Here is a 57671-nt window from a genome sequence, read left to right on the forward strand (position 1 = left end):
TTCAAGCGACGGACGAGACGCAGGTCGCGATCGTGGGGGGCAAGGGCGCGCACCTGGGCGGGCTGTCGGGGATCGAAGGCATTCGCGTGCCGGGTGGCTTCTGCGTGACGACGGACGCCTTCCGGCGGATCATGGCGGAGGCGCCGTCGATCGACGACCGGCTCGACCGGCTGTCGGGCCTGGCTCGCTTTGATGAAGAGGGGGACGACCGGGAGGCGGTCCGCACGCTCAGCGCGCAGGTTCGCCAGGACATCGAAGGGATCGCCATCCCGGACGATCTGGCAGCGGAGATCACCGGTGCGCTCGCCCGGTTCGGCGAGCAGGCCGCCTACGCCGTCCGCTCCAGCGCGACCGCGGAGGACCTGCCGACGGCATCCTTCGCCGGCCAGCAGGACACCTATCTGAACGTCGTGGGGCCGGCGGCGATCCTGAAGCACGTGAGCCGGTGCTGGGCCTCGCTCTTCACCGAGCGGGCCGTGATCTACCGCCTGCGCAACGGTATCGACCACCGTACGGTCCGGATGGCCGTGGTCGTGCAGCGGATGGTCTTCCCGCAAGCGGCCGGCATCCTGTTCACGGCCGACCCCGTCACGGGCAACCGGAAGGTCGCCACCGTGGACGCCGGCTTCGGCCTCGGCGAGGCCCTGGTCTCCGGCCTGGTGAACCCGGACGTCTTCAAGGTGCGCGACGGGGAGGTCATCGCCAGGACGATCGCCGCCAAACAGCGTGCCGTTCGCGCCCTGCCGGCCGGCGGTACGCAGGAAGTGGCGGTCGACTCGGAGCGGCAGGAGCAGCCGGCGCTGACGGATGCGCAGGTGGTGCGGCTCGTGCAGCTCGGGCGGCGGCTCGAAGCGCACTTCGGCAGCCCGCAGGACATCGAATGGTGCCTGGTCGACGACGGTTTCCAGATCGTTCAGAGCCGGCCGATCACGACGCTGTTCCCCATCCCCGAGAGCGGCGACCAGGAGAACCACGTCTACCTCTCCGTCGGTCATCAGCAGATGATGACCGACCCCATGAGGCCCCTGGGGATCTCCGTGTGGCAGCTGACGGCCATGGCGCCGATGCACGAGGCCGGCGGAAGGCTGTTCGTCGACGCCACCCGGCGGCTGGCCTCGCCCGCGAGCCGCGCCGGCCTCCTGGACCTCGTCGGGAGGGGCGACCCGCTGATCAAGGACGCGCTGGAGACCGTCCTCGACCGCGACGACTTCGTCCCGTCGCTCCCGGACACGCCCCCCGCCGCGCCGCCGGCCGGCCGGGCGCCCGCACCGATCGAGACCGATCCGGCGATCGTCACGGAACTGATCGAGCGCAACCAGGCGTCCCTCGCCGCGCTGCGACGCGACATCCGGACGAAGACCGGACCGGCGCTGTTCGACTTCCTGCTGGAGGCCTTCGCGGAGCACAAGCGGGTCCTCGGGGATCGGCAGAGCATGCAGGCGATCATGGCGGGGATGGAGGCCACGTGGTGGCTCAACGACAGGTTGCAGGAGTGGCTGGGCGAGAAGAACGCGGCTGACACGCTGACGCTGTCCGCCCCCGACAACGTCACGTCGGAGATGGGCCTCGCGCTGCTCGACGTCGCGGACGTGATCCGGACGCGGCCGGAGGTGGTGGCGTTCCTGGAGGGCGTCGAGTACGCCGAGGACGCAGCGTTCCTGGAGGAGCTGCCGAAGCTCGCGGGCGGGACCGAGGCGCGCGACGCCATCGAGGAATACCTCGACCGGTACGGCATGCGCTGCGTCGGCGAGATCGACATCACGAGGCCGCGTTGGCGCGAGCGCCCCGCCACGCTCGTGCCCGTGCTCCTCGACAACGTCAGGAACTTCGAGCCGGGCGCCGCCGAGCGGCGCTTCGAGGAAGGCCGGCAGAGGGCGCTGAAGAAGGAACAGGAGGTGCTGTCACGCCTGCGGGCCCTGCCGGACGGGGAGCAGAAGGCGGACGAGACCAAGCGGATGATCGACCGGGTGCGCACCTTCATCGGGTACCGGGAGTACCCGAAGTACGGCATCATCAGCCGCTACTTCGTCTACAAGCAGGCCCTGCTGGCGGAGGCCGAGCGGCTCGTGCGGGCCGACGTGCTTGCCGAGCCGGAGGACGTCTTCTACCTCACGTTCCAGGAGTTCCACGACGTCGCGCGCTCGCACCAGGCGGACGATCGGCTCATCCAGCAGCGCAAGGACGCGTTCCGGTCGTACCACGCGCTCACCCCGCCCCGGGTGCTCACCTCGGACGGCGAGGCCGTCAACGGGGCGTACCGGCGCGACGACGTGCCTGCCGGTGCCCTGATCGGCCTGCCGGTCTCCGCCGGGACCGTCGAGGGGCGGGCCCGCGTCGTCCTCGACATGGCGGACGCCGAGCTCGAAGCGGGCGACATCCTGGTCACGACCTTCACGGACCCCAGCTGGTCGCCGCTGTTCGTCGGCATCACGGGCCTGGTGACGGAGGTGGGCGGCCTGATGACGCATGGCGCGGTGATCGCCCGGGAGTACGGCCTGCCGGCCGTCGTGGGCGTGGAGCGGGCCACCCGGCTGATCCGGGACGGGCAGCGGATCCGCGTGCACGGAACGGACGGGTACGTCGAGATCCTGGCGTGACCGACCGGTGGCGGTCCCGCTCCGGCGCCCCTTCGGGCCTGCCGGAGCGGGCCGGAGCGGGACCGCGGCCTGCGTGCGCTTCACAGCGCCTCGGCCGCCGGCGCGATCATGTTCCGTACCGTGCGGGCCTTGACGAAGTCGCCGAGGGCGGTCATGTCCCACTCGCCGGAGGGCTGCTTGACCAGTTTGCACATCAGGACCCCGGTCTGCGGCTCGGCCTGGGTGAGGTCGAAGCGGACCAGCTCCTCGCCGGTCGCGTCGTCCAGCAGGCGGCAGTAGGCCTTCGCGACCTCCGTGAACTTCTGGCCGGAGAAGGAGTTCACCGTGAAGACCAGGGCGGTGGCCTCCGGGGGGACGCGGGCCAGGTCGACGGTGATGGTCTCGTCGTCGCCGGCGCCTTCGCCGGTCAGGTTGTCGCCGGAGTGCTGCACCGCGCCGTGCAGGATCGTGAGGCGGCCGAAGTAGCAGCTGTCGAGGTGGTTGCGCTGCGGGCCGTAGGCGATGACCGAGGCGTCCAGGTCGATGTCCCGGGAGTGGAAGGCGGGCTCCCAGCCGAGGCCCATCCTGACCCGGCTCAGCATCGGACGGCCGCCCTTGACCAGCGACACCGTCTGGTTCTTCTGGAGGCTGACGCGGCCCTTGTCCAGGTTGATCTTCCCGGGACCGGGGGCCGGTGCGGGGGCGGGCGGCGTGGGTGCGGCGGCGGGCGCCGTTTGTGCGGCGGCCAGGGGCTGCGGGGGCGGCGGGGGGATGGTGGGCGCCGCGGGAGTGACGGCGGGGGCGGCGGGCTCCTCCACCGTGACGCCGAAGTCGGTGGCGATGCCCGCCAGGCCGTTCGCGTACCCCTGGCCGACGGCGCGGGCCTTCCACACGCCGCCGCGCAGATAGATCTCCATGACCACCAGGGCGGTCTCCGCACCGAGCCCCGGCGGCGTGAAGGTGGCGAGCACGGACTGGTCCCCGGTGTCGCGGAGGGTGGCCGTCGGCTCGATGCCCTGGAACGTCCGGCCCGCCTCGTCCGGGCTCGCGGTGACGACGATCTTCTCGATGCCGGGCGGCACCGCGACGGTGTCCACGGTGATCGCGTCGGGCCCGGCCCCGCCCCCGGAGCGGTGGGTGACGCCGGGGGCGGCCGGCTGGTTGTAGAAGACGAAGTCGTCGTCGCTGCGTACCTTGCCGTCGGAGGTGAGCAGCAGGGCGGAGACATCGAGGCGGGCGGGGGCGGTGACATCCACCGTCACCCGTGAGGCGGTCAGGGGGATGTTCGAACCGGGGGTCATCGCTGTCATGCCAGAGGTAACGAGCGAGACACTTTTACCGTTCCCTTACCTAGTCCGTTGGAGCGGCCAGGGCCACTGTGCCCGCGGCCCGCGGCCGGTGCGGTGCGCTACGGCACCACCACGATCTTGCGTCCCGACCCCGCGGCGAACCGTTCCAGCGCCCGGGGGTAGTCGGCGAGCGGCAGCCGGTCGCTGATGAAGACCTCCGGGTCCAGGACGCCGGTCGCGAAGAGTTCCGCGGCCCGCTCGTAGCTGTGCAGGACGGCCATCGAGCCGGTGATGGTGATCTCCTGGTTGTAGATGCGGTACGGGTCGATGGTCACCCGGGTCGCATAGTCGGCGACGCCGAACTGGAGGAACGTGCCGGCCTTCGCGACCCGGCCGAGGCCGTCCTGGATGGCGGCGGCGTTGCCGGTGGCGTCGATGACGATGTCCCAGCCGCCCGGCCGGTCGAGTTCGTCCGGGCTCGCGCCGGCCGCGCTGACGCCGAGCCGGCGGGCGGTCTCGAGCCGGTCCGCGTTGATGTCGACCATGTCGACCGCCGCCGCTCCGGTGCGCTTGGCCAGCTCCAGCATCATCAGGCCCATGGTGCCCGAGCCGTAGATCAGGACATGGGCGCCCAGCCGGGCGCGCAGCACGTCGTAGCCGCGTACCGCACAGGACAGCGGTTCGATGAGGGCGGCGTCCTGGGTGCGGATGTGCTCGGGCAGTGGTACGCAGTTCGCGGCCGGCGCGAGGGCGTACTGCGCGGCACCGCCCGCCGTGGTCACCCCGATGGCGGCCCAGCGCTCGCACAGGTTGTTGTGTCCGGTGCGGCAGTAGCGGCACGCGTAGCAGTACAGCGAGGGGTCGACCGCCACCCGGTCGCCGACGGCCAGCCCGGTGACCTCGCTGCCGAGGCCGACCACCGCACCGGCGAACTCGTGCCCGGGCACCAGCGGCAGGCTCGGCGCGAACTCGCCCTGGAGGATGTGCAGGTCGGTGCCGCACAGGCCGCATGCGGCGACCTCGACGACCACCTCGTGCGGTCCGGGGGTCGGGTCCGGCAGCTCGGCGAGGACGGCGGTGCCCACGCCCTCGATCACGGCGGCCTTCATTTGACGGCTCCCAACGACAGGCCCTGGACCAGCTTGTCCTGGGCGGCGAACCCCGCGGCGAGCACCGGCAGGGAGATGACGAGCGACGCGGCGCACACCTTCGCCAGGAACAGGCCCTGGCTGGTGATGAAGCCGGTCAGGAAGACGGGCGCGGTCTCGGCGACGACACCCGTCAGCACCCGGGCGAAGAGCAGCTCGTTCCAGCTGAAGATGAAGCAGATCAGCGCGGTGGCGGCGATGCCCGGTGCGGCGATCGGGGCGACCACCCGGGACAGCACGGTGGGCAGCCGGGCCCCGTCGACCCGGGCCGCCTCGATCACGGCCACCGGCACCTCGGCGAGGAAGGACTGCATCATCCAGACCGCGATCGGCAGGTTCATCGAGGTGTAGAGGATGACGAGCAGCCAGATGTTGTCGAGCAGGCCGGCTTCCTTGGCGAACAGATAGACCGGCAGCAGGCCCGCCACGACCGGCAGCATCTTCGTGGAGAGGAAGAAGAACAGCACGTCCGTCCACTTGCGCACGCGCCGGATGGACAGCGCGTAGGCGGCAGGCAGCGCCAGCACGAGGACCAGCAGAGTGGAGACGACGGACGCCACCGCGGAGTTGACCAGCGCCGGCCAGGGGCTGGCGCCGCCGCCCACCCCGAAGAAGTCGCGGTAGCCGTCCAGGGTCAGGGCGGCGGTGAGCGAGGGCGGGTTGGTGGCCGCGGCGGCCTCGGAGTGGAAGGACGTCAGCGCCATCCAGGCGATGGGCAGGAAGAACAGGATCCCGGCCAGCCAGGCGACCACGCCCAGCACGGCACCCTTGTGCTTGCGGACCGCGCCACCGGTGGTGCGGGGCACGGCGGTGGGGGCTACGGCGGTCATGCGCGGGACACCTCCTCGCGGAACAGTGACGACACGACCCGCAGGGCGAGGGTCGCGATGATGATCGAGCCGATGACGACGAGCACGCCCGCGGCGGAGGCGAGGCCGTTCTCGTGTGCCTGGTAGAAGCTCTGGTAGACGGTGTAGGGCAGGTTGGCGGTGCCCAGGCCGCCGGACGTGATCGTGAAGACCGCGTCGAAGTTCTGCACGATGTAGATCGAGCCGAGCAGCGCACCCAGCTCCAGGTAGCGGCGCAGATGCGGCAACGTCATATGGCGGAAGATCTGCCAGGTGCCGGCGCCGTCGACCCGGGCGGCCTCGATGAGCTGCGGATCACGGCTCTGTAGCCCGGCCAGCAGGATCAGCATCATGAACGGTGTCCACTGCCAGACCAGCGAGGCCTCGACGGCGAGCAGCGGGGTGTTCGACACCCAGTCGGGCTGGGCCGCGCCGCTTCCGCCGACCCAGTGCAGCAGGCCGTTGAAGAGCCCGTACTCGGGGTTGTACAGCACGTGCTTCCACAGCAGCGCGGCGGCGACCGGTACCACCAGGAACGGGGCGATGAGCAGGGTGCGCACCAGCCCCCGGCCGCGGAACCTGCGGTCCAGCAGCAGCGCCAACGCCAGCCCGAGAGCCAAGCTGACCAGCACCACGGCGACCGTCAGCACGATCGTCGTCAGGACCGACTTCCTGAGGTCGGGCTGGCTGAGGACGTCGTGGTAGTTGGCCAGGCCGGTGAAGTGCCGGGCCTGGGGGTAGAGCGCGTTCCAGTCGAAGAACGAGATCACCAGGGTCGCCACGAACGGCAGTTGGGTCACCACGATCATGAAGATCAGGGCGGGCAGCAGCGGCGCCCGGGTCACCCAGGAACGCAGCCGGTGGGCCGGTGTCGAGGTGCGCGAGGGCGCGGTGGTCAGCGGTGCGGTGGTGGTGGCAGTCATCGCCCCTCGTACTCCTTCGCGATGGGCTCGGCGAGTTGCTGGGACTTCCTGAGCGCCGCGTCGACGGACTGCCGGCCCGCGACGGCGGCGCTCAGCTCCTGGGACACCTTGGTGCCGAGGTCGGTGAACTCGGGGATGTCGACGAACTGGATGCCGGGCACCGGCCGTTGCTGCACGCCCGGATCGCGCGGGCTGGCGCTCTCGATGGCGGCCCGGGTGACCTCCTCGAAGGCCGCCGCCTCCTTGCGGTACTGCGGGATGCGGTACGTGGAGGCGCGCTTGCCGGCCGGTACGTCGGCCCAGCCGAACTCCCGCCCGACCAGTCGCTCGTAGTCCTTGCCGGACGCCCAGGAGACGAACTTCCAGGCCTTGTCGGGGTTGCGGGAGGCCTTCTGCATGCCCCACGCCCAGGTGTAGAGCCACCCGGAGGCCTTCGTGCGTACGGTGGGCGCTGCGACGTAGCCGATCTTGCCCTTGACCGGTGACTTCGCCGCTTCGAGGGAGCCGGCAGCGGAGGTGGCGTCGTACCACATGGCGGTCCTGCCCTGGGTCATCGTGTTCAGGCACTCGGCGAAGCCGGACTGCGCGGCGCCGGACTCGCCGTGGCTGCGCACCAGGTCCACGTAGAACTTCACCGCGTCCTTGAAGCCCTTGCCGTCCAGCCGGGCCTTCCAGTCCTTGTCGAACCAGGTGCCGCCGAAGGTGTTCACCACGGTGGTCAGCGGTGCGGCCATCTCGCCCCAACCGGGCAGCCCGCGCAGGCAGATGCCGCGCATCCCGGGCCGCGCGCCGTCCGCCCTGGCCGCCAGGTCGGCCACCTGCTGCCAGGTGGGGTGCGCCGGCATCGTGAGGTGCTTCGCCGCGAAGACGTCCTTGCGGTACATCAGGAAGGACGACTCGCCGTAGAACGGTTGCCCGTAGGTCCTGCCGTCGTCCCCGGTGAGCGACTGGCGCATCGGCGGCAGGATGTCCGGCTGGTCGAAGCCGGGGTCCTTGGCGACGTACCCGTTCATATCGCGCAGCCAGCCGTTCCTGGCGTAGATGGGTATCTCGTAGTTGCTCAGGGTGGCGACGTCGTACTGGCCGGCCTGGTTGGCGAAGTCCTGGCTGATCTTGTCGCGGACGTCGTTCTCCGGCAGCACGGTGAAGTTCACCTTGATGCCGGTCTGCTCGGTGAAGTACTTCTTGGTGAGCTTCTGCAACTCGACCATCTGCGGGTTGTTGACCATCAGGACGTTGATGGAGTCGCCGCCGGAGCCGGCTCCACCGGCTCCGGCCCAGCATCCGGAGAGCGACGTTCCGAGTAGCGTCCCCACGGCCACCGCGACAACCGCCGCGCGCGGCCTGGGTCGACTCTGGGTTCGCATGGGTGCTCCTGGGGGTTGGGGCGGGTTACGGCGGTGGGGGTGGGGGAGCGGAAGGCACCGGTCGCCTGGCGGCGCCGCTCCTGGGCGCTTCGGTTGGCATGTGAGGGAAAAAGGGGGCGCCGGTGGGGCGCGGGAGTGGGGGATGGGGGGCGTCCGCCGGCGGGCGGGGCCCTCAGGCTCTGATGACCTGGGGTCCTTGGAGCGAGTAGCGATGGGCTTCGGGAGCGGGCAGCAACTGGCTGGTGACGATCGCCTCAAGATCGCTGACCTGCGCGAACCGGCAGAAGCTGACCGCGCCGAACTTGGTGTGCACCCCGGCGAACACGGTGCGCCGCGCGGCCCGCATCGCCTGCGCCTTCACCTCGCTCACCGCGGGATCGGGCGTGGTCAGGCCGTGCTCGCGGGAGATGCCGTTGGCACCGATGTAGGCCAGGTCGATGACGAAGCCGGCGAGCATCTTCGTCGTCCAGTGGTCGACGGTGGCGAGCGTGCCGGGGCGCACCCGGCCGCCGAGCAGCAGCACGGTGGTGTCGGGGACCTCGGCGAGCGCGCCGGCGGTGGCCAGCGAGGCGGTGACCACGGTCAGCGGCCGGTCCCGGGGCAGCGCCTGTGCGATCAGCTGCGGGGTGAAGCCCTCGTCGACGAAGACGGTCTCGGCGTCACCGAGCAGCTCCGCGGCGGCCGCGGCGACGCGGCGCTTCTCGGGGACGTGCATGGTGGTGCGAAAGGCGAGCGTCGTCTCGAACCCGGCGCTCTCCACGGGGTACGCCCCGCCGTGCGTACGACGGATCAGGCCGTGGTCCTCCAGGGCGCGCAGGTCGCGGCGTACGGTCTCCTTGGCGACGCCCAGCTCGGCGGCGAGCGCGTTGACATCGACGGAGCCGGCGCGCCGGGCGGCACGGACGATCTGCCGCTGTCGTTCCTCCGCGCTCACTGCTGCCACCTCTTCCCTCACGCCGTCGTCCGGACCGATCCGGACCAGGCCGGACCGTGTCGGTCATCCCGGGGCAGCGGTCCGCGTCGCTGCCCGTTCGGGCTCCGGAGGCATTTCTACTGCGGGAGGACGGCAGTGACCAGGTCTGTTGCCCGGTGGTCTGTGCCCGCCTTCGCCCGTTCACGTGAGACGGGGGGTCGGACGACCTGCCGGGGTGAGGGGGAAACGGGCAGCGCGATGCCCGTTCTCGGGGGTGCGAGCGCCCGTTTCCTGCCCGGGTGCGCCCGCACCACCGGTGGCAGCGGCAGCGGTGCGGGTGTGGTGCGGTTGCGGGAGGTGGCGTGACTCGGCCGGCGGCGTTGCCGGCGCGCGTCAGTGCGGCCAGATGGGCGGCTTGGTGACGAACTGGCCGCCCAGGTACATCTCATCCGGATTCGTGGGGTCCAGCTCGCCGCGCTCGGCGAGCAGGTCGGCGGCGAACCGCTCGGAGTCGTCCTGGGGCTCGTAGCCCAGCGCGCGCGCCGAGCTGAGGTCCCACCACACGCGGGTGTTGGCCGACGAGCCGTAGATCACCGTGTGGCCGACGTCCTCGGCCGTGAGCGCGGCGTGGAAGAGCCGGGCGCCGTCGGCCGGGCTCATCCAGATCGACAGCATGCGCACGCTGGTGGGCTCGGGGAAGCAGGAGCCGATGCGCACCGAGACGGTTTCGATGCCGTGCTTGTCCCAGTACATCTGTGCCAGGTCCTCGCCGAAGCTCTTGGACAGGCCGTAATAGGTGTCAGGGCGGTGCGGGACGTCCACCGGGAGCAGCCGGTCGGCGGGCAGCGGGTAGTCGCCCGGTGGGAAGGGGTGGTAGCCCACGGCATGATTGGACGAGGCGAAGACGACGCGGCGCACCCCCGCCTCGCGGGCGGCCTCGTAGAGGTGGTAGGTGCCCTCGATGTTCGCCTTGAGGATCTTCTCGAACGTCGACTCCAGGGAGATGCCCGCGAGATGGATGATCGCGTCGACGCCGTCGACGGCCCGGCGCAGCGCCGCACGGTCGGCGAGGTCGGCGGTGATCGCCGCGGGCTCGTCCTCGAGTGGCGCCACGTCGAAGAGGCGCAGCTCGTAGCCGTAGCCGGGCAGCAGGCTGCGCATCTGGGTGCCGACGCCGCCGGCGGCGCCGGTGAGCAGGACGGTGCGGGGAGCGGGCATACGACTCTCCTCGGGGCCGGGCCGATTGGGCGGTCTCATACACGTTCATGCACGGAATTCACAAGCGTGGACAACTTAGAGATCGCTCGCGGGCTCCGTCAAGTAGCCCCCGGCCTGCGCACTTCTCCCTCCGCCGGGCAGATTCCGCGCTTGACCTTCGCTGGGCGCGGGCCTTAGCGTGAGGTGTTCAGAAATATGGACGAGAATCAGAAACGTGCACAGCTTGCGCGTCAGGAGCGTGTACGACCCGTTCGCTAGCTCAGGGAGAGCCCGTGACGTCAGTCCCCCTCGCCGGCCGCCTCGACGGACTGCTGTTCTTCCCCGTCACCGCCTACGGGCCCGATGGTTCGGTCAACCTCGCCGGCTACCGAGCCCATGTGCGGCGCGGCATCGAGGCCGGCGCGGCCGCCGTCTTCGCATGCTGCGGCACCGGGGAGTTCCACGCGCTCACCCCTGAGGAGTACCGGGACGCCGTCGCCGCCGCGGTGGCGGAGGCCGACGGCCGGGTGCCGGTGATCGCCGGTGCCGGCTACGGCACCGCGCTGGCCGTGCGGTACGCGAAGCTCGCCGAGGAGGCCGGCGCCGACGGGCTGCTCGCCATGCCGCCGTACCTGGTCGTCGCCGGCCAGCAGGGCCTGCTGCGGCACTACCGCGAACTGGCCGCAGCCACCTCGCTCGACGTGATCGTCTACCAGCGCGACAACGCCGTCTTCACCCCCGAGACGGTGGTCGAACTCGCCCGCACCGACGGCATCATCGGCCTCAAGGACGGCCTGGGCGACCTCGACCTCTTCCAGCGCATCGTCAGCGCCGTGCGCACCGAGGTGCCGGGCGAGTTCCTCTACTTCAACGGACTGCCCACCGCCGAGCAGACCAGCCTGGCCTACCGCGGCATCGGCGTGACCCTCTACTCGTCCGCCGTCTTCTGCTTCGCGCCGGAGATCGCCCTCGCCTTCCACAAGGCGCTCGTCTCCGGCGACGACACCACCGTCAACCGGCTGCTCGACGGCTTCTACCGGCCGCTGGTCGAACTCCGCGCGAAGGGCCGTGGATACGCGGTCTCGCTGGTCAAGGCGGGTGTGCGGCTGCGCGGTCTGGACGTCGGCGAGGTCCGGCCGCCGCTGCACGAGCCGGCCCCCGAGCACATCGAGGAGCTCGGCGCACTGATCGAAAGGGGCTACGCGCTGCTGTCCGACGGCTGACCGGCGGCCCAGCCCCGCCTCCCTCCCTCACCCCTCGTCCCTCCCTCCCGTCCCCTGGCCGCGTGCCGCCGCCGCGCCCCCCCTCGCGCGGGCCGCAGCACCCGCGTCCCCTACTCCCGTTACGGAGCCGTGGTGAAGACCTCCGCGTTCGTCTACCCCTGGGACGTCGTCGGCGATCCGGACGCCGCCGGGCGGCTGGCCGCCCTCGGCGTGCCGCAGGTGACGCTTGCCGCCGCCTACCACTCCACCCGCGCCCTCACCCCGCGCCACCCCCGGCACCGCATCGTCACCGCCGAGTACGCGGCGGTGCTGTATCCGCCCGGCGCACCCTGGCGGGACCGCCGCCTGCGCCCGCACCCGGCCGGGGACTGGGCGCCCGGCGACGCCTACGGTGAGGCGGCCGCCGCGCTCGCCGCCGCCGGGCTCGAGGTGCACACCTGGGTGGTGCTCGCGCACAACTCCCGGCTGGGCGCCGAGCACCCGCAGACCTCCGTCGTCAACGCCTACGGCGACCGCTACCCCTGGGCCCCCTGCATCGCCCAGCCGGACACCCGCCGCTATCTGCTCGACCTGGCCGTGGAGGCGGCGGTGCGCCCGGGCGCGGCCGGCTGCGAACTGGAATCGCTCGGCTGGTACGGGCTGGCCCATCTACACGCGCACGACAAGATCGCCGGCGTGCCGCTCGGTGACGCCGGCCAGTACCTGATGTCGCTCTGCTTCTGCCCGTCCTGCCGCGCCGGGTACGCCGAGCACGGCCAGGACCCCGACGCCCTCGCGGCCGCCGTGCGCGACGCCCTCGCGCCCTTGTGGTGTGGCGCGGCGACCGACAGCGGCTGGGAGAGCGTGGCGAAGCTACTCGGCGAGGAGCGGGCCGCGGCGACGCGGGCGTGGCGGGACGGCACCGCCGCCTCGCTCCAGCGGGCCGCCGTCTCAGCGGTGCGGGCCGCGGCGCCGGACGGTTTCCAGGTCGTGCTGCACGCGGATCCCGTGACGTACCACTGCGGCGCCAACGCCGGGGTCGATCCCGCGGGGATCCTGGCCGTGGCCAACGGTGTGGTGGTGCCGTGCACCGGTGGCGCCGGCCTGCTCGCGCCCTTCGCGGCACACCGCGGCGAGCGTGGTGTGCTCGCCGCGAACTTCACCGTGGTCTCCGGCATGGGCGGCAGCCCCGCGACGCTGGCCACGGATGCGGCTTGCGCCGCGGAGCTCGGGGCCACCGAGCTTCGGCTGTACCACGCCGGGTTGGCGTCCGACGCCGATCTGGTGACGGTGGGTGAGCAGTTGCGGCGGGTGGGCTGCCGTTGAGCCCGATTCCGGGGGCTGCGCCCCCGGGCCCCCCTTGTCGGCCCTGACGGCCTCGTCCTCAATCTCCCCCAGTGCCTCAAGGGCCTGGGAGGTACCCCCAGAGGGCTTGATTGCTGGCCCGGGCTCAAGCGCCGGACGGGCTTGATTGCCTCAAGCCGGACGAGTCGGTGGTGACGCCGGCGTGGATCACGTCACCGGCGCCTCCTCCGGTGTCACGGTGCGCGCCGGCCGCAGCAGGGCCGCCGCCACGAGCAGCCCCGACACGCCCAGCACCGGGAGCGTGAGACGGATGTCGACGAGCTCCACCAGAGCGGCACCCGCCGCGAGGCCCACCGCGTTCGGGGCGAACATCAAGGTGTTCGCGGTGGCAGCGGTGCGGCCCAGCAGCGCGTCCGGCGTGCTGCGTTGCACCGCGGTGAAGGCCGCGATCAGCGGGCACGGCAGTCCGAGCCCGCGCGCAAGGCTGCTGGCCAGCACCACGGCGTCGGACGGCACCGCGGTCGCCGCCATGCTCACCGCGGTCAGCGCGATGCCGTACGCAGCGAAGCGCCGCTCGCCCAGCCGGCGCAGCAGGGCGCCCGAGGCCACGCCCATCACCACGGAGCCGGCGCCCTGCACCGGGCCCAGCACTCCGGCGAACGTGGGCGGGCGGCCCAGGGCGTCGAGCACCGCGTAGAGCATGGAGCTGCTGATCGAGGCCAGCATCATGATCGCGCCGCCCGCGGTGACCAGCCGGCGCAACGCCGGCCGGCCCCACAGGTACCGGGCGCCCTCGACGCTCTGCGCCCACCAGCCGGCGGTGCGCGGCGCCGGCCGCTCCTCGCGCGCCCGCAGCAGCAGGCACAGGCCGGCGGCGCTGGCGAAGGTGACCGCGTCCAGCAGCGCCACGCACGGGCCGCCGTAGGCCGCGAGCAGCCCGGCGCCGGCCAGCGGCGCCACCAGCTTCATGCCCTCTCTGAGGGCCATCTGGAGGCCGTTGAAGTCGCCCAGCAGCTCCTCCCCGACGATGGTCGTGACCAGCGCGTTCTCCGCCCCGTCCTGGATCGCGGCGACCGCCCCGTACACCACCAGAACGGCGAAGAGGAGCCACAGCCGGGACGCGGAGTCGACCACGAGGAGGGACGTCAGCAGTCCGGCCATGCCGAGGTTGGTCCACACCAGTAGTGGTCTTCGCCGGGTGCGGTCGGCGAGGGTGCCCAGCACCGGTCCGGCGAGGCTGGGCGCCCACACGGCGAACGTGCACAGGGCGGCGAGGCCGTTGGAGCCGGTCAGCTCCTTCACCCAGATGCCGCTCGCCAGGAACAGCGCCGACGTGCCGAACCCGGACACCAGCAGGGTGCCCAGGTACAACCGTGCGTCGCGGTCCCGTAGAACTCTTCTCATCGAGCCTGTCATGCCTGGTCATCGTGGGTCTAAGGACCCCCTGTAGGGATCGGGCGGGTGCCGTATCCCGGGGGCTGCGCGCATCATCTGGTGCGCTCGCCGATGAGTTCTCGGCACGCCGGCGGTCCTTACTCGTACGCAGCCTTACCTGCGCCCACCCGTACGCAGCCGTACGCAGCCGTACGCACCCGTGCGCAGTCGTACGCAGTCGTACGCCAGCCGTGCGGAGGTGTCCGCAGTCGTGCCGACACGCCGCACATCCAAGGAGGAGCACCACCATGACCGATGACAGGACTGCCGCAGCCGAGACCACCGATGCGAGCGGCGCGGTGCCGGCGGAGCCGGCGCCCGCCGTCGACCTGCGGCCGCAGGCACGGCTGGTGGCCCGGCTCGCGGAGCGCGTCACCGATGAGCAGCTGTCCGCGCGCACCCCGTGCCCCGAGATGCCGGTGGACACCCTGCTCGCGCACTTCACCGGCCTGGCCACCGCGTTCCGTGACGCCGCGCGCAAGGACTTCGGGCCCACCACGGACACCCCGCCCGAGGTCGCGGCGATGGAGCTGGCGCCCGAGTGGCGCAGCGCCCTGGCGAAGGTGCTCGGCGAGCTGGCCGACGCCTGGTGCGACCCCCGCGCCTGGCAGGGTGAGACACGGGCGGGTGGAGTCGCGATGCCGGGCCTGGTCACCGGTCTCGTCGTCGCCGACGAACTCGTGGTGCACGGCTGGGACCTGGCCCGTGCCACCGGCCAGGAGTACCTGCCCGACGACGCGGTCCTCCAGGCGGTGCACGGCTTTCTCGCCCGCGCCGCCGAGGACCCGGGGTTCGCCGGGCTGTTCGGCCCCGTGGTGCCCGTGCCCGACGACGCCCCGCTGCTCGACCGGGTCATCGGCCTCGCCGGCCGCGACCCGCACTGGGCGCCGCCGCGGGCGTGACCGGGCGGGTGCCGTGCGGCCGTGCGGCCATGGGGGAGGGTGGCCCGTGCGGGCCGCGGCCCTGTCGGGCTACGGGAGCACGCCCGGTCAACGGCGGGGGACGGTGGCCGGCCAACGGGAGTCCGCCGTGGCCCAACGGGAGTCCGCGGTCGGCCAACGGGAGTCGGCGGTCGGCCCACGGGAGACGGCCGGCAACGGGTGGACGGCCCGGGGCCGTTCGCGCGGTTCTCCGCGCTCCCTACGGACCCGGTGTACCGCAGCGAACCTCCGCGAGTCCGCTCAGCCGGCCGCCCCCGGCCCGTACTCCGCCAGCAGCCTCCGCTTGTCCGGCTTGCCGCTGGGGGCCACGGGCACCTCGGGGACCAGCGTGATCGTGGCGGGCACGCCGGCCTCGCCGAGCCGGTCGGCCACCAGGGCGCGCAGGGCGCCGAGGTCGGGGGTGCGCCCCTGCGCCGCCACGACGAACGCGTGCGCGGCTTCGCCGGTGCGTTCGTCCGGGGCGCCCACGACATGTGCGGTGTCCACATCGGGATGGTCGGCGAGCACCCGCTCCACCGGGCCCGTGTAGTACACGACCGCGTTCACGATCACCACCTCGCGGGAGCGCCCGGTCAGCCGCAGGAAGCCCTGCGCGTCCAGGTGTCCGAGATCGCGGGTGCGTACCCAGCCGTCGGCCGTCAGCACCTCACGGGTCTCCTGCTTGTCCTCCCAGTAGCGTGCCAGGGTCGCCGGGGTCCGCACCCAGATCTCACCGGTGGTCCCGGTCGGTACCTCGGCACCCTTGTCGTCCCGCACGCTGATGTGGACATGCGCCCAGGCGCGGCCGACCGAGTCGAGTACCGCGGCGCCGCGCTCGGCTATGTCGTCGCTGCTCAGCACGGTCAGCAGGCCGGCTTCGGTCTGCCCGTACCCGGTGTAGACCGCTCGCCCGAGGCGGGTCACGGCCTCGTGGAGCCGATGGGGGGTGAGCGGGGACCCGGCGACCTGGACGGCCCGCAGGCTGCTGGTGTCCACCGTCCGGTCGCGCAACTCGTCGAGTATCTGGTGCAGTCGGGGGACCGTCAGCAGCAGCGCGGTCGGCCGGTGGCTCTCGAGCACGTCGGGGAAGCGGAACGGTGCGGCGGGGATCACGGCGGTGCCGCCGCTCATCAAACAGAAGCCCAGGTGTTTGAACATCACGCCGCTCGTGAGCGTACCGAAGAGCAGAAAGCGTCCGTAGTCGGCGGCGAGCGCCCTGACCTGCGGCGTCCACCCGGCCGGCTGCCAGGCCCACTCCTGGGTGTACGAGCGGTAGGTGCGCTCGACGCCCTTGGGGGTGCCGGTGCTGCCGCTGGTGAGCGTGATCAGGGCGATGTCGTCGGGCCGACCGCGGGCCACCAGGGCAGCAGGGTCCGCCCGGTACGAGCCGGGCGCGGGGGTGGTGGAGAGGAGGTCGACGCGGGTGCGGAGCAGCGGGAGGTCGCCGGCCGCCTTGACCAGGTCGCTGTCGTCGTCGGACGCGGCATCGGTGAGCACCGCATCCACCCCGGAGGCCAGTACGTGGGCGAGCTGCCCCGGGGTGAGGCCCGGGCGCAGGCCGATCACCCGGCACCCCAGCAGATGGGCCGCGATCTGGAGGGCGAAGCCCTCGGGGGTGACGCCGGTGCGCAGGGCGAGGGTCCGGCCGGGTCCGAGAGCGGCGGCCCGCAGCCCGTGCACGCCCGCCGCTATCAGGTCCAGTACGGCGGCGCGTGTCACCTGCCGCCCCTCGCACTCGAAGGCGGCTGTCTCCGGTGCGGCGCTCAGCGCCGCGATGAGCGCCGAGGGGAAGACCGGTCGGGGTTCGCCGGGCGCACGGCCGTCGTTGTCCACGTGGTGTCCGCTTCGTTCCGCTTCGGATGGGGGACGCCCGGTCGCCGGTCCTGCGGGTGCCGGGCCGTACGGGAATGGGCGCGGCCGCCGGGGGCCCTGTCGTCAAACTTCCGTCTGCCCGGCGACGACAGCACCTGGCGGGCCGCAGAAGAATTCCACGAAAAGCGGCCGTTTCGAGACGTGGGGCAGATTGCCGACCGTTTTCATGGGCTCTCGATGGTAGTCCTGGACATGTCACGAAGGGTGTGTGATAGATGTGTGATATAGGTCACAATGAAGGGGGTCTAGAACGTTCTTGAAAGATCAAGTACCGTGGTCGCCCAATCTGATCACTGGGGCCTGAAGGTAAGGGGAGCTGCGTGACCGGCAGCGATTCTCTGGACTACTTGATTGTGGGCGCGGGACCGGCTGGGGTGCAGATCGGATATTTTCTGCACAAGGCCGGTAGAAGCTATCGGATCGTCGAGGCAGGGGACGCTCCGGGGACCTTCTTCACGCGCTTTCCGCGACATCGCACCATGATCTCCAACAATAAGGTGAACACCGGTTGGGATGATCCGGAACTGAACCTCCGGATGGACTGGAATTCGCTTCTCACGGATGAGTACGAGCCACTGTTCACCAAGGTCACACCGCGGTACTTTCCACCCGCTGACGACTTTGTGAGATACCTGGCCGACTTCGTCGAGCAGCACGGTCTGCACATCGACTACCGCACCCGGATCACCCGGATCACCAGGCCTGACGACTTCGTCGTGGAGGCCGATGACGGCCGAGTCCTCCGGGCTCGGCGCCTCGTCATGGCCACCGGGGTCACCAAGCCGTACCTGCCGGACATCGAGGGCATCGCAGACGCGGAGTCGTATGCCGAGGTCTCCGTGGAACCGACCGATTTCACCAACAAGCGGGTCCTGATACTGGGGCGCGGAAATTCCGCCTTCGAAACGGCGGACAATCTGGTGGAAACCGCGGCCGTGATCCATGTGGCGGGCCCGGGATCGCTCCGGCTGGCCTGGCAGACACATTTCGTGGGACATCTGCGAGCGGTCAACAACAATTTCCTCGACACGTACCAGCTCAAATCGCAGAACGCGCTGCTCGACGGCCGTGTGACGGCGATACGCAAGCAGCCGGACGGCACCTACCGGGTGTCCGTTGCGTTCGACCGGGTGAACGAGATCGTCAAGGAAATTCCGTACGACCGGGTCATCATCGCGACCGGATTCAGGTTCGACGCCTCCATTTTCGCCGAGGAATGCCGACCCGAACTCACCATCAAGGACAGGTTCCCGAACCAGACCGAGGCATGGGAATCCACGAACGTACCCGATGTGTACTTCGTGGGAACCATCACCCAGGTGCGTGACTTCAAGAAGTCGACCAGCGGTTTCATCCATGGCTTCCGGTACGGCGCCAAGGCCCTGTACCGCATTCTGGAGACCCGCTACCACGACACGCCCTGGCCGGCGCGTGCCCTGCCCCTGGAGTCCGAGGCCGTCGCCGACGCCATCGTCGCCCGGGTCAACCGCAGCTCCGCGCTGTGGCAGCAGTTCGGCTTCATCGGCGACGCGGTACTGCTCACCGCCGACGGCACGCCGCGCTACCTGGAAGAAGTCCCCCTCGACTACCTGCACAGCGCGGTCCGGGCCGGTGCCTTCGGCGCCGTCGACAGCTACTTCGGCATCACCCTGGAGTACGGCCCCGACCACGACCGGGTCAACCCGTTCGAGGTCACGGTGGCCCGGCCCGCCCAGCAGGAGGGCGGGGTCGACGGACGCTACCTCCACCCCGTCGTGCGGCACTTCCGCGCCGGGGAGGTGATCGGCGAGCACCACCTCACCGAGAACCTGGAGAACGAATGGGACAGCGAGGAGGTCCACCGCGCCCCGCTGCGTACCTTCCTGAGCGGCGAGCTGGACGAGCCGGCCACCGCGACGGTGAGCCCGGCGTGACCTCCGCCCTGCGTGACCTCCGGCGGCGGGCCCGCCGGTCGCTCCGGGCGGCGCACTACGACTACTACGCGGGCGGGGCGGGCGACGAGACGGCGCTCGGCGAGAACGAACGGGCCTTTCGCAGGCTCGCCCTGCTCCCGCGGGTACTGCGCGGCGCCGAACACCGCGACACCGGGGTCACGCTCTGCGGCGACCACACCGCCGCGCCACTGATCGTCTCGCCCACCGCCTTCCACCGGCTCGCCCACCCGGACGGCGAACGGGCCGTGGCGCGCGCCGCCGCGGCCACCGGCACGATCCTGACCACCGGCATGGCGGCCACCACCGCGGTGGCCGAGGTCGTCGACGCCGCCCGCGGCGAACGGGCCGACGCCGCCGTCTGGTTCCAGCTGTACCTCCAGCCGGAGCCCGAGGTCACCGAGGCCCTGGTGCGGCGCGCGGAGAAGGCCGGCTGCTCGGCGCTGGTCGTCACGGTCGACTCACCCGTCTTCGGCCGCCGCGAGCGCGACGACCGGCACGGCTTCCACGAGCTGCCCGACGGACTGGCCGCCGAGAACATGCGCGATTTGCCCGGCACCGAGCCGGGGGGCCTGCGCCCCATCGCGATGTCCCCGGCGCTCTCCTGGCGCGAACTGCGCCGGCTGCGCGCCCAGACATCGCTGCCGGTGCTGCTCAAGGGCGTCCTGCACCCCGAGGACGCCCGGATCGCGGTCGCCGAAGGCGTCGACGGCCTGATCGTCTCCAACCACGGCGGGCGGCAACTCGACGCCGCGCCCGCCACCGTCGAGGCACTGCCGCGGATCGCCGACGCCGTCGCCGGGGGCGCCACCGACGCCGGTTCAGGGCAGCGGGGGAACATCCCCGTGCTGCTCGACGGAGGCATACGGCACGGCAGCGACATCGCCGTCGCGCTCGCCCTCGGCGCCACCGCCGTCGGCATCGGGCGGCCCGTGCTGTGGGGACTCGCCGCCGACGGGGAGGCCGGGGTGCGGCGGGTGCTCCGGCTGCTGGCCGACGAGTTCGACCACACCCTGTCCCTGTGCGGGGGCCGCAGCCCCGCCGACCTCACCCGCGACATGGTCGTGCCCCGGGGAGTGCCGGTACGAGGGGTGGGGGAGGAGGGAGCGTCATGGTGAAGCGTGCCGCCCTCGTCACCGCCGCGGCGGCGGCCGTGCTCTCCACGCCCTGGTGGCTGCCCCGCTCCGTCGTCGCCCTGCGCATGAAGATCTTCGCCAGGGTCAACGGCGAGGAGAGCCTCACCGTCCCGAACCCCGCCCTCGGCCCCGACCGCTTCGAGCAGCTCTACGGCCATCCGGCGGCGAACGGCCGCAGCAAGGGCGCCGTGCTCTCCGACCTGTTCTGGTACTGGCTCTCGCCGGGCCCGCACGTCCACCAGGAACACCTGGAGGCGGGGGAGCGCTACGCCGAGGTGGCCGCCTGCACCCAGGCCGTGCTCGCCGGCACCAGCCGCGACCTCACCCGCGCCGCGGCCCGCTGCGCCGCGGCCGCGCTGGACGAACTCGGCACCCGCCGGCCCCGGCTGGTGCGGCTGCGGGACCTGATGATGCCCATCTGGGCGTCGTTCTTCTACGAACTGGTCTTCCAGGAACCCTGCCCGCCCGCCGTCCGCACCCTCATCACCGACAACGCCGACGACGTGGTCAGCGCCCTGAAGTGCACCCGTCCCCGGCGCATGTACCGGCGCGCGCCGCTGACCCGCCATCTGCTGCGCCGGCTCGCCGCCGGTGACGTCCCGCACCGGCTGCCGCGCGGCCTCACCCGGCGCGAGCAGGCGTACTACCTCCAGGGCACCTTCTTCAACACCGCCGTCGTGCAGATGTCGGAGGCCATGGCCCACCTGCTGCTGGTACTGGCCGAACACCACGACGTCCAGGGCAGGCTGGCCGCCGACCCGGCGGACGACCGCTACCTCGATCACGTCATGAACGAGACGCTGCGGCTGTATCCGCTGTTCGGCATCGCCCACCGCATCGCCACCGACGAGATCGACCTGGGCACCGGCGCCCCCATCCCGGCCGGCTCCGTGCTCTGCTTCAGCTATCCCGACTACCACCTCACCGGCCACCGCGACCCGCACGCCTTCGTCCCCGAACGGTGGGAGACGCTCTCCACGAAGACCGCCCACCACATCCCCTTCGGGGTCGCCGCCAACCGCCCCTGCCCGGCCTGGCGACTGGCACCGCTGGTGATGCGCGCGGTCACCCGCGAGGTGCTGACCCGCTTCACCCTGGACAGCGCCGTGGCCCACACCCGTTCCCTGCCGCACCGTGCCCCCTGCCTGCTGGTGCCGCGCGAGCGGCCGCTGCCGGCGCCGGCGGCCCGCGCCGTACGGGCGTTCCTGTGGGCGCGCGACCGCTGCGAGGACGTGGGGCGCGCCCCAGCCCAACTCGTCCTCGGCACCTGGATGGTGCTGGCCGCCCGGCGCCGCCGGATGGCCGAGACCTACTTCGCCACCCATGACACCGAGGGCCGGCCGCTGCCCCGGCACCCGCGCACCGCGGCCACCGCCGCGGACGGCACGGCCGCCACCCCGCCCGACGCACCGGCCGACCACGACGGTGTCGCGCCGGCCCCCGAGGACGGCGCAGGACCGCAGGACGGCACCGGCCGGCCGCGCTGTCCGTTTGACCCCTGACACCGCACTCCTGGTGGTCTGATGCCCTTTCGCATCCGGGGCCGGCTCGGTTAGCGTCCGTCTGCTATGAGGGTCCACCTTCCAGAAGGGCACACATGTCCACCACCGAACTCGGGCCTGCGTTCTTCTTAGCGGTCGTCCTGATCCTGCTGGCATGCCGGCTCACCACCCTGGCGCTGCGTCCGCTGCGCCAACCGCCCGTGGTAGGCGAGATGGTCGCCGGAATGCTGCTCGGACCGTCCCTGCTCGGCCTCGTCGCGCCCGGCGCCGAGCGTGCCCTGTTCCCCGAAGACCTCCGTCCCGTGCTGTACGTCGCCGGTCAGATCGGACTGGTCATCTTCATGTTCGAGGCCGGCTACGAGTTCCGCGTGGCGCGGCTGCGCCAGGCGCTGCGGCCGGCCAGCGCGATATCCATCGCCGGCATCCTCGCGCCCCTCCTCCTCGGTACCGCGCTGACCTGGGCCGCGAGTGGTCAGCCCGGGATCACGCCGCCCCATGTCCCGCTGACCGTCGCGACGCTGTTCGTCGGTGTCACGCTGGCCATCACCGCCTTCCCCATGCTGGTGCGGATCATCGGTGAGCTGGGCCTGACCGGCACCCACGCAGGTTCCCTCTCGCTGGCCAGCGGGGCCATCGCCGACGGCGTGGCCTGGGTGCTGCTCGCCGGTGTGCTCGGGCTCGCCCACGGCAGCCCCAAGGCGGTGCTGATCGTGGTGGGCGGCATGGCGGTGCTGGTGGTTGCCCTGGTGGTGGCGGCGCGCACCGGTCACCGGGTGATGGCGCGCCTGGCCCACCGCTCGCCCGACGCAACGCTGCTGGTGACCGCGGTGCTGATGTTCCTCGCCGCCTGGTTCACCGACAGCATCGGGCTGCACGCCGTCTTCGGCGCCTTCAGCCTCGGCCTCGTCTTCCCCCGTACCCAGGCCACCGAGCGGGTGCTCAAGGTCCTCGGGCCGCCCGGACGGTTGGTCTTCCTGCCGCTGTTCTTCGTCCACTCGGGCCTCAACACCGACTTCGGCGAGTTCGCCGACACCGGGCTGCTCGTCTTCGGCGTGCTGTGCCTGCTGGCCGCCACCGTCGGCAAGTTCGGCGCCTGCTGGCTGGCGGCGCGGGCGACCGGCGAGTCGCAGGGGCAGGCGCTGCGGGTGGGCACGCTGATGAACGCGCGCGGACTGACCCAGCTCATCGCCATCAACGTCGGCCTGGCCGCCGGGATCGTGACCCATGAGCTCTTCACCGTGCTGGTGATGGTCGCCGTGGTCACCACCATGATGACCACCCCGGTGATGTTGTTCCTGGACCGCCGGGACGCCCGACGCGGCGTGGTCGAAGACGACACCCCGGAACCGCTGCCCGACGAGACGCCTCCGGTGGCCGCCCTCGACTGAGCCGCTCCGGACGGTTGACGAACCGGCACGGGCCTCTTACCTTCATCCGCGTCGTACTTCGTACGTCATATATGAGACGCGATATGTGAGATCCGAGGCCCCATGACCGCAGTGCCGACGCCGATCCCCTCTCGCACGCAGTACGTGCTGGAGGGGATCAAACATCGCATTCTGACGGGGCAGCTCACCCCGGGCCGGGCCCTGGTCGAAAGCGAACTCGCCGCCCACTTCGGGGTCTCCAAGACCCCCGTGCGCGAGGCACTGAAGACGCTGGCCGGCACGGGTCTCGTCGTGATGAACCAGTACAAGGGTGTCGCGGTGCGCACCGTCGACGCGGACATGGCCCGCGAGGTGTACGACGTGCGGCTGCTGCTGGAACCGGAGGCGGTGCGCCGTACCGTGCGGCGCCGCGCCTGTCTGGACCAGGCCAGCGCCGCCCTGGAGCGCTCGGACGCCGCCGCCGACACGGCGGAACGCTCCCTGGCCAACCGTGAGTTCCATCGCGCCCTGTACCTGCCGTGCGGCAACCCGCTGCTCGGCCGGATGCTCGACGAAGTGCGCGACCAGGCCGCGCTGGTCTCCGCCGTGGCCTGGGCGGCCGATCCGTCCTGGCAGCGCGAGGCCGCCGAACACCGGGAGATCCTGCGGCTGGCTCTCACCGGAGACGCGGACGGCGCGGCCGCCGCCCTGCACGACCACATTGCCTCGTTCGTGACGCGGGCCTTCCCGCCGGGGCCCGACCCGGCCACCGAGGCCGTCGCGCACGAGGCGGAAGAAGGAGGTGCCGTCGCATGACGTTCGCAGCCCAGCGGGCCGCCCTCGCCGATGTGGTGGCGATTCCCGTGACCCCGTTCGCCGAGGACGGCTCGCTCGACCTCGCCGCCCACCGCACCCTGCTGCACCGCCTGCTCGACGGCGGTGTCACCACGCTCACCCCGAACGGCAACACCGGTGAGTTCTACGCCCTCGACCCCGACGAGCGGCGCACCATCACCGAGTTGACGGTCAAGGAGGCCGGGGAGCGGGCCACCATCCTGGTCGGCGTCGGCCACGACGTGGCCACCGCCGTGTCCGCCGCCCGGCACGCCCGTGACACCGGGGCGCACATGGTGATGGTGCACCAGCCCGTGCACCCCTACGTCTCCGTGCGGGGCTGGATCGACTACCACCAGGCGATCGCGGCGGCCGTGCCCGAGATCGGCGTCGTGCCGTACGTGCGCAACACCGCCCTGCCCGGCGCCGCGCTCGCCGAACTCGCCGACGCCTGCCCCAACGTGATCGGGGTGAAGTACGCGGTGCCGGACGCGATGCGCTTCGCGGGCTTCGCACGGGACGCGGGCCTCGACCGGTTCGTGTGGGTGGCCGGACTCGCCGAGCCCTACGCACCGTCGTACTTCTCGGCGGGGGCCACCGGGTTCACGTCCGGCCTGGTGAACGTCGCACCGGCGGTGTCACGGCGGCTGATCGAGGCGCTCCGCGGCGGTGACTACCCGGCCGCCATGCGCGTCTGGGCGCAGATCCGCCGCTTCGAGGAACTGCGCGCCGCCCAGAACTCCGCCAACAACGTCTCGGTCGTCAAGGAGGCCCTGGCCTCGCTCGGCCTGTGCCGCCGCGACGTGCGGGCGCCGAGCAGCACCCTGCCCGAGGCCGAACGCGTCGAGGTCGCCGCGATCGTCGCGGAGTGGTCGCGATGAACGACTCGCCCGGAACCGCGTCGTCCCGGGGGACGCCCCCCGGATCCCCGGCGCCCCAGACCGCGGGCGGTGGCGACGCCCCCGCCGCCGCCCGCCACTCCCCGCAGCAGCAGCAGCTGCGCAGCCACCAGTGGTACGGCAGCGAGATCAGCTCGGGGCTGCGCTCCTTCAGCCACCGCGCCCGCACCCGGCAACTCGGCTACCTGCCCGAGGAGCACCTCGGCAAGCCGGTCATCGCGATCCTCAACACCTGGTCGGACATCAACCCGTGCCACGTCCACCTCAGGGACCGGGCACAGGCCGTCAAGCGCGGAGTGTGGCAGGCCGGCGGATTCCCGCTGGAGTTCCCGGTCGCCACGCTGTCGGAGACGTTCCAGAAGCCGACCCCGATGCTCTACCGCAACCTGCTCTCGATGGAGACCGAGGAACTGCTGCGGTCCTATCCCGTGGACGGTGCCGTCCTGCTCGGCGGCTGCGACAAGTCGACCCCGGCCCTGCTGATGGGCGCCGCCACCGTCGACCTGCCGACCGTCTTCGTGCCCGCCGGGCCGATGCTGCCCGGCCACTGGCGCGGTGAAGTGCTCGGCTCCGGCACCGACATGTGGAAGTACTGGGACGACCGGCGCGCCGGGCTGATAGGCGACTGCGAACTGTCCGAGCTGGAGAGCGGCCTGGCCCGTTCGCCGGGCCACTGCATGACCATGGGCACCGCCTCCACGCTCACCGCGGCGGCCGAGGCGCTCGGCGTCACGCTGCCCGGTGCCTCGTCCATCCCCGCCGTCGACTCCGGGCACGACCGGATGGCGGCGGCGTCGGGCATGCGCATCGTCGAACTGGTGCGCGCCGATCGCCGGCTGTCGCAGATCCTCACCCGGGAGGCCTTCGAGGACGCGGTGACCTGCGTCCTCGGCCTCGGTGGCTCCACCAACGCGGTGATCCACCTGATCGCCATGGCGGGCCGGTGCGGGGTGCGGCTCACCCTCGACGACTTCGACCGGATCGCCCGGACGGTGCCGGTGCTGGCCAACGTCCGGCCGGGCGGCGGTCCGTACCTGATGGAGGACTTCCACTTCGCCGGCGGGCTGCCCGGCTTCCTGTCCCGGATCGCCGACCTGCTCCACCTCCAGCGGCCCACCGTCGCCCACGACCGCCTCGGCGACCAGATAGCCGGCGCCCTGGTGCACGACGACGACGTCATACGCCCCCGTGACAACCCGGTCGCGGACGAGGGCGGCGTGGCGGTGCTGCGCGGCAACCTCTGCCCGGACGGCGCCGTGATCAAGCACATCGCCGCCGACCCGAAACTGCTCAGGCACACCGGGCCCGCGGTCGTCTTCGACGACTACAGGACCCTCCAGCGCACCATCGACGATCCCGCGCTCGGCATCACCCCCGACCACGTCCTGGTGCTGCGCAGCGCCGGCCCCAAGGGCGGGCCCGGCATGCCCGAGTACGGCATGCTGCCGCTCCCCGACTACCTGCTGAAGCAGGGCGTACGGGACATGGTGCGGATCTCCGACGCCCGGATGAGCGGCACCTCGTACGGCACCTGCGTGCTGCACATCGCGCCCGAGTCGCACGTCGGCGGCCCGCTCGCGCTGGTGGAGAGCGGCGACCTCATCACGCTCGACGTGGCGGAGCGCACGCTGCGGCTCGAGGTGCCCGACGAGGAACTCGCCAGGCGGCGCGCGGCATGGGTGGCACCGCCCGAGCGGTACGAGCGCGGCTACGGGGCGCTCTACAACGAGCAGATCACCCAGGCCGACACCGGCTGCGACTTCGCCTTCCTGGCACGGCCCGGGAAGGTGCCCGACCCGTACGCCGGCTGACACCCCCGCGGCCTGCCGACGCCGCGTCGGCATCGGCCCGCTCCGGCCGGCATCGGCCCGATTCCGCCGGGATCGGCCCGCTTCAGGTGGGCCGATCCTCCGCCGACCGCCCTGGTCCCGTCGGAAAAGTACACAGTGCCAGCGGCATCGTCGAACCGCTTCACACCATCATCGTGCCGAGTGCTGTGTTCGTCGAAGTGTTGCCGACCCGAGAACGGAGATCAGGCATGGCCCAAGCCGCAGCCGTGGCACGAGAGTCGTCGGGGGCGCCGCCCCCGCGGCCTGGCGGGCGCCGGCGCCGGACCTCCGCCACGCCGCGCCGCCTGCCGTACCTGCTGATCGCACCGGCCGTCCTGCTGATGCTGGGCTTCATCGCCTACCCGGTGCTCAGCGTCTTCTACTACAGCCTGCAGAACTACAACCCCACCAAGCCCTGGCGGAACGGCTTCGCGGGCCTGGACAACTTCGTGGCGATCTTCACCACGGACACCCGGTTCTGGGGCACCCTGGCCTTCAGCCTGAAGTGGGTCGTCGTCGAAGTGGTGTTGCAGCTGGTCTTCGGCCTGGTGCTGGCGCTGATCGTCAACCAGACCTTCGTCGGCCGGGCGTTGGGGCGGGCGCTGGTGTTCTCGCCGTGGGCCGTCTCGGGCGTGCTCACCTCGGCGATCTGGGTGCTGCTCTACAACTCCCAGACCGGTATCACCCGCTACCTCGCCGACCTGGGCATGGGGGACTACGGCACCTCCTGGCTGTCGGAGCCGGGCACGGTCTTCCCGGCCGCGGTCGTCGCCGACCTGTGGCGCGGCGTGCCGTTCTTCGCCATCCTCATCCTCGCCGACCTCCAGTCCGTCTCGAAGGACCTGTACGAGGCGGCCGAGGTCGACGGGGCGAGCCGCTTCCGGCAGTTCCTGCACATCACGCTGCCGCACCTGAAGAGCGCGATCGTGCTGTCCACGCTGCTGCGCGCGGTCTGGGAGTTCAACAACGTCGACCTGCTCTACACCCTCACCGGCGGAGGTCCCGCGGGGGAGACGACGACGCTCCCGCTCTACATCGCCAACACCAGCGTCGACGCACACGACTTCGGCTATGCGTCCGCACTGACCACGGTGGCCTTCGTGATCCTGCTCTTCTTCTCGGTGGTCTACCTGCGGCTCAGCAAGTTCGGAGGGGACGAGAAGTGATCACCAAGGAAGCGGCGGCCGGCGCGCCCGCGTCGGTGGCGCACGCTCCCGGCCCCGATGCGGACCGGTCGCGGCCGGCCCGGGCCCGGCGGCGCGCCTGGGACGAGGTCCCGCGCTGGCAGATCTACCTCCCCCTCGGGATCTACCTCCTCTTCACGCTGATCCCCTTCTACTGGATCCTGCTCTTCGCGCTCCGCCCCGCCGGATCCACCTCGCTGGTGCCCTGGCCGGTCACCTTCGAGCACTTCCACAAGGTCTGGACGGAACGCAGCTTCGGCGTCTACTTCCAGAACAGCATCCTGGTCGGCGTCGCCACCCTGGTGATGACCACCGTGGTCGCGCTGGCCGGCGGCTATGCGCTGGCCCGCTTCGACTTCAAGATCAAGTCCGGTTTCCTGCTGGCGCTGCTCTGCTCGCAGTTCGTGCCGGGCGCACTGCTGCTGGTGCCGCTCTTCCAGGTCTTCGCCAACCTGCGGATGATCAACTCGCTGGGCAGCGTCATCATCGCCGAGACCGTCTTCCAGCTGCCGCTGTCGCTGATCCTGATCAGCGGCTTCATCAAGAACGTGCCGTACTCGCTCGAAGAGGCCGCCTGGGTCGACGGGTGCAGCCGGTTCACCGCCTTCCGGATCGTGGTGCTGCCGCTGTTGCGACCCGGCCTGATCGCCGTCGGCTCCTTCGCCTTCGTGCACGCCTGGAACCACTTCCTGTTCGCCCTGATGTTCCTCAGCGACCAGAGCAAGCAGACCATCCCGGTGGGCCTGAACACGCTGATGAACGCGGACAGCGTCGACCTCGGCGCGCTCGCCGCCGGCGGCATCGTCGCCGCGGTGCCGGTCGTGATCGTCTTCGCCTTCATCCAGAAGTGGCTGATCACCGGATTCAGCGCCGGGGCGGTGAAGGGATGAGGACCGACAAGGCCATGATCCGTAGGAGGACCGGGAGCACCATGCGCAGCGCGCAGACCACAGAGCCCACCCCCCGTGCCACGCGGCAGCCGCGGCGTACCGTGCGCCCGGCCACCGGGGCGGGCCGGCCGGCCGCCCCCGGCGTCCCCGCGCCGGCCCGGTCAGGTGACCGGGGCTGCCGTCCGAGCTCAGGTCAGACCCCTGACCACATGCCGCACGGCCCCATCGACAGCACCGCGCAGGCGGACCGCGCCGCGGCGCGCGAAGCGGGCGCCGGGAGGCTCGGATGACCACCACCCCCACACCGTTGCCGCTGCCCGTGGTCCTCGCGGGCGGGCGTGGCCACGGCCACTGGCATCTGAGCAACCTCCGCAGGCTCCAGGCCGAAGGACTGGTCCGGCTCGTCGGGGTGTGCGACCTTGCGCCGCTCACCGACGCGGAGCTCGACGGGTTCGGGCCGGTGGCCCAGTCCACCGACTTCGCCGGGCTGCTGGAGTCCACCTCGGCGGCCGTCGCCATCGTGTGCACCCCCATCCACAGTCACCGCGACCTCGCCCTGGCCGCCGCGGAGCGCGGGGTGCACCTGCTGCTGGAGAAGCCGCCGGCGCCGTCCTTCGCCGAGTTCCAGCGGATTTCCGAGGGGATGGCGGCGGCCGGTGTCGCCTGCCAGGTCGGCTTCCAGTCGCTGGGCTCGCACGCGCTGGCCGGCATCGCCGAGGCGCTCGAGGACGGGCTGATCGGCGAGGTCAAGGGCATCGGCGCAGCGGGCGCCTGGGCTCGCGACGAGGCGTACTACCGGCGCGCGCCCTGGGCGGGCCACCGCCTGCTCGACGGCACGGACGTCAACGACGGCGTGCTCACCAACCCGCTGGCGCACGCCGTCGCGACCGCCCTCGCCATCGACGGCAGCACCCGCGCCGAGGACGTGGCCCATGTGGCGGGAGAGCTGTTCCGCGCCAATGACATCGAGTCCGACGACACCTCCTGCCTGCGGGTGACCACCGCACGGGGCACCACCCTCACGATTGCCGTCACGCTCTGCGCGGAGCAGCCGGGCGAGCCCTACGTGCGGGTGCACGGCACCCGCGGCCAGATCACGTTCTGGTACAAGCAGGACCAGGTGCTGCTCCAGCGTGCCGGGCACGGCCCCGTCGAGACCCGGTACGCCCGTACCGACCTGCTCCACAACCTCGTCGAGCACCTGACCCTGGGCGCCGACCTGCTGGTCACCCCGGAGCACACGGGCGCCTTCATGCGGATCGTCGAGGCGATCAGGCTGATGCCCGCGCCACGCCGGCTGCCACCCGAGGCATGGCGGAGCGAACCCGGGCCGTCGGCGCCGCGCCGTGTCGTGCTGGGTGTCGACGCGCTGGTCGAGAAGGCGGCCGACTCGCTGAGCCTCTTCTCCGAGCTGGGTGCGCGCTGGGCGCGGCCCGAGGAGGTGCCGGCGCGATGAAGGCTCCCGAGACGGATGTCGCGCCCCTGGTGCTGCGGTGCGCCGGGCAACCCGTCGCACGGTACGTGACCGCACCCGAGGTGGCGCCGCGGCTCGCGCCGCGTCCGTATCTGCATCCGGTGACCACCCGCTCCGGCACCACGGTGACGGAGCTGTGCCCCCCGGACCACCTCCACCACTTCGGCGTGTCGATCGCCGTCCCCGACGTCGATGGCCACAACTTCTGGGGCGGGCGCACCTTCGTACGGGACCGGGGCCCGACCGAGCTCGACAACCACGGCGCCCAACTGCACCGCCGCTGCACGTCGAGCGGCCCGGACGGGTTCGCGGCGGAGCTGGGCTGGGTCGCCGCCGGCGAGGAGCTGCTGCGCGAGCGGCGCACCGTCACCGCGGTCGCCCTGGACGACTCGGCCTGGGCCCTGGACCTCACGTTCCAGCTCACCAACGCCACCGACCGGACCCTGTCGATCGGCAGCCCCGCCACCAACGGGCGCCCCGGCGCGGCGTACGGGGGCTTCTTCTGGCGGGCCCCCCAGCAGGCCGTGACACCCGAGGTGTACACCGCCGACGCCGACGGCGAGGACGCCGTGCACGGCACCCGGGCCGACTGGCTGGCGCTGCGCGGCACCGACTGGACGCTGGTCTTCGCGCCCGGCTCCGAACGGACCCGCGAGGACCCGTGGTTCGTGCGCGCCGCCGAGTACCCGGGCGTCGGCTCCTCGCTGGCCCACGACGGCCGGCTGCCGATCGCGCCGGGCGAGAGGGTGGTGCGGCGCATCGTCACCGTCGTCGCCGATGGCCGGCTGACGAAGGACCGTGCGGCGCACCTCGCCGGGAAGGCGGTGCGCAGATGAGCGGCGGGCAGGAGCGGGCCGACCGGGGGACCGAGCGCCGTGCCGGGCGGCTGCGGCCTGCTGGGAGCGGTCCCAGGCGCGGGGCGGTGCGCCGCGGTGCGCGCCCGCGTGCCCCCTCGAGCGGCGGCCCGCGTCCACGGGGCAGGTGGGCGCGGGCCGCTGGACGGCATCGACACGGCGCGCGGTCCGGGATGCCGGCCGGTTGCCCGGACGGGCCCGGCACGGGCTGACACCTCGGTCCAACCCACCTGCGACCCCCCACAGTCAGCGCACGACGCACCATCCAGCAAGAGAAGAGAGCCGACCATGACCAGTAGTCGCACCAGCAGCGGACGCCGTCGCACGGCCGCCGCCCTCGCCCTGTCCGCCGCGTTCGCGCTGACCGTCACCGCCTGCGGTGACGACGGCAGCGGTGCAGCGGGTGACAAGGGGAGCGAGGGCTCCGGCAAGGGCGAGATCACCTTCTGGGACAACAACGGGGGTGTCCGCACCGATGTGTGGAAGGACATCATCGCCGACTTCGAGAAGGCGCACCCCGACATCAAGGTCACGTACGTGGGCGTGCCCGCCGAGAGCGTCCAGTCCAAGTACGACACGGCCATCCAGGGCGGCGGCCTGCCGGACGTCGGCGGGGTCGGCGCCGCCTACCTCGCCGAGGTCGCCGCGCAGGGCGCGCTGGAACCGCTGGACAAGCGGCTCGACGGCGATCCGCTGAAGGGCAAGCTGAACGCGAGCATGGTGGACAGCGTCCGCTCGGCAGGCGGCGGCGACCAGCTCTACTCGATCCCGCTGTCCGCGAACAACGGCACCCTGTGGTACCGCACCGACCTGTTCAAGGCCGCCGGTCTCGATGCGCCGACCACCTGGGACAAGTTCTACAAGGCGGCCGACAAGCTGACCGACTCGGGCAAGAACCGCTTCGGCTTCACGATGCGCGGCGGTGAGGGCTCCATCGCCCCGGCCCTGGACGCGATGTACGGCCAGTCGGGGATCACGTCGTTCTGGGACGGCGACAAGACCACCGTCAATGACCCGAAGAACGTGGCGGCCCTGGAGAAGTACCTCGCCCTGTACAAGAAGGACACTCCGTCGGCCGACGTCAACAACGACTTCAAGAAGATGGTCGCGCAGTGGGACAGCGGCCAGATCGGCATGATGAGCCACAACCTGGGCTCCTACCAGGACCATCTGAAGGCGCTCGGCGCGGCGAAGTTCCGCGGCCTGCCGAACCCGACGCTCGCCGACGGCACCCGGGTGCAGGTCTCCAACCCCGTGGACGGGCTCGGCATGTTCAAGTCGAGCAAGAACAAGGCGGCGGCCTGGACGTTCATCGAGTTCGCCGCCTCGCACGCCTCGGCCAGCAAGTGGAACTCCTCCGCCGGCCAGATCCCGGCCAACACCGAGGCGATGGGCGATGACTGGGTGCAGAAGTCCGAGGCGACCAAGCTCGCCGCCGACGCGCTGAACGACCACACCATCAAGATCGTCCAGCTGCCGTACTACCTGCCGGACTGGAACACCATCAGCAAGGCCGACAACGAGCCCAACCTCCAGAAGGTGATGCTCGGGAAGATGTCCACGAAGGACTTCCTGGACGGCCTTGCCGAGCAGCTCAACAAGGCACAGGCCGAATGGAAGGAACAAAAGGGATGACGACCTCCCGCCGTGCCGTGGTCGCGGCCTTCGCGAGCCTCCCGCTCGCGCTGGCCGCGGCCCCGTCCGCGCTCGCCGCGCCCCGGGTCCGCGCGGACCGCACCGTCTACCTGGCGGGTGACTCCACCGCCGCCCAGAAGTACGCGGACGCAGCGCCGGAGACCGGCTGGGGCATGGCCCTGCCGTTCTTCCTGACACCATCGCTCGCGGTGGCCAACCACGCCGTGAACGGCCGTAGCTCCAAGAGCTTCGTCGACGAGGGGCGGCTGGCCGCGATCCTCGGCGTCATCAGACCCGGTGACCTGCTGATCGTCCAGTTCGGGCACAACGACGAGAAGTCCGACGACCCCACCCGCTACACCGAGCCCTGGTCGACCTACCAGGACTACCTGCGGCAGTACCTCGACGGGGCGCGCGACCGCGGCGCGCAGCCGGTGCTCGCCACCCCCGTCGAGCGCCGGAAGTTCGACGCGAACGGCAACGCCGTGCCCACCCACGGGGACTACCCCGCGGCGATGCGGGCCCTAGCGAGCGAGGAGGGCGTGCCGCTGCTCGACGTGCAGGCCCTCTCCATCGCGCTGTGGCAGCAGCTCGGCGAGGAGGGGACCAAGGCGTACTTCAACTGGACGGGCACGGTCCAGGACAACACCCACTTCCAGCCGCGCGGGGCGATCGCCGTGGCCCGGCTGACGGCCCGCGCACTGCTGGACGGCGCCGTGCTGGCCCCCGGCGATCTGCAACGCCTGGACGAGACCGTGCCCGAGTCCTGGATCACCTGGCCGGAGGCCGGCGCGCCCACGGCCGACGGGGCCGTCTGATCCGATCCGAGGAGGAAACGCAGCATGCAGATCCGTGGACGGCTATGTCATGGGCATGATCAGCAGCGCGGCCGCCACCGGTCCGTGCGCCGAGCCGCGGTCACGGCACTGCTCGCCTGCCTGCTCGCGCCGACGAACGCCTCGGCGGCGCCCGCACCGGCGCCCATGGGCTGGGCCTCGACCACCGGCGGCACCACGGGCGGCGCCGGCGGCACGACCTGGACCGTCCACGACCGTGCCGAGCTGAAGGCGGCGCTGGCCAACTCCGGGCAGCCCACCGCACCCAAGGTCATCCGGGTGGTCGGCGCCGTCGACGGCTTCCAGGGCGAGAACGGCACCCACCTCGGCGAGCAGGACTTCGCACCCGGATACGACCTGGGCCGCTACATGTCCTGCTTCGGCGACGACGGCACCGCCTGGTCCGACACCCGGTACGACTACTGCGGCGAGCAGCGCCGGCTGCGCCAGACCGGCTCGAACAACGAGAAGGCGCAGATCCAGCTGACCGTGCCCAGCAACACCACCCTGGTCGGCGCGGGCCGGAGCGCGGCCCTGCTCGGCGTCTACCTGACCGTCAACACCGGCACCAACATCATCGTGCGCAACCTCCACCTCGAAGCGCCGGTCGACTACTTCACCACCTGGTCACCCGACGACGGGTCCGAGGGCAGCTGGAACGCCCGCTTCGACGCGATGTCGGTGGTCACCGGCAAGCACCTCTGGGTCGACCACTGCACCTTCACCGACGGCCGTCACCCGGACCGCGCGGCGCCCGTCGGCTTCCACGGCGAGCACGTCCAACGGCACGACGGACTGCTGGACATGGAGGACGGCACGGACTTCGTCACGGTCTCCGACAGCGTGTTCAGCGACCACGACAAGGCCATCATGATCGGCTCGGGGGACGGCCACGGCGACCGCGACCGCGGGCACCTCAAGGTCACCTTCGCGCGGAACCTCTTCGCCGACATCGTGCAGCGCGGCCCACGGGTCCGCTTCGGACAGGTGCACGTCGTCGACAACGTCTACCGGGGGCAACCGGACGCCACGTTGTACGCGCTCGGCGTCGGCGTGGAGTCCGCGATCTTCTCCGAGCACAACGTGTTCGACTACCCCGGCGGCACACCGGACCTGGCCGTCGCCGGCTACGGGGGCGAGCACATCCGCGACACCGGGTCCTGGTTCAACGGCCGCCCCGCACGGCTCGACGCGGTCGCCGAGGGCCTCGGCCTCACGGACGACGTGGGCTGGGACCCGGCCGACGCCTACCCGTACCGGCAGCTCACGTCCCGGGCCGCGATCGAGAGCCACGTCCAGCACCACTCGGGAGCCGGACGGCACTGACCTCCCGCACGACCAGCCGAAGGGACCGCACACCGTGACTCGCCGCATCCGTCGTACCGCCGGCACGCTCACCGCCACCCTGCTGCTCGGCGCCGGCCTCGCCCTGCTGCCGACGCCGTCCCAGGCGGCGACCGTGGTCGTCAGCACCACGGCCGATCTGACCAGCGCCCTCAAGAACGCCACGGCCGGCACCGTCATCCAGGTGCGCGCCGGCACGTACTACCCGACGGCCACCCTTCAGTCCACGGCCAACGGCACCTCGTCCAACCCCGTCACCCTCCAGGCGTACGGCTCCGAGACGGTCAAGATCGACGGCTCCAGCCTCCCCGCCGGCGACTGGATCTTCAAGCTGACCGCCGACTACTGGAACGTCTCCGGCATCACCTTCCAGAACTCCCCGGACAGCGCCGTCGTCTGCCAGTCCTGCACCGGAACGGTGTGGAACAACATCAAGACCATCAACGGCGGCGACTCGGGCTTCACCCTCACCGGCGACGGCACGGTCGACAACACCGTCAGGAACATCGACTCGTACGGCAACTACGACGCCGCCGAGCACGGTGAGAACGCGGACGGGATCGCCGTCAAGTTCGGCTCGGGCACCGGCAACCTGATCACGGGGGCCAGGCTCTACAACAACTCGGACGACGGCATCGACTTCTGGTCCTTCTCGTCGCCCGTCACGGTCGAGCACACCTGGTCGTTCGGCAACGGCAAGAACCGCTGGGGCGACTCCGCCTTCGCGGGCGACGGCAACGGCTACAAGCTGGGCGGGGACGGCGAGGTCGTCGCGCATGTCGTCAACAACTCGGCGGCCTGGGACGACCAGGGCAACGGCTTCACCGAGAACAGCAACACCGGCTCGATCGTCATCAACCGCACCACCGCGTACGGCAACAAGAACGCCGGCTACTACTTCGCCACCAGCTCGGCGAGGCTCGGCAAGAACCTGGCCGTCGGCAACGGCACCGCGGTCACCAAGGGCGGCTCGGTGGTCTCGCAGGGCAACAACTGGGACAGCGGGATCGCCACCCCGTCGTTCGTGTCCACCTCCGCGACGACCTGCTACAACGCCCGCAAGTCCGACGGTTCGCTGCCCGACACCACCTTCCTGACCACGGGCAGCACCACCATCGGCGCAACGATGGACTGAGCGCTCCGGACGAGGGCAGCACGCCCGACGGCCTGACTCAAAGGCGGAGGAACCGCCTGATCCGATGAGGAGTCGCACCATGCACATCCACAGAACCCTGCGTCACGCCCGTGCCCTGGCGCGTATCCCCGCGACGCGCACCGCACTGGTCGGCTGCACCGCCCTGGTGCTCGCCGTGACGGGCACGCTGGGCATCGCGCAGGCCTGCCCGCAGGTGCGGGACCTGAGCCATGAGACGCTCGCCGATGGTGACGGTTGGGGCTCGGAGGGCGACGGGACCAGCGGCGGCGCCGCCGCCGACGCCGCGCACACCTACACCGTCACCAACCGGACGGAACTGGTCGCCGCCCTGGAGTCCGACCCGGGCCAGCCGCGCATCATCCAGGTCAAGGGCACCATCGACTTCAACACCGACGCCTCGGGCGCGCCGCTGACCTGCGACGACTACGCGACGGACGGCTACAGCCTGGACGCCTACCTGGCCGCCTACGACCCCGACACCTGGGGCCGCGACGAGGTGCCCAGCGGCCCGCAGGAGGACGCACGCGCCGCGTCCGCCGCCAACCAGGCGGCCCGGGTCGAGGTGAAGGTGCCGTCCGACACCACCATCGTCGGCCTCGGCACCGACGCCCGCATCCTCAGCGGCGACCTCCAGGTCAAGGCCGTGGACAACGTCATCGTCCGCAACCTCACCTTCGAGGACGCCTTCGACTGCTTCCCCCAGTGGGACCCGACCGACGGCGACACCGGCAACTGGAACTCCGAGTACGACAACCTGGTCGTGTACGGCGCCTCGCACGTCTGGATCGACCACGACACGTTCACCGACGGCCGCCGTCCCGACAGCGCGCAGCCGTACTACTACGACCGGATCTACCAGCAGCACGACGGTGAGCTGGACGTGGTCAAGGGCGCCGACGACGTGACCGCGTCCTGGAACACCTTCGCCGACCACGACAAGACGCTGCTGTTCGGCAACAGCGACAGCGCGGCGTCCACCGACGAGGGCCACCTGCGGGTGACGCTGCACCACAACCTCTTCAAGGACCTCGGCGAGCGCGCCCCGCGGGTCCGCTTCGGCCAGGTCGACGCCTACAACAACCACTACGTGGTGAGCGACGCCGCCTCCTACGTGTACAGCCTGGGCGTCGGCGTCTCGTCCCATCTGGTCGCCGAGGACAACGCGTTCACCCTGCCCGACGGCGTCGACCCGAGCCGGGTCATCGCCTACTGGAAGGGCACCGGGCTCACCGCGGACCACAACCATGTCAACGGCCACGAGGTGGACCTGCTGGCCGCCTTCAACGCCGCCAACCCCGACACCCCGCTCGGCGACGACGCGGGCTGGACCCCCACCCTGCGCACCGAGGTCGACGACCCGGGTGCCGTACCCGGCATCGTCGACCGGGGCGCGGGCGCTGGAAACATCGGAAAGGCAGGATGAGAGTCATGTCCGGACTTCCCTGGCACCGTTCACCAGAGCCTTCCCCGGAGCAGGCGCCGACGTCCGCCGAGCGCACCTCCGCCCGCCCCGGGCGCCGCGCCCTGCTGACCGGCGCCGCCGCGACCGCGGCAGCCCTGGCGCTCGCGCCCGCCGCGGGCGTCCGCGCCGCCGAGCAGCACGCTCCGCGCACCCGCAAAGCCCGCACCCTGCGGGTCGACCCGTCCGGTGGGGCCGGTGTCGACGCCACCACCGTGCAGGGCGCCATCGACGCGGCCTCCAGCGGTGACACCATCACCCTCGCGCCCGGGACGTACCGCGAGATCGTCACCGTGCCGTCCAGCAAGACGAACCTGACGCTCGCCTCCCAGAGCGGCCAGGCCACCGACACCGTCATCGTCTACAACAACTCGGCGGGCACCACCAAGCCGGGCGGCGGCACCTACGGCACCAGCGGGTCCGCCACCGTCACCGTGCAGGCCGACGGGTTCACCGCACGCGGCATCACCTTCGCCAACGACTGGCTGCGCAAGGACCACCCCGGCTGGTCCGGCACCCAGGCGGTGGCGATCCTCGTCAAGGGCGACCGCGCGGCCTTCCTGAACTGCCGTTTCCTCGGCCACCAGGACACGCTCTACGCCGACAGCGCCTCCCTGTCCACCTTCGCCCGGCAGTACTTCAAGAACTGCTACGTGGAGGGCGACGTCGACTTCGTCTTCGGTCGCGGCACCGCCGTCTACGACGGCTGCCACTTCCACACGCTGGTCCGCACGGACCTCTCCGGCGCCCCGTTCGGCTTCGTCTTCGCACCGAGCACCGCGGTGGCCAACCCGCACGGCTACCTCGTGATCAACTCGACCATCACCAGCGCGGCACCGGCGGGCTACTACAAGCTGGCCCGGCCCTGGGTGCCGTCGTCGGACACCACCGCACGCCCGATGCTGACCGTCCGCGAGACCGACATGGACCAGGGCATCGACGCCAAGACGCCGTACGCCAACATGTCCGACTCCTACCCCTGGCAGAACCAGCGGTTCGCCGAGTACCACAACACCGGCGCCGGCGCGCAGATCTCGGTCCCGGCGAACCGGCCCCAACTCACCGACAGCCAGGCGAGCCAGTACACGAAGGCGGTGTACCTCGGCAGCTGGACCCCGCCTTCGGGCTGACGCCCGAACCCCCCGACGGGCACGTAGTGCCCAGCAAGGGGCGCGGGGAACTGGGGGTACCTCCCACGCCTTCCAGGCAGTGGGGAGCGACCAGCCACGACGAGACCGCTGGTTCGTCACCGACGCGAAGGGGCTGTTCCTGTCGTGGCCGGTCCGCCGGGCCGGTGGGTGGTCGCTCGCGCAGTTCCCCGCGCCCCTTTTCGTGGTGGCCGTTGGGCGCAGGGTGCCTACGGCGCACTTGGGGGCGCGGGGAACTGCGCGACAAGCCCCGACGAGGCCGTCAGGCTGCCTCCGGCGCAAAGGGGCCAGGGCACCCGGTCACAGGCGACGAGTCGCCAGGGTCAAGCGGTCGCGGGCGTCGAACAGCGCGTCCTTCACCGTCTGCTCATGCGCCGGCGTGAGCCGAGCCACCGGCACCGAGCAACTGATCGCGTCCCGCGCCGGGGTGCGGTAGGGGACGGCGACGCCGAAGCAGCGCAGACCGACGGTGTTCTCCTCGCGGTCCACCGCGAAGCCCTGCTCGCGCACCTGGTGCAGCTCGGCGATGAGCTTCTCGCGGTCGGTGATGGTGTGGTCGGTGAGCGCGGGCAGCGTCTCCGGCAGCATCTTGCGGACCTGCTCGTCCGGGTACGTGGCGAGCAGCGCCTTGCCCAGGGAGGTGGAGTGCGCGGGCAGCCGCCGGCCGACCCGCGTGAAGGGACGCAGATAGTGCTGGGACTGGCGGGTGGCGAGGTACACCACGTTGGTGCCGTCCAGGCGGGCCAGGTGGATCGTCTCGGTGGTGTCGTCGGAGAGCCGGTCCAACGTCGGCCGGGCCGCGGCCACCACTTCGTCACCGTCGATGTAGGAGGTACCGACGAGCAGGGCGCGCACCCCGATGCCGTACCGTGTGCCTGTGGCGTCCGTCTCGACCCAACCGAGGTCGACGAGGGTACGCAGCAACATATACAGACTTGACTTGGGATACCCGACGGCTTCCTGTACAGCGGCCAGTGAGTGCATCCCGGGGCTGCCGGCAAAGAACTCCAGCAGTTCCACGGTGCGCACAGCGGACTTGACCTGCGCTCCGCCGCCTGTCTCGACTGCCGACATGCCCTTGACCCCTTCGTTCGCCGAGAAATAGTCTCCGAACGGAGAATTCATCATCAGAGACAGCGTTCAGCATATCGAACGGCCTGGCGGGGGTGCATGTCTCCTGGTGATATCTCCGATGAGACGCATACATCTGGAGGAATCCGCGGTGGCAGCAGCACCAGTCTGGAGTGTCGACCCCCGAACCGGGAAGCAGCGCGAGCAGGTCGCGGTGGAGGCGAGCGCCGAGGAGGTCGACCAGGCCGTCCGGGCGGCGCACGCGGCGCGCGGCGCCCTCGCCGACCGCACGGTGCGTGCGGCCTTCCTGCGCTCCGCCGCCGACTGGCTCGACGGCGCGAAGGACCGTCTGGTGGAGGCCGCCGACGCCGAGACGGCGCTCGGCCCCACCCGGCTGATCGGCGAGCTCGCCCGCACCTGCTACCAGCTGCGGGCCTTCGCCGACATCGTGGCGGAGGGCGAGTACCTCGGCGTCATCATCAACCACCCCGACGCCACGGCCACACCGCCCATCCCCGACCTGCGCCGCTACAAGGTGCCGCTCGGCGTGATCGCCGTCTACTCGGCGTCCAACTTCCCCTTCGCCTTCTCGGTCGCAGGCGGCGACACCGCGAGCGCGCTGGCCGCCGGCTGCCCCGTCGTCGTCAAGGCCCACCCCGACCACCCGGCCCTGTCCGAGCTGGTCGCCGCGCTGCTGCGGAGCGCCGCCGCCGAGCACGGCATCCCCGAGGGCGTGGTCGGCCTGGTGCACGGCTTCGACGCGGGCGTCGAGCTGGTCTCCCATCCGCTGGTCGCCGGCGCCGGGTTCACCGGTTCGGTGCGCGGCGGTCGCGCGCTGTTCGACGCCGCGGCCGCCCGGCCGACGCCGATCCCCTTCCACGGCGAGCTGGGCTCCCTGAACCCGGTCGTGGTCACCGAAGCGGCCGCAGCGGAGCGCGCCGAGCAGATCGGCGCCGGGCTCGCCGGCTCCATGACGATGGGCGTCGGGCAGTTCTGCGTGAAGCCCGGCCTGGTGCTGGCGCCCGAGGGCGCGGCCGGAGACCGGCTCGTCAAGGCGCTCACCGACGCCGTCAGCAACACCGAGGCCGGAGTGCTGCTCGACCACCGGATGCGGGAGAACTTCATCGCGGGCGTCGCCGAGCGTGCCGCGCTGCCGGACGTCGAGGCACCGGTCACCCCCGGCAACGGCGGGGAGCACACCGTCGCCGCGGGCTTCCTGACCGTGCCCGCCACCCGGCTCGCCGCCTCCGGCGCGCACGACCTGCTGCTGGAGGAGTGCTTCGGACCCGTCACCGTCCTGGCACGCTACGCGGACGACGCCGAGGCCACCGCCGTGCTGTCCCGGCTGCCCGGGAACCTCACCGCGACCGTGCACCTGTCCGCCGACGAGGCCGCCGGCGAGGGCCACGGGCCCGCGCTCATCGCCGAGGTCACCCCGCTGGCCGGCCGGGTGCTGGTGGACGGCTGGCCCACCGGCGTGGCGGTCGCCCCCGCCCAGCACCACGGCGGCCCCTACCCGGCCACCACGTCGACGTCCACCTCCGTGGGCGGCACCGCGATCGAGCGCTGGCTGCGCCCGGTGGCCTACCAGGGCGTCCCCGAGGCGCTCCTCCCGCCCGAGCTGCGCGACGACAACCCGCTGGGCCTGCCGCGCCGCTTCAACGGCCGGCTGGAGCGCTGAGATTCGGGACATAGCCGACAAGCGGGCCGCCGGTGCCACCGGCGGCCCGTCCGGTTCGCCGGGACCGACGCCGGCACGGGCCCGATGGACCCGCCCCGGGCGAGGGCGCCGCCGCGGCCCGTCCCCGGGTCGCCGATCGTGGCGGTGCCCGGCCTCGGCCACCGCCAGGACCAACTGAGCCGTGCGGGCATCCGGGTCTCCGACCGCGCGGGCAACCTGCGGGCCGCCTTCCACCTCTACAACTCGACGGCAGACGTGGACCACCTGCTGAACGCCCTCGCGGGCTGACCCGAGGCACGTTCCTGTGCGAGGCACGTTCACATGCGAGGCACGTTCATATGAACGCGGTGTTGCCATGTGGTCCGTTCGTGCCGGTCGGGGATTAACCGGCCGGGGCCGTGGCGTTGGGGACTCTCGAACCGTCACACAGAGCCCTGGAGCGTCCATGACCACCGCGTTCGACCCCATCGATTTGGGCGGCGTCCCGCTCGCCAACCGCATCGCCATGGCACCCATGACACGCAGCAGGGTGGGCCACGACGGCGTGCCGGACGAGCTGACCGTCGAGTACTACGCGCAGCGTGCCACGGCCGGCCTCATCATCAGCGAGGGCGTCCAACCCTCCGCCGTGGGCCAGGGCTACCCGGGCACACCCGGGTTGCACACCGCCGCCCAGGTGGCCGGCTGGCGCCGGGTGACCGATGCCGTGCACCGAAGAGGCGGCCGGATCTTCGCCCAGATCATGCACGCCGGCCGGATCGGCCACCCGGACGTGCTGCCCGAGGGCCTGGTGAACGTGGGGGCGTCCCCCGTCGCCGCCCGGGGCCAGGTCTTCACCGGCCGGGCGCTACAGGACTTCGTCGTGCCGCGCGAGCTGACCGGCGCCGAAGTCCGGACGACCATCGCCGACTTCGCCGCCGCGGCGCGCCGCGCGGTCGACGCCGGATTCGACGGGGTCGAACTGCACGGTGCCAACGGCTATCTCATCCACCAGTTCCTCGCCCCCGGCTCCAACCGCCGTACGGACGAGTGGGGCGGCTCGGTCGAAGGACGGATCCGGTTCGCGGTCGAGACCGCCAGGGCGGTGGCCGCGGAGATCGGCGGTGACCGCACGGGCATCCGGATCTCGCCCGGCAACCCCTTCAACGACATCGACGAACCGGAGCCGGAGCCCGCGTACACCGCGCTGGTGAAGGAGCTCGACCAGTTCGGCCTCGCCTATCTGCACGTCGGCGAGGTGTCGTCGCAGCTGCGCGACCTCACGCACACCCTGCGCGGCCTGTTCTCCGGCGCCTTCCTGCTCAACCCGGCGACGGCTCCCCGGCACACCGGTCCGCAGGAGCTGGCCCTGATCGAGGACGGCACCGCCGACGTCATCACGTTCGGCGCGCTGTTCCTGGCCAACCCGGACCTGCCGGCCCGACTGCGCCAGGGCGGACCGTACAACGTGCCTGACGCGGCCACGTTCTACGGTGGCGGCGCGCAGGGGTACACGGACTACCCGACGCTCTGACGCCGAGGACGCCTTTATGGGCGTGAAGTACCCAAAAGGGGCGCGGGGCTGCGTTTGACATGCGGCTCCGCCGCGGGGCGCGACCGGCCACGACGAGACCTTCGGGTCGTCACCGTCCCGAAGGGGCTGTTTCCGTCGCAGCCGGCCCACCGGACCGGTGGCGGGTTGCTCGCGCAGTTCCCCGCGCCCCCATAGGGCGCTACCGCACGGGCGTGAAGTCCCGCGCCCCGATGTAGTCCGGTCGGGGAACCGGCGCCGCGAAGGGCGCAACCGCCTCGTTCTCCACGCTGTTGAAGACGATGAAGACGTTGCTGCGCGGGAACGGGGTGATGTTGTCCCCGGAGCCGTGCATGCAGTTGCAGTCGAACCAGGTCGCCGAGCCCGCCCGGCCGGTGAACAGCTTGATGCCGTGCTTCTCGGCGAAGCCGGTCAGCGCCTCGTCGGACGGGGTGCCGGCGTCCTGCATCTGGAGGGACTTCTTGTAGTTGTCCTGCGGGGTGGCGCCCGCGCAGCCGAGGAACGTCTTGTGCGACCCCGGCATGATCATCAGGCCGCCGTTGGTGTCGAAGTTCTCGGTCAGCGCGATCGACACCGAGACGGTGCGCATGTTCGGCAGCCCGTCCTCCGCGTGCCAGGTCTCGAAGTCCGAGTGCCAGTAGAAGCCCGACGCGCCGAAGCCCGGCTTCACATTGATCCGGGACTGGTGCACGTACACCTCGGAGCCCAGGATCTGGCGGGCCCGGCCCACCACCCGCTCGTCGCGCACCAGGTCGGCGAAGACCTGGCTGAGCCGGTGGATCTCGAAGACCGAACGGATCTCCTGGGACTGCGGCTCGATGATGGAGCGGTCGTCGGCGCGTACCTGCGGATCGTTGATCAGCCGGTCGAGTTCGCGCCGGTAGACCGCCACCTCGTCCGGGCCGATGAGCTCGTCGATGGCGAGGAAACCGTCACGCTCGAACCCCGCAAGGTCGCTCGCGGTGATCGGCCCCGGGGCACCCGGCTCGCTCCACACCACCGGGTCCCGGCGCGGGATGGAGACCTCCGTCGCGCCACGGCTCGGGTACAGGTCGTCGGTCTTCTCGGGGGTGACGGTCATCTCTCAGCCCTCCTCGGTCAGAAGTGGGTACACACCATTCTCGTCGTGGTCCTCCCGTCCGGTCACGGGCGGGTTGAAGACGCAGACACACCGGAAGTCCGTCTTGGGCCGCATGGTGTGTCGCTCGTGACCGTTCAGCAGGTACATCGTGCCGGGCGTGATCATGTGCTTCTCGCCCGTCTCCTCGTTGGTCAGCTCGGCCTCGCCCTCCACGCAGAGCACGGCCTCGATGTGGTTCGCGTACCACATCGTGGTCTCAGTACCCGCGTAGAGAATCGTTTCATGCAGCGAGAAGCCGACCCCTTCCTTGGCGAGGACGATCCGCTTGCTCTCCCATGTGCCCGACGCGGACTTGATGTGCCGGTCGGTGCCTTCGATGTCCTTGAAAGATCGGACGATCACGTCTGCTCGACGCCTCTTCTCTGTGCTCTGCCCGCCCGTCCGCGTCCGACGCCTCGGCCGACCGCGGAGCGTGCGGGTCGTGATTCTCGTGGTGCGGCCGGCGGTTCGGGCCCGGCGCGGTCCGCAGTGCGGGGGTGCCGGGTGCGCCACCGGCAGGCGGATGGGGGCGGAGCCCCGCCCGGCCGCCGGATGGTGCGACCCGCACACCCCCGTGTTGGTGCCGTGCGGTTCAGTTGGTCTCGCGTACGGCACGGGCGAGGGTCCGCAGGCCCTCGTCCAGCTCATCCGGGGTGATCGTGAGCGCGGGCAGGAGCTTGACGACCTCGCTCTCGGGGCCCGACGTCTCGACGAGCAGCCCGAGTTCGAAGGCCCGCCGGGCGACCGCGCCGGCCCGTGCCTTGTCGTGGAACTCCATGCCCCACACCAGGCCCCGGCCGCGCACCTCCTTGATCTCACCGCGGTGCTCGTCCTGCACCGCACCCAGCGCCTCGGCGACCTGCTGCCCGCGCGAGAGCGTCTGCTTCTCCATGGCGGGCCCGTCGCTCCAGTAGGTCTCCAGGGCGGCGGAGGCGGTGACGAAGGCCGGGTTGTTGCCGCGGAAGGTGCCGTTGTGCTCGCCCGGCTCCCACACGTCCAGCTCGGGTTTGAACAGGCACAGCGCCATCGGCATCCCGTAGCCGCTGATCGACTTCGAGACGGTGACGATGTCCGGCACGATGCCCGACTCCTCGAAGGAGAAGAAGGCACCGGTGCGGCCGCAGCCCATCTGGATGTCGTCGACGATCAGCAGCATGTCGCGGCGGGCGCACAGCTCGGCGAGGGCGTGCAGCCACTCCGGGCGTGCCACGTTGATGCCGCCCTCGCCCTGCACGGTCTCCACGATCACCGCGGCGGGCTGGTTGAGACCGGAGCCCTGGTCCTCCAGCAGCCGCTCGAACCAGAGGAAGTCCGGCACCCGCCCGTCCAGGTAGTGGTCGAACGGCATCGGTGTGCCGTGCACCAGCGGGACGCCCGCACCGGCCCGCTTGAAGGCGTTTCCGGTCACCGCGAGCGAACCCAGCGACATGCCGTGGAAGGCGTTGGTGAAGGACACGATGGACTCGCGGCCCTTGACCTTGCGGGCCAGCTTCAGCGCCGACTCCACCGCGTTGGTGCCGGTCGGGCCCGGGAACATGACCTTGTACGGCAGGTCACGGGGCCGCAGCACGAGGTCCTGGAAGGACTCCAGGAAGGCGCGTTTGGCGGTGGTCGACATGTCGAGACCGTGCGTGACACCGTCTCGCTCCAGGTAGTCGATGAGGGCGCGTTTGAGCACCGGGTTGTTGTGCCCGTAGTTCAGTGACCCGGCTCCGGCGAAGAAGTCCAGGTAGTCGTGGCCGTCTTCGTCGTACATGTGGCTGCCCTGCGCCCGGTCGAAGACGGTGGGCCAGCCGCGGCAGTAGCTGCGCACCTCCGACTCCAGAGTCTGGAAGACGCTCAGGTCCGGCTGGGTGATGGTCACAGCATTCTCCTGGGAGATCAGGGGTGAAGATGTCGCCTGAGAGGGGTGGGGGACCCGGTCCGGTTGTCCGGCCGGGTGCACGTGAGCCGCTCAGAAGTCGAAGGGGCCCATGCGGTACAGCACCTCGGGGTCGTGCTCCGCGCCCTTGGGGAACACGCCCGCGGGGAACAGCACCTCACGCTCCAGTGGCACGGAGTGCCGCTTGGCGAACGAGGTGAACAGCCGCTCCGATGCGGTGTTGCCCGGGGTGATGGTCGTCTCCAGGCCGATCAGGCCTCGCTCTGCCGAGACCCGCGCGGTCAGGCCGTCGAGGAGGGCGGCGGCCAGGCCCTTGCCACGGTGCTGCTGGTCCACGGCCACCTGCCACACCAGCAGGGTGCGGGGTCGGTCGGGTCTCAGGTAGCCGGTGATGAAGCCGACCGGTTCGCCGTCGGGGCCACGCCCCACGACCGATGTACCCGCGAAGTCGCGGCACCACAGCAGATAGCTGTACGACGAGTTCACGTCGAGGGTCTCCGAGTCCCGCGCGATGCGCCAGAGCTCGGCTCCGTCCGCGACGCTCGGGTGGTCGATCCGCAGGCCCTCGGGCATTTCCAGGAATTGCGGTTGCAGGTCTGCCTGTGCAGCGGTCATGTTTATTTAACTTACCCAGGGCTTTTCGAAAATGCATCGCGAGGCGGGGTTACGAAGGAGCCGCCGATATGTTATCGCGCGTGCGCGTGATGTCGCGCGCTGAGCCGGTTAGTCGGGTGGCTTTGCCCGGAAATGATGGGGCAAAACGGGCGAGATGTGGAGTCGGTCACATGTGTGTAACGTGATCGAGAACCGCTCGAATTGCTTGGTGGGGCCATCTGAAACAGGGGCGTTTAGGCCCGCGGAAACGGGGCAGAAGAATACGGGAAGCTGCGATGATTCGCATTTCCGAATTCCGTCTGTCGAAATGACGCTGAATTCTCTGGAAAGAGCGCTTCGGGGCGGGGTGGCGGAAACGGCCCGACGAGGGCGGCGGATCGGGCGGCAACCGCCGCCGAAATACGCCGCCGGGTCATCCGCCGTTCGGGTGAGAACCGCACCGCTGCCCCACCCCGACGCAGCCCTACGCCGTCTTCTCGCTCTCCTTCTCGCTCTCGTTCTCGCTCTCCTTCTCACCCTTCTGCGTCTCCGCGGTCTTCGCCGGCTCGCCGCCGATCGCCGCACTCTCCGTGGCCTGACCGGCACGCAGTGCCGCGTTGCGGGCGCCGTCCACATCGACCCTGGCCCCCGAGTCGGCCAGCACCACGCCCAGCGCCGCGAGGGCGGCGATCACCACCTCGGGCCGTGCGTCCGGTCCGTAGTGGTTCACCCGGATCATCTCCCGCGCCAGCGCGCCGCCCCCGGCGACCAGCGGGAGCGTCGGATCCGTGGCCCGTGCCCGCGTCACCAGGTCGGTGGCGTCGACATCCGGCGGGGTGCGCAGCGTGGTGGCCACCGGCGCCGCGTCGCCGGCCTCGTGCACGAAGGGCTCGAGTCCGCCGCCGAGCGCGAGCGTGCCGGCGCGCACGGCCGCCGCAGCGGCGGCGTGCCGGGCCTGCACCGCCGCGGGGCCGGCCTGCTCGATCCGCTCCAGACAGGCGTCCAGCGCCAGCATCTCCAACTGCGCCGGCGCATGCGGCAGCGCGCGACGGCCGGCGTCGATCCAGCGTTCCTTCCAGTCCAGCAGCGACAGGTACGAGTGGCGCGGCGCCCGCGGGTTCGCGGCCATCCGCTGCCAGGCACGCGCACTGACCGCGGCCGCGGAGACCCCGGCCGGGCCGCCCATCGCCTTCTGCCCGCCGATCACGCACAGGTCGATGCCCCATGCGTCGGTCAGCAGCGGCTCGGCGGCCACCGAGGCGACCGCGTCGAGCATGAACAACGCGCCGTGCGCCCGAACCACCTCGCCGATCGCGGCGACCGGGTTGGTGTTCCCCGTCGCGGCCTCCGCGTGCACCAGCGAGACGAAGTCGATCTCCGGATGCTCCTCGAGGGCCGCGGCGACCTGCTCCGGCCGTACCGCGGCGTGGAACGGCACCTCGAGGTCGATCACGCGCGCGCCGCAGTCGCGCAGCCAGCCGCCGAAGGTGTGCCCGTACGGGCCCGTGATCACGTTCAGCGCGGTGGTGTCAGGACCGGCGACGCCGCGGATGCAGCCCTCCAGCGGCAACAGCGCCTCGCCCTGCATGATCACCACATCGTGCTCGGTGGACATCAGCCGGGCGAGCCGTCGCTCGACGTCGGCGAACTGCGCGGCGGTGTAAGGGGCCAGGTCCAGATAGGGATGCGTCACGGGTGTGCCTTTCGAATGCGTCTTGGCCGCCGACGGACCCGGCGGCCACCCATGCGGTCAGGGCGCCGTCCCGAGGAGCCTAGGGTCTTTCTGCCGGATCAGGCGGGATCAGCGAGCGGTTCCGCTGGGTTCCCCTGAGACGTCCCCCGCCCGCAAGCCTCTCCCACGCCCGCCGGACCGCGGCAGGTGCCCCCGGGTGGTACCGCACGGCCACGCCGCCGCAGGCGCTCCAGGGCGTGGCTCTCGTCCCCCCTGAGGGAGTTCCAGGGCGTGGCTCTCGTCCCCCTGAAGGTCCCGCTGAGGGAGGTGCACCCGGATTCCGCGGGGGCAGCCCTGGAGGGGACGTCCCGGCCGGGGGCGGCGCCTCCTAAGCTGCGAGACATGAGCGACGAGGCTGCGCCGGGACGGCGAACGGGCGGGACGGAAACGGTGGACACGGACGGCCGCACGACGGTGGTGACGGGACGGGTGGACACCGCCCCGACCACCGTCGGGAGCGCGCGGAGCGCCGTGCCGACGGGCGGCGTCGCGCTGCATGTGAAGGGCCGGATCCTGGCCGGGCCCGAGGACGTACGGGACGAGTTGTGGGTGGTCGGCGGCCGGATCACCTACGACCGGCCGGCCACCGTCCGCGACGTGCGCACCGTCACCGGCTGGGTGCTGCCGGGCCTGGTCGACGCGCACTGCCACGTCGGCCTCGATCCGCACGGCCCGGTGCCCGCCGAGATCGCCGAGAAGCAGGCCCTGACCGACCGGGACGTCGGCGCCCTGCTGCTGCGCGACGCCGGCTCCCCGACCGACACCCGCTGGGTGGACGACCGCGCGGACCTGCCGAAGATCATCCGCGCCGGCCGGCACATCGCGCGAACCCGTCGCTACATCCGCAACTACGCCCACGAGATCGAACCGCCCGAGCTGGTCGCCTACGTGGCGCGCGAAGCACGTCGCGGGGACGGCTGGGTGAAGCTCGTCGGCGACTGGATCGACCGCGGAGTGGGCGACCTCACCGCCTGCTGGCCGCGCGACGTCGTCGAGGCCGCCATCGCCGAGGCGCACCGGCTCGGGGCCCGGGTCACCGCGCACTGCTTCGCCGAGGACTCGCTGCGCGACCTGGTCGAGGCCGGCATCGACTGCATCGAACACGCCACCGGTCTCACCGAGGAGACCATCCCGCTCTTCGCCGAGCGGGGCGTGGCCATCGTTCCCACGCTCATCAACATCGCCACCTTCCCGGATCTCGCCCGGGGCGCAGAGTCGAAGTTTCCGCGCTGGTCGGACCATATGCGCCAGCTCCACGAGCGCCGCTACGCAACGGTGCGCGCCGCCTACGACGCCGGGATCCCGATCTACACCGGCACCGACGCCGGCGGCGGCCTCGCACACGGGCTGCTGGTCAGCGAGGTCATCGAACTGGTGCGGGCCGGCCTCCCGGTGGTCAGCGCCCTGAACGCCGCCACGTGGGGCGCCCGAGACTGGCTCGGGCGCCCGGCGCTCGATGAGGGCGCGCCCGCCGACCTCGTGGTGTACGAGGAGGATCCACGGGTGGAGGTGCGGACCCTGGCGGACCCGCAGCACGTCGTGCTTAACGGGCGTGTGGTGGGGTGACGGGGTGCCCCCCGGCGCGGTGCCCGCGGGGTGTGGCGCCGGGGGCGCCTGCATGGGGGCGCGGCTGTGCCGTGAGCTCCGCGATCCCCGAGGGGGCGCCGGGGGCGCCTGTTTAGGGGCGCGGGGAACTGCGCGAGCAACCACCCACCGGCCGGTGGTCCGGATGTGGCAGGGGCTGCCCCTTGGGGGGCTGGGGGCGGTGGTGACCTGACGGTTTCGTCGTGGCTGGGCGCGCAGACCCCGCGCCCCTACGCGGCACCGCCGCGCGGCCGCAGGCGGTGCGAGGCGGGCAGGACGTCCGCCAGGGCGTCCAGGAAGTGGTCCGTGGTGGCGCGGTCGCGGACCGCGATGCGGAGCCAGTCCGGGGTGAGGCCGGGAAACGTGTCGCCGCGTCGCACCGCCACGCCCCGCTCCCGCAGCCGCACCCGTACCTCGTCCGCGCCCGGCAGCCGTACCAGGACGAACGGCGCTCGGGCCGGGCCCACCACGGTGAGGCGGCGGTCGGCAGGGGCCGTGGCGCCCAGCCGGGTGAGGCCCGTGACCAGGTGGTCCCGGTGCGCCGTGAGCGCCGTGGCGGCGCCCTCCGCCTCGGCCAGCGCGGTGGGCTCCATGCACGCCTCGGCGGCGGCCAGGGCGGGGGTGGAGACCGGCCACAGCGGCTGGGCGCGCGCCAGGTCCGCGATGGTCTCCGGGGCCGCGAGCACGTAACCGATGCGCAGCCCGGCGAGGCCCCAGGTCTTCGTCAGGCTGCGCAGGACCACGAGGCCGGGCAGGTCGGTGCGGCCCGCCAGGGACTCCGGCTCGCCCGGCACCGCGTCCATGAAGGCCTCGTCGACCACCAGTACCCGTCCCGGTCGGGCCAGCGCTGCCACCACACGGGCCGGGTGCAGGACGGACGTCGGGTTGGTCGGGTTGCCGACGACGACCAGGTCGGCGTCCTCCGGCACGGCGGAGGCGTCGAGCCGGAACCCGTCGGCCGCGTGCAACAGCGCGCGCCGCACCGTGTGCCCGGCGTCGCGCAGCGCCGCCTCCGGCTCGGTGAACTGCGGGTGCACCACGACCGGCGCGGTCACCTTCAGGGACCGTGCCAGCAGGACGAACGCCTCCGCGGCACCCGCGGTGAGCAGCACCCGGGCCGTCGGGACACCATGGCGTGCCGCGACCGCGGCCCGTGCGGCCCGCCCGTCCGGGTACGCGGCCAGCCCGTCCAGCGATGCGGCGATCCGCCGCCGCAGCCACGGCGGGGGAGTGCCGGTGCGCACGTTCACGGCCAGATCCACGAGGCCGCCCCCGCGCACCTCCGCATCGCCGTGGTGCCGCAGGTCCTGCCACGGTGCGCCGCTCGCCTCGGTGCCTCCGCTGCCGTCGCGGGGAATCACGGGTCCTCCTCGGGGATCGTCACGGGTCGGGTCCGCACGCCTCGCCGGGGGCCGCTGCCGGGTGGCGTGGGCTGGGGGCGGCAGGCGATCGCGCAGGTGGCGCGTGGCGGACGGCACGCAGAGGGGCGCTTGGGCACGAGCAGCCGGCCGCCGCGTGCCAGGGCGGCAGCCTCCGCCACCGACGGGGTGCCCACCGCCGCCCGCGCCCGGGTCGACGGATGCGGCACCGGGACCCGGGCCAGCTCCGGGGCCGGGTACGCCACCAGCGGCACCCCGAGACGGGCCGCCGCCCCCCGCAGCCCCGGCTCGGCCGCCCGGGCGTCGAGGGTGGCCAACTCGGCGACCGCGTCCACCGGGAGCCCCGCCGTGCGCAGCGCGTCGAGGACGAGACCGAGGACCTCGGCTTCGGACACGCCCGCCCGGGCTCCGACGCCCACCACCAGGCGCCGTCGCACGGCGGCTGTGCAGCGTTGCACGGCGCCGCAGCACCGTTCGCCGACCCCGCGTGTGCACCGCCCGGGGGGATCGGATACCAAAGGACCATGGTCGTGCTCGTGGCCCTGGGTGCCTTTCTGATGACGCTGGCCGGCGGCTGGACGGCCCAGTACGTCGCCGACCGGAGGCACTTGGTGCTCGGCTTCGCCGGCGGGCTGATGCTCGGGGTGGTCGGCTTCGATCTGCTTCCCGAGGCGCTGGACGGCGCGGGCGAGCACGTCCACGGCGTGCCGGCCGCGTTGCTGCTGTTCGTCGGCGGCTTCCTCGCCGCCCATGTCGTCGAGCGGCTGCTCGCCCTGCGGCAGGCCGAGCACGGGGCTCACCAGCCGGACCAGGTGCCCCAGGTCGGGCTCGGCGCCGCCGCGGCGATGGTCGGCCACAGCATCGCCGACGGTGTCGCCATCGGTGCGTCCTTCCAGGTGAACGATGCCGTGGGGCTGACCGTGGCGCTCGCCGTGGTGATGCACGACTTCGCCGACGGCTTCAACACGTACACGGTGACCCGCGCCTACGGCGGCGCCCGCCGCAGCGCGCTGGCGATGCTGTTCGCGGACGCGCTGGCGCCGGTGGTGGGCGCCGCTTCCACGGTGTTCGTCACCATTCCGGAGCAAGCCCTCGCCTGCTACCTGGGGTTCTTCGGCGGCGTGCTGCTCTACATCGCGGCGGCCGAGATCCTGCCGGAGGCCAGCCACCGCCACCCGGCCCGCTCGACGCTGCTGTGCACCGCCGCCGGCGTGTGCCTGATGTGGCTGGTGGTCGGCGCCGCCGGGCACTGACCCGGCCAACACGCCTGACCCGGCCAACACGCCTGTCACGCCCGTCAGCCCTGTCACGCGCGTCAGGCCCGTCACGCCCGTGCCGTCCGGGCGCACCGCTGTGTGAAGCGCTGGACGACGTCGGGGCGCGCCGCCCAGTGGGTGTGCAGATAGCTGGCGTGCACGCCGCCCTGGACGAAGCCCTCGACGCGCCGCTCGGGCCCGGTGATGCCCCACGCCGGGGCGGCTCCGGCGCCCGGGTCGAGCGCCGTGCGGTGGAACTCGTGCCCGCGCATCCGGGTGCCCACGGCCGCCAGCACCCCGTCGCTCACCGCGACGGCCTCCCGGTACCCGAGCGTCAGCCGCTCCGTCATCCGGGCCTCGGCGTCGAGCACCCCGCACATCGGCGCACCGTCCAGTGACCGCGCGAGATACAGCAGCCCGGCGCACTCGGCCGCCACCGGCGCACCCGAGCGGGCCAGGGCGGCGACCGCCGTGCGCAGAGCGGTGTTGGCCGACAGCTCCGGCGCGTACACCTCCGGGAACCCACCGCCGATCACCAGCCCGCCGGTGCCCTCCGGAAGCCGCTCGTCGCGCAGCGGATCGACGTGCACCACCTGCGCACCGGCCGCCGTCAGCAACTCGATGTGCTCGGCGTACGAGAAGGTGAACGCGGGACCGCCGGCCACCGCGACCACGGGCCGGGCGGCGGGCCCGGTCCCGCCGCCCGGACCAGGCACCACCGCCGTGGACCCGTGCGCCGCCCGTGCTCCGTCCACCCGTACCGTCCGCCGTCCGTCCGCGACCTCCGGCGGCACCCCACCGGAGCTGTCCGTGCTGGCCGGCCCGGATCTGCCCGTGCTGTCCGTGCTGTCCGGCGGCGCGCCGGGCTGCCGCGCGCCCGCCAGGGCACCGGCCGCATCCCAGGCGCTGCCGGGCACCGGCCCCGCACCCCGGGCCAGCGCCAGCAGCGCCTCCAGGTCGCATCCCGCGCGCACCTGCTCGGCCATGGCCCGTACGGCGTCCAGTGCCGCCGTGCGCCGCTCGGCGACCGGCACCAGACCCAGGTGCCGCGACGGGGTCCTGACCTGCTCGGAGCGGTGCAACGCGCCCAGCACCGGCACGCCCGACGCCTCCAAGGCGTCCCGCAGCAGCATCTCGTGCCGCTGCGAGCCGACCTTGTTCAGGACCACGCCACCGATCCGCACGCCGGGCTCCCAGGTGGCGAACCCGTGCACCAGCGCGGCCACCGAACGGGACTGCGCCGAGGCGTCCACGACCAGTACCACCGGCGCCCGTAGCAGGGTCGCGACCTGCGCCGTCGAGGCCAGCTCGGCGCGACCCGAGGCGCCGTCGTACAGCCCCATCACGCCTTCCACGACGGCGAGGTCGCAGCCGGCAGCGCCATGCGCGAACAGCGGCGCGATCAGGTCGGGGCCGCACAGGAACGCGTCCAGGTTCCGGCCCGGACGCCCGGTCGCCAGCGCGTGGTAGCCGGGGTCGATGTAGTCGGGACCGACCTTGTGCGGGGAGACCGCCAGGCCCCGCTCGGCGAACGCCGCCATCAGCCCCGTGGCGACGGTGGTCTTGCCGCTGCCGGAGGCGGGGGCGGCGATCACCAGCCGCGGCACCCCGGTCACCGCGCGCCCTCCTTCGCCGGCCCGGGCGGCCGCCTTGCGGCCGTGCTCCGGGCGGTGCGCGCGACGGCGCCGTGGCCGCTCACCACTCGATGCCCTTCTGGCCCTTCTGGCCGGCGTCCATCGGGTGCTTGACCTTCGTCATGTCGGTCACGAGGTCGGCGCAGTCCAGCAACGCCTGCGGGGCGTTGCGGCCGGTGATGACCACGTGCTGGGTGCCGGGGCGGTCACGGAGCACGGCGACCACCTCGTCGGTGTCGATCCAGCCCCAGTGCAGCGGGTAGGCGAACTCGTCGAGCACGTACAGCCGGTACGTCTCGGCGGCGAGGTCGCGCTTGACCTGCTCCCAGCCCTCGCGGGCCTTCCACTCGTTGGTCTGCTGGGCACTCGCACCGTCGTCGCCGGCGCGCTGGATCCACGACCAGCCCTCGCCCATCTTGTGCCAGGCCACCGTGCCGCCCTCCCCGGATGCGCCCAGCACCTTGAGTGCGTTCTCCTCGCCGACCCGCCACTTGGCCGACTTGACGAACTGGAACACCCCGATCGGCCACCCCTGGGTCCAGGCCCGCAGGGCAAGGCCGAACGCGGCGGTCGACTTGCCCTTGCCGGTGCCGGTGTGGACCAGCACCAGGGGGCGGTTGCGGCGCTGGCGGGTGGTGAGGCCGTCGTCGGGGACGACGGAAGGCTGTCCCTGGGGCATTACGCGGCCCTCCTGTCGGATCGGTTCATGGTCCGGAAGCGGGCTCCGCCGGGGCCCGCGGTGTCACTGCCGCCGACCGTCCGCGCGCCGCGCGCTCCCGGCGCCCCGGCGCTGCGGACGTCCCTGACGAGCCCGCTGAGCGCCTCGGCGCGCAGCTCGCCCAACGTGACCGTGGCGCCGCCGAGTTGCCCGGCGAGCCGGCCGGCGAGCCCCAGCCGTACCGGGCCCGACTCGCAGTCCACCACCACCGACGCCGTGCCGTCGCCGGCGAACAGCCCGGCCGCCCGGCCCGCGCGCCCGAGCGGGTCCGCGCCGCCGGTGGCCCGGCCGTCCGTGACGACCACCAGCAGCGGCCGGCGCGCCGGGTCCCGCAGCCGCTCCACCCGCAGCACCTCGTGGGCGCGCAGCAATCCGGCCGCCAGCGGGGTGCGGCCGCCGGTCGGCAGCGACGTGAGCCGTGCCGCGGCCGTGTCCACGGACGACGTCGGCGGCAGCGCCACCGCGGCGGCCGTGCCGCGGAACGTCACCAGGCCGACCTTGTCGCGCCGCTGGTAGGCGTCCAGCAGCAGGGACAGCACCGCGCCCTTCACCGCGCTCATACGCCGCCGCGCCGCCATCGATCCTGAGGCGTCGACGACGAACAGCACCAGATTGCCCTCGCGCCCCTCACGCACCGCCTGCCGCAGATCGTCACGGCGGACCAGCAGACCGGTGCCGGTGCGCCCGCGGGCCCGCTGGTGCGGTGCCGCCGCCCGCACGGTGGCGGCCAGGTGCAGGGCCGTCAGGGCACCACGCGGGCGGCGTGCGCCCGTCGTGCGACCCTGCTCGGTGCGCGCACGCGACCGCCGCCCGGCCGCGCCCTCGCCGATCCCCGGCACGGTGAGCAGCTTCGTGCGGAACGGCTGCGCGGCCTGCACCGGCGGCTGGTCCGCCCCGTCCGTCCCGGGCGGCGGGCCCTGCGCGGGGACGGCGGGGGCGTCACCGGCCCCGGCGGGTTCGGGCGGCGGCCCGGTGGTGTCAGGACCGGCGGGCGGCGCGGCACCGTCCGGGGGCGACGTGCCCGGGCCGGGAGGGGCGGCGCCCCCGCCAGGGCCGTCGGGGTCGTCATCGGGACCCTCGGGGCCGTCGGGGTGGTCGCCAGCCGTGTCCCGGCCGTCCTCGGACGTGCCGTCCTGACCGTCACCGCCACTGCCACCCGGCGGATCCTGTGGGGGGTCGTCCGGGCCGAACTCGTCCAGGACCTCGTCGAGCCGGTCCTCGTCGAGTCCGGGCGCGTCGAAGGGGTTACGACGGCGCCGGTGCGGCAGCGCCAGCAGCGCGGCCTGCCGGACGTCCTCCCGGAGCACTTCAGTACGGCCCGCCCAGGCGGCCAGGGCGGTCGCGGTGCGGGCCATCACGATGTCCGCGCGCATCCCGTCCACCTCGAACGCCGCGCAGGTCGCCGCGATCTGCCGCAGCACCCCGTCGCCGAGGCGAACCTCGGGCAGCAGCCGTCGCGCGGCCATGATCCGGGCGCGCAGCGCGGCCTCCTCGTCGGCCCAACGGGCGGCGAACGCCCCGGCGTCCGCGTCGAAGGCGAGCCGGCGCCGCACCACCTCGGCCCGCTCGTCGGGTTCCCGGGACGCGGCGACCTCCACCGTCAGGCCGAACCGGTCCAGCAGCTGCGGACGCAGCTCGCCCTCCTCCGGGTTCATGGTGCCGACCAGCAGGAAACGCGCCGCGTGCCGTACCGAGACACCCTCACGCTCCACGTACGAGGAACCCATCGCGGCGGCGTCCAGCAGGACGTCGACCAGGTGGTCGTGGAGGAGGTTGACCTCGTCGACGTAGAGGATCCCGCGGTGTGCGGCGGCCAGCAGGCCCGGCTCGAAGGCCTTCACGCCCTCCGTCAGGGCCTGTTCGATGTCCAGCGAGCCGACCACCCGGTCCTCGGCGGCGCCGACCGGCAACTCCACCATCGGCGTGGGCCGCTCGACGCCCGGGCCGCCCTCGTGCGGGCCGTCCGGGCAGCCCGGGTCCGGGGCGGCGGGATCGCAGCCGAACCGGCAGCCGGCGACCACCCGCACCCCCGGCAGCACCGCCGCCAGGGCGCGCACCGCCGTGGACTTCGCCGTGCCCTTCTCGCCGCGCACCAACACGCCGCCGATCTGCGGCGACACCGCGTTCACCAGCAGCGCGAGCCGCAGGTCCGCCATGCCGACGATCGCGGTGAGCGGATAGGGGGCGTTCACGGGGGATCACTCCATTCGGTGGTGAGGTCCGGCTTGCGGCTTGCGGGGTGTGGGTGGCTGGGGCGCGTGCGCAGCCTGCCGGCGCGGGTGGGCGTGCGCCGGAGTGCGCGTGACGGGACGCCCCTCACGGCACCCCGGGTGGCACGAACGGCAGCCCCGGTGGCGGTCCCGACTCGATGAGCCGCCACAGCGCGTCCGTGTCCGCGTGCTCCTCGATCAGGTCGCCGAGCAGGTCGAGCTGCTCCTCCCGCAGTGCGGCGAACGAGGTGTCGGGGGCCGGTACGAATCGCCGTCCCGCAGCGGCCGCGACGGCCCGCAGGAAGGCCCGCCGAAAGCCGTCCGACTCCAGGGAGCCGTGCCAGTGGGTGCCCCACACGGCACCCACCCGGCAACCGTCCAGGAACGGCTCGCCGCCCTGCACATCGGCCACCCCGTGATGGATCTCGTACCCGTCCACCGGTGCGCCGAGCGCCTGCCCGGACGGCCGGGCCAGGGTCTTCTCGGGCGCGAAGCGCACCCGGACGGGCAGCAGACCAAGGCCCTCCACGGTGCCCGCGCGGGACTCCACCCGGTCCTCGATCTGCTCGCCCAGCACCTGGAAGCCGCCGCAGATGCCCAGCACCGGCCGGCCCTCGGCGGCCCGCCGGGCGAGCTCGGCGGCGAGACCGCGCTCGCGCAGCCAGTGCAGTGCGCCGACGGTGCCGCGGGTGCCCGGCACGATCACCAGGTCCGCGTCGGCGAGCTCCGCGGCCCGGTCCACGAAGCGGACCACGACCCCGGGTTCGGCCGCCAGCGCGTCCACATCGGTGAAGTTGGACATCAACG

The 57671-nt window shown here is 72.1% G+C and carries 46 protein-coding genes and 1 pseudogene (2 of these 47 only partly in view); 26 read left to right on the forward strand and 21 right to left on the reverse strand.

The features are described from left to right. On the forward strand, window positions 1-2597 hold the 3' portion of the coding sequence (gene rph / locus NQO67_RS25735; RefSeq protein ID WP_255952708.1) for a rifamycin-inactivating phosphotransferase. It extends 25 nt beyond the left edge of the window; 2597 of the gene's 2622 nt are visible here — the last part of the coding sequence; the start codon falls outside the window, past its left edge; its stop codon occupies window positions 2595-2597. Between the two features lie 80 nt (window positions 2598-2677). Here the strand turns inward: rph and NQO67_RS25740 are convergent, their stop codons facing one another. The 7 genes from NQO67_RS25740 to NQO67_RS25770 all read right to left on the reverse strand — a co-directional run bounded on the left by NQO67_RS25740 (window position 2678) and on the right by NQO67_RS25770 (window position 10282). Further along, a complete protein-coding gene (locus NQO67_RS25740; protein ID WP_255952627.1) occupies window positions 2678-3877 on the reverse strand; it encodes a TerD family protein in 1200 nt (399 codons plus the stop codon). Between the two features lie 107 nt (window positions 3878-3984). Next, window positions 3985-4974 carry a zinc-dependent alcohol dehydrogenase family protein gene (locus NQO67_RS25745; RefSeq protein WP_255952628.1) on the reverse strand — a complete coding sequence of 330 codons (990 nt, stop codon included), beginning with the start codon at window positions 4972-4974 and terminating at the stop codon, window positions 3985-3987. Further along, a complete protein-coding gene (locus tag NQO67_RS25750) occupies window positions 4971-5843 on the reverse strand; it encodes a carbohydrate ABC transporter permease (RefSeq protein ID WP_255952629.1) in 873 nt (290 codons plus the stop codon). The genes NQO67_RS25745 and NQO67_RS25750 overlap by 4 nt, the downstream gene beginning before the upstream one ends. Then, window positions 5840-6784: a carbohydrate ABC transporter permease gene (locus NQO67_RS25755; RefSeq protein WP_255952630.1), complete on the reverse strand. Its 945-nt coding sequence runs from the start codon at window positions 6782-6784 to the stop codon at window positions 5840-5842. The genes NQO67_RS25750 and NQO67_RS25755 overlap by 4 nt, the downstream gene beginning before the upstream one ends. After that, entirely contained in the window at window positions 6781-8151 is a 1371-nt protein-coding gene (locus NQO67_RS25760) for an ABC transporter substrate-binding protein (protein WP_255952631.1), read from the reverse strand. Before NQO67_RS25760 ends, NQO67_RS25755 begins: the two co-directional genes overlap by 4 nt. Before the next feature lie 172 nt (window positions 8152-8323). Continuing rightward, a complete protein-coding gene (locus NQO67_RS25765) occupies window positions 8324-9094 on the reverse strand; it encodes a DeoR/GlpR family DNA-binding transcription regulator (protein ID WP_255952632.1) in 771 nt (256 codons plus the stop codon). 363 nt (window positions 9095-9457) lie between these two features. Continuing rightward, on the reverse strand, window positions 9458-10282 hold the full coding sequence (locus NQO67_RS25770) for an NAD-dependent epimerase/dehydratase family protein (protein WP_255952633.1): 825 nt from the start codon (window positions 10280-10282) through the stop codon (window positions 9458-9460). Between the two features lie 272 nt (window positions 10283-10554). Between NQO67_RS25770 and NQO67_RS25775 the strand changes: the two genes are divergently transcribed. Then, window positions 10555-11484 (forward strand): 5-dehydro-4-deoxyglucarate dehydratase, encoded by a 930-nt coding sequence (locus tag NQO67_RS25775; RefSeq protein WP_255952634.1) that lies wholly within the window; start codon window positions 10555-10557, stop codon window positions 11482-11484. A gap of 132 nt (window positions 11485-11616) precedes the next feature. Then, on the forward strand, window positions 11617-12789 hold the full coding sequence (locus NQO67_RS25780) for a hypothetical protein (RefSeq protein ID WP_255952635.1): 1173 nt from the start codon (window positions 11617-11619) through the stop codon (window positions 12787-12789). A gap of 186 nt (window positions 12790-12975) precedes the next feature. Here the strand turns inward: NQO67_RS25780 and NQO67_RS25785 are convergent, their stop codons facing one another. Next, window positions 12976-14172 carry an MFS transporter gene (locus tag NQO67_RS25785; protein ID WP_255952636.1) on the reverse strand — a complete coding sequence of 399 codons (1197 nt, stop codon included), beginning with the start codon at window positions 14170-14172 and terminating at the stop codon, window positions 12976-12978. A 278-nt stretch (window positions 14173-14450) separates the two neighbouring features. Between NQO67_RS25785 and NQO67_RS25790 the strand changes: the two genes are divergently transcribed. Beyond that, window positions 14451-15104, forward strand: a complete 654-nt coding sequence (locus NQO67_RS25790) for a TIGR03086 family metal-binding protein (RefSeq protein WP_255952637.1) — start codon at window positions 14451-14453, stop codon at window positions 15102-15104. A gap of 279 nt (window positions 15105-15383) precedes the next feature. On the opposite strand, the gene NQO67_RS25795 is transcribed toward NQO67_RS25790, so the two are convergent. After that, window positions 15384-16955 carry a class I adenylate-forming enzyme family protein gene (locus NQO67_RS25795; protein ID WP_255952638.1) on the reverse strand — a complete coding sequence of 524 codons (1572 nt, stop codon included), beginning with the start codon at window positions 16953-16955 and terminating at the stop codon, window positions 15384-15386. Window positions 16956-17314: 359 nt separating this feature from the next. Between NQO67_RS25795 and NQO67_RS25800 the strand changes: the two genes are divergently transcribed. From NQO67_RS25800 to NQO67_RS25880, 17 genes are all read left to right on the forward strand, one after another. Next, window positions 17315-18907 (forward strand): NAD(P)-binding domain-containing protein, encoded by a 1593-nt coding sequence (locus NQO67_RS25800; RefSeq protein WP_255952639.1) that lies wholly within the window; start codon window positions 17315-17317, stop codon window positions 18905-18907. Further along, window positions 18904-20043 carry an alpha-hydroxy acid oxidase gene (locus NQO67_RS25805; RefSeq protein WP_255952640.1) on the forward strand — a complete coding sequence of 380 codons (1140 nt, stop codon included), beginning with the start codon at window positions 18904-18906 and terminating at the stop codon, window positions 20041-20043. Before NQO67_RS25800 ends, NQO67_RS25805 begins: the two co-directional genes overlap by 4 nt. Continuing rightward, window positions 20037-21563: a cytochrome P450 gene (locus NQO67_RS25810; protein ID WP_255952641.1), complete on the forward strand. Its 1527-nt coding sequence runs from the start codon at window positions 20037-20039 to the stop codon at window positions 21561-21563. Before NQO67_RS25805 ends, NQO67_RS25810 begins: the two co-directional genes overlap by 7 nt. A gap of 95 nt (window positions 21564-21658) precedes the next feature. Next, a complete protein-coding gene (locus NQO67_RS25815) occupies window positions 21659-22951 on the forward strand; it encodes a cation:proton antiporter (protein ID WP_255952642.1) in 1293 nt (430 codons plus the stop codon). A gap of 102 nt (window positions 22952-23053) precedes the next feature. Then, entirely contained in the window at window positions 23054-23746 is a 693-nt protein-coding gene (locus NQO67_RS25820) for a GntR family transcriptional regulator (RefSeq protein WP_255952643.1), read from the forward strand. Further along, on the forward strand, window positions 23743-24645 hold the full coding sequence (locus NQO67_RS25825; RefSeq protein ID WP_255952644.1) for a dihydrodipicolinate synthase family protein: 903 nt from the start codon (window positions 23743-23745) through the stop codon (window positions 24643-24645). The genes NQO67_RS25820 and NQO67_RS25825 overlap by 4 nt, the downstream gene beginning before the upstream one ends. Then, the gene (gene araD, locus NQO67_RS25830; protein WP_255952645.1) at window positions 24642-26474 is read left to right on the forward strand and encodes an L-arabinonate dehydratase; all 1833 of its coding nucleotides are present in this window, start codon (window positions 24642-24644) and stop codon (window positions 26472-26474) included. The genes NQO67_RS25825 and araD overlap by 4 nt, the downstream gene beginning before the upstream one ends. Before the next feature lie 227 nt (window positions 26475-26701). Beyond that, complete coding sequence (locus NQO67_RS25835; protein WP_255952646.1) at window positions 26702-27658, forward strand: carbohydrate ABC transporter permease; 957 nt, start codon at window positions 26702-26704, stop codon at window positions 27656-27658. Next, on the forward strand, window positions 27655-28566 hold the full coding sequence (locus NQO67_RS25840) for a carbohydrate ABC transporter permease (RefSeq protein ID WP_374119096.1): 912 nt from the start codon (window positions 27655-27657) through the stop codon (window positions 28564-28566). Before NQO67_RS25835 ends, NQO67_RS25840 begins: the two co-directional genes overlap by 4 nt. Window positions 28567-28852: 286 nt before the next feature. Beyond that, complete coding sequence (locus NQO67_RS25845; protein ID WP_255952647.1) at window positions 28853-30022, forward strand: Gfo/Idh/MocA family protein; 1170 nt, start codon at window positions 28853-28855, stop codon at window positions 30020-30022. Beyond that, window positions 30019-30876 (forward strand): DUF6807 domain-containing protein, encoded by an 858-nt coding sequence (locus NQO67_RS25850; RefSeq protein WP_255952648.1) that lies wholly within the window; start codon window positions 30019-30021, stop codon window positions 30874-30876. Before NQO67_RS25845 ends, NQO67_RS25850 begins: the two co-directional genes overlap by 4 nt. Window positions 30877-31182: 306 nt before the next feature. Continuing rightward, window positions 31183-32529: an ABC transporter substrate-binding protein gene (locus tag NQO67_RS25855; protein WP_255952649.1), complete on the forward strand. Its 1347-nt coding sequence runs from the start codon at window positions 31183-31185 to the stop codon at window positions 32527-32529. After that, on the forward strand, window positions 32526-33347 hold the full coding sequence (locus NQO67_RS25860) for a rhamnogalacturonan acetylesterase (protein WP_255952650.1): 822 nt from the start codon (window positions 32526-32528) through the stop codon (window positions 33345-33347). Before NQO67_RS25855 ends, NQO67_RS25860 begins: the two co-directional genes overlap by 4 nt. A 24-nt stretch (window positions 33348-33371) precedes the next feature. After that, window positions 33372-34691 carry a pectate lyase family protein gene (locus NQO67_RS25865; RefSeq protein ID WP_255952651.1) on the forward strand — a complete coding sequence of 440 codons (1320 nt, stop codon included), beginning with the start codon at window positions 33372-33374 and terminating at the stop codon, window positions 34689-34691. A gap of 34 nt (window positions 34692-34725) precedes the next feature. Continuing rightward, a complete protein-coding gene (locus NQO67_RS25870) occupies window positions 34726-35844 on the forward strand; it encodes a right-handed parallel beta-helix repeat-containing protein (RefSeq protein WP_255952652.1) in 1119 nt (372 codons plus the stop codon). Window positions 35845-35908: 64 nt separating this feature from the next. Beyond that, a complete protein-coding gene (locus NQO67_RS25875) occupies window positions 35909-37288 on the forward strand; it encodes a pectate lyase family protein (RefSeq protein WP_374119097.1) in 1380 nt (459 codons plus the stop codon). A gap of 5 nt (window positions 37289-37293) precedes the next feature. Then, window positions 37294-38454, forward strand: coding sequence for a pectinesterase family protein (locus NQO67_RS25880; RefSeq protein ID WP_255952654.1), 1161 nt, complete (start codon window positions 37294-37296; stop codon window positions 38452-38454). A gap of 318 nt (window positions 38455-38772) precedes the next feature. On the opposite strand, the gene NQO67_RS25885 is transcribed toward NQO67_RS25880, so the two are convergent. Continuing rightward, the gene (locus NQO67_RS25885) at window positions 38773-39546 is read right to left on the reverse strand and encodes an IclR family transcriptional regulator (RefSeq protein ID WP_255952655.1); all 774 of its coding nucleotides are present in this window, start codon (window positions 39544-39546) and stop codon (window positions 38773-38775) included. Between the two features lie 148 nt (window positions 39547-39694). Here NQO67_RS25885 and NQO67_RS25890 point away from each other — a divergent pair, with 148 nt between their 5' ends. From NQO67_RS25890 to NQO67_RS25900, 3 genes and pseudogenes are all read left to right on the forward strand, one after another. Then, window positions 39695-41224, forward strand: a complete 1530-nt coding sequence (locus tag NQO67_RS25890; protein WP_255952656.1) for an aldehyde dehydrogenase (NADP(+)) — start codon at window positions 39695-39697, stop codon at window positions 41222-41224. Between the two features lie 111 nt (window positions 41225-41335). Continuing rightward, a pseudogene (locus tag NQO67_RS25895) lies at window positions 41336-41512 on the forward strand (aminotransferase class V-fold PLP-dependent enzyme); the annotation flags it as partial. Between the two features lie 157 nt (window positions 41513-41669). Continuing rightward, window positions 41670-42737, forward strand: a complete 1068-nt coding sequence (locus NQO67_RS25900) for an alkene reductase (protein ID WP_255952657.1) — start codon at window positions 41670-41672, stop codon at window positions 42735-42737. Between the two features lie 199 nt (window positions 42738-42936). Here the strand turns inward: NQO67_RS25900 and thpD are convergent, their stop codons facing one another. The 5 genes from thpD to NQO67_RS25925 form a co-directional block, all read right to left on the reverse strand. Further along, the gene (thpD, locus tag NQO67_RS25905) at window positions 42937-43836 is read right to left on the reverse strand and encodes an ectoine hydroxylase (protein ID WP_255952658.1); all 900 of its coding nucleotides are present in this window, start codon (window positions 43834-43836) and stop codon (window positions 42937-42939) included. A gap of 3 nt (window positions 43837-43839) precedes the next feature. After that, window positions 43840-44238: an ectoine synthase gene (locus NQO67_RS25910; RefSeq protein WP_255952659.1), complete on the reverse strand. Its 399-nt coding sequence runs from the start codon at window positions 44236-44238 to the stop codon at window positions 43840-43842. A 229-nt stretch (window positions 44239-44467) separates the two neighbouring features. After that, a complete protein-coding gene (gene ectB, locus NQO67_RS25915; RefSeq protein WP_255952660.1) occupies window positions 44468-45739 on the reverse strand; it encodes a diaminobutyrate--2-oxoglutarate transaminase in 1272 nt (423 codons plus the stop codon). A gap of 90 nt (window positions 45740-45829) precedes the next feature. Then, window positions 45830-46372: a diaminobutyrate acetyltransferase gene (gene ectA / locus NQO67_RS25920; RefSeq protein WP_255952661.1), complete on the reverse strand. Its 543-nt coding sequence runs from the start codon at window positions 46370-46372 to the stop codon at window positions 45830-45832. Window positions 46373-46835: 463 nt separating this feature from the next. Continuing rightward, window positions 46836-48044 (reverse strand): pyridoxal-phosphate-dependent aminotransferase family protein, encoded by a 1209-nt coding sequence (locus NQO67_RS25925; protein ID WP_255952662.1) that lies wholly within the window; start codon window positions 48042-48044, stop codon window positions 46836-46838. Window positions 48045-48425: 381 nt separating this feature from the next. On the opposite strand from NQO67_RS25925, the gene NQO67_RS25930 reads away from it, so the two are divergent. After that, window positions 48426-49649 carry an amidohydrolase family protein gene (locus tag NQO67_RS25930; RefSeq protein ID WP_255952663.1) on the forward strand — a complete coding sequence of 408 codons (1224 nt, stop codon included), beginning with the start codon at window positions 48426-48428 and terminating at the stop codon, window positions 49647-49649. 248 nt (window positions 49650-49897) lie between these two features. Here the strand turns inward: NQO67_RS25930 and cobC are convergent, their stop codons facing one another. Both cobC and NQO67_RS25940 read right to left on the reverse strand, forming a co-directional pair. Beyond that, window positions 49898-51028 (reverse strand): Rv2231c family histidinol phosphate aminotransferase CobC, encoded by a 1131-nt coding sequence (cobC, locus tag NQO67_RS25935; RefSeq protein WP_255952664.1) that lies wholly within the window; start codon window positions 51026-51028, stop codon window positions 49898-49900. Then, window positions 51025-51504: a cobalamin biosynthesis protein gene (locus NQO67_RS25940; protein WP_374119098.1), complete on the reverse strand. Its 480-nt coding sequence runs from the start codon at window positions 51502-51504 to the stop codon at window positions 51025-51027. The genes cobC and NQO67_RS25940 overlap by 4 nt, the downstream gene beginning before the upstream one ends. A 66-nt stretch (window positions 51505-51570) precedes the next feature. Between NQO67_RS25940 and NQO67_RS25945 the strand changes: the two genes are divergently transcribed. Beyond that, window positions 51571-52299, forward strand: coding sequence for a ZIP family metal transporter (locus NQO67_RS25945; RefSeq protein WP_255952665.1), 729 nt, complete (start codon window positions 51571-51573; stop codon window positions 52297-52299). Between the two features lie 71 nt (window positions 52300-52370). Here the strand turns inward: NQO67_RS25945 and NQO67_RS25950 are convergent, their stop codons facing one another. The 4 genes from NQO67_RS25950 to NQO67_RS25965 form a co-directional block, all read right to left on the reverse strand. Next, complete coding sequence (locus NQO67_RS25950; RefSeq protein WP_255952666.1) at window positions 52371-53918, reverse strand: cobyrinic acid a,c-diamide synthase CobB; 1548 nt, start codon at window positions 53916-53918, stop codon at window positions 52371-52373. 79 nt (window positions 53919-53997) lie between these two features. Beyond that, complete coding sequence (gene cobO, locus NQO67_RS25955) at window positions 53998-54615, reverse strand: cob(I)yrinic acid a,c-diamide adenosyltransferase (protein WP_255952667.1); 618 nt, start codon at window positions 54613-54615, stop codon at window positions 53998-54000. Next, window positions 54615-56846, reverse strand: a complete 2232-nt coding sequence (locus tag NQO67_RS25960) for a putative cobaltochelatase (protein ID WP_255952668.1) — start codon at window positions 56844-56846, stop codon at window positions 54615-54617. Before NQO67_RS25960 ends, cobO begins: the two co-directional genes overlap by 1 nt. 124 nt (window positions 56847-56970) lie before the next feature. Continuing rightward, window positions 56971-57671 carry the end of a cobyric acid synthase gene (locus NQO67_RS25965; protein WP_255952669.1) on the reverse strand. It continues 880 nt past the right edge of the window, so 701 of the gene's 1581 nt are visible here — the last part of the coding sequence; its start codon lies off the right edge, out of view; it ends in the stop codon at window positions 56971-56973.

The organism is Streptomyces odontomachi (assembly GCF_024435355.1).
GTDB lineage: Bacteria > Actinomycetota > Actinomycetes > Streptomycetales > Streptomycetaceae > Streptomyces > Streptomyces odontomachi.

Excerpts from the sequence above, each read along its gene's own strand:
- NQO67_RS25740 (WP_255952627.1), bottom strand. The coding sequence starts at position 3,877 with ATGACCCCCGGTTCGAACATCCCCCTGACCGCCTCACGGGTGACGGTG.
- NQO67_RS25745 (WP_255952628.1), bottom strand. The coding sequence starts at position 4,974 with ATGAAGGCCGCCGTGATCGAGGGCGTGGGCACCGCCGTCCTCGCCGAG.
- NQO67_RS25750 (WP_255952629.1), bottom strand. The coding sequence starts at position 5,843 with ATGACCGCCGTAGCCCCCACCGCCGTGCCCCGCACCACCGGTGGCGCG.
- NQO67_RS25755 (WP_255952630.1), bottom strand. The coding sequence starts at position 6,784 with ATGACTGCCACCACCACCGCACCGCTGACCACCGCGCCCTCGCGCACC.
- NQO67_RS25760 (WP_255952631.1), bottom strand. The coding sequence starts at position 8,151 with ATGCGAACCCAGAGTCGACCCAGGCCGCGCGCGGCGGTTGTCGCGGTG.
- NQO67_RS25770 (WP_255952633.1), bottom strand. The coding sequence starts at position 10,282 with ATGCCCGCTCCCCGCACCGTCCTGCTCACCGGCGCCGCCGGCGGCGTC.
- NQO67_RS25785 (WP_255952636.1), bottom strand. The coding sequence starts at position 14,172 with ATGAGAAGAGTTCTACGGGACCGCGACGCACGGTTGTACCTGGGCACC.
- NQO67_RS25790 (WP_255952637.1), top strand. The coding sequence starts at position 14,451 with ATGACCGATGACAGGACTGCCGCAGCCGAGACCACCGATGCGAGCGGC.
- NQO67_RS25810 (WP_255952641.1), top strand. The coding sequence starts at position 20,037 with ATGGTGAAGCGTGCCGCCCTCGTCACCGCCGCGGCGGCGGCCGTGCTC.
- NQO67_RS25815 (WP_255952642.1), top strand. The coding sequence starts at position 21,659 with ATGTCCACCACCGAACTCGGGCCTGCGTTCTTCTTAGCGGTCGTCCTG.
- NQO67_RS25820 (WP_255952643.1), top strand. The coding sequence starts at position 23,054 with ATGACCGCAGTGCCGACGCCGATCCCCTCTCGCACGCAGTACGTGCTG.
- NQO67_RS25825 (WP_255952644.1), top strand. The coding sequence starts at position 23,743 with ATGACGTTCGCAGCCCAGCGGGCCGCCCTCGCCGATGTGGTGGCGATT.
- araD (WP_255952645.1), top strand. The coding sequence starts at position 24,642 with ATGAACGACTCGCCCGGAACCGCGTCGTCCCGGGGGACGCCCCCCGGA.
- NQO67_RS25835 (WP_255952646.1), top strand. The coding sequence starts at position 26,702 with ATGGCCCAAGCCGCAGCCGTGGCACGAGAGTCGTCGGGGGCGCCGCCC.
- NQO67_RS25845 (WP_255952647.1), top strand. The coding sequence starts at position 28,853 with ATGACCACCACCCCCACACCGTTGCCGCTGCCCGTGGTCCTCGCGGGC.
- NQO67_RS25850 (WP_255952648.1), top strand. The coding sequence starts at position 30,019 with ATGAAGGCTCCCGAGACGGATGTCGCGCCCCTGGTGCTGCGGTGCGCC.
- NQO67_RS25855 (WP_255952649.1), top strand. The coding sequence starts at position 31,183 with ATGACCAGTAGTCGCACCAGCAGCGGACGCCGTCGCACGGCCGCCGCC.
- NQO67_RS25860 (WP_255952650.1), top strand. The coding sequence starts at position 32,526 with ATGACGACCTCCCGCCGTGCCGTGGTCGCGGCCTTCGCGAGCCTCCCG.
- NQO67_RS25865 (WP_255952651.1), top strand. The coding sequence starts at position 33,372 with ATGCAGATCCGTGGACGGCTATGTCATGGGCATGATCAGCAGCGCGGC.
- NQO67_RS25875 (WP_374119097.1), top strand. The coding sequence starts at position 35,909 with ATGAGGAGTCGCACCATGCACATCCACAGAACCCTGCGTCACGCCCGT.
- NQO67_RS25880 (WP_255952654.1), top strand. The coding sequence starts at position 37,294 with ATGTCCGGACTTCCCTGGCACCGTTCACCAGAGCCTTCCCCGGAGCAG.
- NQO67_RS25885 (WP_255952655.1), bottom strand. The coding sequence starts at position 39,546 with ATGTCGGCAGTCGAGACAGGCGGCGGAGCGCAGGTCAAGTCCGCTGTG.
- NQO67_RS25900 (WP_255952657.1), top strand. The coding sequence starts at position 41,670 with ATGACCACCGCGTTCGACCCCATCGATTTGGGCGGCGTCCCGCTCGCC.
- thpD (WP_255952658.1), bottom strand. The coding sequence starts at position 43,836 with ATGACCGTCACCCCCGAGAAGACCGACGACCTGTACCCGAGCCGTGGC.
- ectA (WP_255952661.1), bottom strand. The coding sequence starts at position 46,372 with ATGACCGCTGCACAGGCAGACCTGCAACCGCAATTCCTGGAAATGCCC.
- NQO67_RS25930 (WP_255952663.1), top strand. The coding sequence starts at position 48,426 with ATGAGCGACGAGGCTGCGCCGGGACGGCGAACGGGCGGGACGGAAACG.
- NQO67_RS25945 (WP_255952665.1), top strand. The coding sequence starts at position 51,571 with ATGGTCGTGCTCGTGGCCCTGGGTGCCTTTCTGATGACGCTGGCCGGC.
- cobO (WP_255952667.1), bottom strand. The coding sequence starts at position 54,615 with ATGCCCCAGGGACAGCCTTCCGTCGTCCCCGACGACGGCCTCACCACC.